A 57,671-nucleotide genomic window follows, 5' to 3' on the forward strand; every position below is an offset into this window, starting at 1 on the left:
CAATGCCACAGTTATTCATGTCAGTCCCCTTCTGGTTTAAGGCGCTTAGCGACCTTGTGTTTCAAAACTCAACCAGTTTAGGGGACTGACCTCCTACTGAGCTAGATCTTGGCTCGCCGCTTTATTACATCTCCTACAACAGCGTCAACTAGCGGAGATTGCAAAGATAGGCACGGCTTTCCGCAGCGAGGAAAAAGCCGGTCAGGGGCCTGTCGGTGCACAGGTACTGTGAAGGGCTCAAGCCCGCGAGGGATTTGAAATCGTGGGCGAAATGCGCGTGGTCGTAGTAGCCGCAGTGCTGCGCAACTTCCGTCAGCGAGAGTCGGGGATCGGCCAGGTATTGAAAGCTCTTCTGGAAGCGGATCATCTTCGTCAGCTGTTTCGGCGACAGGCCGGTATGCCGCCTGAATCGGGATTGCAGATGGCGGTCGCTCACCCCAAGCTCCGCGCAGAGTGCTTTGATGGCTGGCGGCTCGGGCAAAAACAGGGCGCGGACCGCCCGCTCCACCAGCCGGTAGCCGCGGGCGTGGGTACCTGCGGATTGCAGCTGGCGCAGCAGGTGGTTTTCCATCAGCCGGACAAAACTTTCGAACTCCGGTTTCCCGAAAACACCGTCGATGATCCGCTCGAATTCGCCGCCGAACAAGGCGCGTAGGTCGATGGACTGATCCCGCAGGTCGCAAATGGGCTCGCGGGTAAACGGCGAAAAACTGTGGGGATAGAACTTGATACCGAAATACCGCTGGCGCCCGCGGGTGAGCACCTCGTAGGGCCGGGTCATCTGCCCCACCAGTTCCACCGCGGGATTGGCGCTGAACCCCCGACCATCATCGCGCAGTACCCGGGCGTCCAGATTGAAGATGATTTCCTGGCAGCCGTCCGGCAGGGTGCGGTCGCGAACAGTCACCGCCTCGGCGGAATCAATCGCCCAGAAGCAGTTGATATAGGGACGGAGTTTCGCCCGGGGGGCCTGTTCGCGATAGTGCATTTTTTACAGGTTGCGATTTGCAGGTGCTCTCTATTAAATTTCTCCACGAATAAACGGTCTGACTAGATCCTGGTAATAGTTGAACGCTTTTTCGTGAAGGGCGGGATCGAGCGGCGGCAGTCCTGCTGCTTCCACGTTGACGCCTATCTGTCCGGGCTTCGATACCCCGGCAATAATCGTGGATACCGCCTCGTGATCGAGAATCCAGCGCAGGGCGAAGTGAACCATATCCATGGAACCGGGAAGCAGTTCGCGCAGCCCCTCGGTCAGTTCAACACCCTTCCCAAAGGGGATTCCGCCGAAGGTCTCGCCCACGGAGAACGCCTCGCCGTCGCGGTTGTAGTTGCGGTGGTCGGAGGTGGCGAAGCGGGTATCCCTGGTGAATTTTCCGGAGAGGAGCCCGGAGGCCAGCGGCAGGCGCACGATAACGCCCACATCCCTTTGCCGGGCGGCGTCCAGCAATTGCAGCCTGGCGTCCTGGCGGAAAAGGTTGAAGATGATTTGCAGGCTCGCCAGGCCATCCTGTTCCAGGCATAGAAAAGCCTCTTCAATGGTCTCGACACTGGCGCCGTAGTGGCGGATCAGTCCCTCGGATTTGAGGTCGTCGAGCCAGGTGAATATCTCGCCGTCCCCGAGAACTTCGGGGGGAACGCAGTGGAGCTGGGCGAGATCGATGGCTTCGACCCCGAGACGCTTTGCGGAGCTCTGCAGGCTCTCGCGAACGCCGCGCCGGGTGTATTTGTCGGGATAGAGCAGTGGTGAGCGTCCCACTTTGGTCGCCACTATCTGTCTTTGCAGCCCCTTCTGTTCGCGCAGGAAGCTGCCGACGCGCTGCTCGCTCAGGCCGTCGCCGTAGACATCGGCGGTATCCCAGAAGGTAACCCCGAGGCGCTCGGCGTCGGCGAGAATCGTCTCCGCGTCCCTGTCGGCGACGGGCCCGAAGTCGCCGCCGAGCTGCCAGCAACCGAGGCCTATCTCACTCACCTGATAGCCGGTTTTGCCGAGTCGTCTGGTGTTCATGGACTATCCCTTCTAAAAAATAACTGGCTGAAGCTCCCGGTGGGAGCCGGATGTCGGCGGCGATCGCGGAGAGCGGGTACAAGTGTTAAAGGCAAGCTGCCGGATGGGGCATGGGAGCACCGGTTGTTATTATTGTATCGGCGCGCCGGGCGCCGGCCGGGGCAATCCTGGTGACGCTACCATTCTGCCGGGCGGGTGGCAACCAGCCCAGCAGTCTTGAATCATGGAAATCAAGGAGTAAAACGGGGTTTTTTATACAAAATCTTGACATGCCTCGGGCTGCCGGGGTAAATACTTGTGGTAGCGATATCATTTTCGCCCGTGAACGGTATATCAACGACTAATGAAGAGCGGGTGCCGGCGACGCGAACAACGCTCACAATATAAATTGCAACCGGAGATGGAGAAAAGAATGTCGCGAGTGAGATTGCTACCGGGCCGGAGCGCCGCCGAAATTCTGTTGTTCCTTATCGGCACCCTGCTCACTCCCACCGTCCTGGCCCTGGGCGGTGTCCCTTACGTAACCACCGAATCGCAACCCGGTGCGGTGCAGCTGCACGGCGCCGGCCTGTATGTGGACAGTGCCGATCACAAGGGCGTACAGCGAGCGGCCGCCACCTTGGCAGGTGACCTGGAACGGGTCACGGGGCAGCGCCCGCAAATCCGCCAGGCGGCATCGCAAACCGGCGAAAAACACGCGGTAATCGCCGGCACCATCGGCAGGAGCGCACTGATAGACCAACTGATCGCCAGCGGCAAGATCGACCCCGCCGCCGTCGCCGATCGCTGGGAGGGCTACCACATCGAAACCGTGCAGCAACCGCTGCCCGGCGTGGAACGCGCGCTGGTGATCGCCGGCAGCGACAAGCGCGGCACCATCTATGGCATCTACGATCTCAGTGAACAGATTGGCGTCTCCCCCTGGCACTGGTGGGCGGACCTGCCGCCCGGGAAAAAGCCGCGCCTCTATGCGCGCGCCAACGTCCTCGTGCAGGACGCCCCGGCGGTCCAATACCGCGGCATTTTCCTTAACGACGAGGCGCCGGCGCTGAGCGGCTGGGTCAAAGAAACCTTCGGCGACTACAACCACGACTTCTACGAAAAGGTATTCGAACTGCTGCTGCGCCTGAAGGCCAACTACCTGTGGCCGGCCATGTGGAACAACGCCTTCGCCGACGATGACCCACAAAATATGATCCTCGCCGACGAGTACGGCATCGTCATGGGAACCTCCCACCACGAACCGATGATGCGCGCAGACAAGGAGTGGAACCGCTACGGCGAAGGGCCCTGGGAGTACTCCAGCAACGCAAAAAATCTCCGCGACTTCTGGAAGGATGGGGTAGAGCGCAATAAACCCTACGAGAGTATCTACACCCTCGGCATGCGCGGCCAGGAAGACAAGCCCATGAGTGAGGGCCAGAACGTAGCGCTGCTGGAGCAGATCGTGGACGACCAGCGCGAAATCCTCACGCGGGCTTTTGGCGATCCGCGCCGCGTGCCCCAGGTCTGGGCCCTCTACAAGGAGGTGCAGGGCTTCTACGAAAAGGGCATGCGCGTTCCCGAAGACGTGACCCTGCTCTGGTCCGACGACAACTGGGGCAATATCCGCCGCCTGCCCACTCCGGACGAGCGCGGCCGCAGCGGCGGCGCCGGTGTCTATTACCACTTCGATTATGTAGGCGGCCCGCGTTCCTACCGCTGGATCAATACAGTGCCCATCGCCAAGGTATGGGAGCAGATGAACCTGGCCCAGGCCTACGAGGCGAAGAAGATCTGGATAGTCAACGTCGGCGACCTCAAGCCGATGGAATTTCCCACCGAGTTTTTCCTGCGCCTGGCCTGGAGCCCGGAATCCTGGCCCAGAGAGCGACTGCGGGAGTTCGGCCGCCTCTGGGCCGCGCGCGAATTCGGCGCCGAATACGCGGAGGAAATCGAGGCGCTTGTGAGTGGTTACACCCGCCATAACGGCCGTCGCAAACCGGAGCAGCAGGATGCGGATACCTACAGTCTGCTGCACTACCGCGAGGCGGGGCGGATCGAGGCGGAGCTGGACCAACTGGTGGATAGGGCCGAAGTCCTGTACGGCAAGTTGCCGCAAAGCCGTCGCGATGCCTTCTATCAACTGGTGCTGCACCCGGTAAAGGCCACTGCGACCATCACCAAAATGTATACCGCCACCGCGCGCAACCGCCTCTATGCCCGCCAGGGCCGCGCCGAGGCGCAGGCCTGGGCCGACAGGGCCCGGGAACTGTTTCAGCAGGACGGTTTGCTGGAGGACTACTTCCATCGGGAGCTGGCCGGCGGCAAGTGGAATCACATGATGTCCCAGCCCCGGATAGGCTACACCCACTGGAACAACCCGCCCGCCAACACCCTGCCGATGCTGCACAGCTACGAGCCGCACGAGCAGCCGGATATGGGCGTGGCGGTGGAGGGCATGGCCCGCGCCTGGCCGGAGCCCGGCGACTACCGGCTGCCGGAATTCAGCCCCTACGGCCAGTCCAGCCGCCGCCTGGAAATCTACAATCGCGGCACCGCGCCTTTCGATTTCAAGATAGACAGCAGCGCACCCTGGATTCGTGTCAGCCGGGCCGAGGGCAGCGTGAAGGTGAGCGAAACCCTGGAAGTGAGTATCGACTGGGATGCGGCGCCCGCCGGCCGTATCGAAGGTCACGTGCATATCACCGGCACCGGCTGGGGCGGCGCCCGCGTGGGAGTCAGCGCCTTCAACCCATCGCCGAAACAGCAACGCGCGGCCAAAGGCTTCGTCGAGGCGGACGGCTATGTGTCCATCGAGGCCGGCCACTTCAGTCGCAAAGGCGGGGCGGACGGCATCGCCTGGGAGGAAATTCCCGGGCACGGGCGCACCCGCTCGTCCATGTCGGTGTTCCCGGTTACCGACAGGCGTTTCGATGAGCCGCAACGCGCGCCCTGGCTCGAATACGATGTCTACTTTTTCTCCACCGGTGAATTTGAAGTGAGCGGCTACGTCGCCCCGACGCAGGCAATCCTCCCCGGGCGCGGCCTGCGCTACGCGCTGGCGCTGGATGGCGGAGAGCCTCAGGTGGTGGATCTGCTCGAAGGTTTGGACAAGCACCAGTGGGCGCGGGAAGTCAGCGACGGCGTGCGCCTGGCGAAGAGCCGCCTGCAGGTCACCAAACCCGGATTGCACCGGCTGCGCCTCTACGCCCTGGACCCGGCGGTTACCCTGCAGAAAATCGTTATCGACACCGGCGGCCTCCAGCCCAGCTATCTGGGGCCGCCGGAGAGTGTGCGTCTCAACTAACCCGGCAATCAAATAGTTCGCCCGGTCGCTCCACCTATTCGCAGCAACTTCGGCCTCGAACAATTTGATTGTTACCCGCGGAATGTTGGCGCCAAAATCGCCGGGAGCGATTTTGTTTAGCTTTAGCTGACCGCAGGGCAAGCCCATGGAGGGGCTTCTCAGATATGCGAGGCGCGTGGCCTGCGCGAGAATTTTCTCCATCTCTCTCGTACTGACGTCGAATTTGGGCGCTACCATCCTGGCGAGCATTGTTTCCCATACAATTCATTGACATGCTGTAACAGCTAATGCAAAAATAATGATAGCGGTACCATTTTCCGGTAGTACACACGGAAATCAATAACAATGACGCCGCCGAGACGCTTCCAGAGCTGTTACAAGGGCGCTGCCGCGGCAACAGCCAAGAGGAGAGTTGCCGCCGCTGGGTCCACGGCGAGGCAGTCGTTGATAAAAATGAAAAAAATCCGTCCCTGGGCTCATCCAACATAATCTCGTCCGGCGCAAATAGCAGTCTCTTCTTCAGTCCCTCGCTGCTGGCAGTGGCCAAGCCTGTCCATTATGGAGGTAGAGGGTTCCAGCGCGAATGGTGGCACAAGTCGGTCGGGTTAATATCTATAACAATATCGGGATCAAATAATGTATAGCGTCTTCGACCGATATATTAAAAAAATTATTCTACTAAGTTTGTCAACTTTGCTTGTCGCCTCTTGTGGTGGCGGCTCCGGTAGTGGTGGGAGCTCGCCGCCAACTCCGCAACCGGAGCCCGACCCTCCGCCGGATGAACTCAAAATAACTATCGACTCCCAGCAGCGCTACCAGGAAATTGCCGGATTCGGCGCCGCCCTGCCCATGTGGACATCAAATATGCTCACTGTCAGTGAAGTGAGAACGCTGGTAGGCATCGGGGAGAGGGAGCTGGGATTATCCATACTCCGTACCATGATCGATCCGGACCCGGATCTCTGGTCCCGCGGGGTCGATAATCTGGTCGAGGCGAAGGTGTACGGCGATACCGTAAAAGTTCTCGCGACTCCCTGGTCGCCACCTGCCTATATGAAAGACAACGACAGCACCATAGGTGGTGGCAGGTTATTGTTGGATTACTACGATGATTACGCCCGGCACTTGAATGATTATGTTGCCTATATGTCCAGCCTGGGTATTGTTATCGACGTGGTCTCGGTACAGAACGAACCCGACTGGCACCCCGACTACGACTCCTGCGAGTGGTCGGGAAAGGAGTTGAGAGACTTTGTCCGGGACCATGGCAGTGTGGTGCAGGCGGATTTACTGGTGGGTGAGTCGCTGCGCTTTGACCGGGCCTATACCGACCCGAGCTTGAACGATACAGCCGCACTGGAACAGTTCGAGTTTGTCGGCGGCCACCTCTACGGCGCCGAAGACAGCGGTACTTTTACCCCTTATCCCCTTGCGGAAGAAAAGAATAAACAGCGTTGGATGACCGAATGGCTGATCCACGATGCGGATGGCGACGGTGCCGCGATATGGGGTGGTGCTGATCCCGATGTGTGGGATGAAACACTGGACGAGGTTCTGGGAAGCGTTCACAAAAGTATGGATGTCAACTGGAATGCCTATATATGGTGGTGGGCCCGCCGCTTTTATTCGCTGATCGGTGACGGCGAAGCGGCTTACGGCACTGTAAAGGGTGACGTGTTGAAACGCGGTTGGGCCTTTTCCCATTATGCCAAATTTGTTCGACCCGGATATGTCCGCATTGGCGCCAGTGTGGACCAAAGCGATGTCTACATCACAGCCTATGAGGGAGAGAACGAAATAGTCGCTGTTGTGCTGAACAGGTCGGAGCGAAACCTGGAAGATGTCGATCTGGAGATGACGGAAAGCATTCAGGCCGCCGATGCTTTTGTGACATCGATAACAGACGACCGAGCGCCGCTCGATATCGTTGTTGAGGGCGGACAGGTGCAACTGCCAGACCTGCCTGCCCGCAGTGTTGTAACGATAGTACTGTCAATAGAATAAAAAATGTAACTACTCACCCTAACAGTCCCCTCTCCCCCGTTGGGGGAGAGGGTTAGGGCGAGGGGGCGCTGTTTAAAGCCCTCTCCCCCGGCCCCTCCCCCGCAAGCGGGGGAGGGGAGAGTAGTTACTAAAAAATATCGTTATTGTCGGAGGGGTAGGGGATTTTTTCTATGACTGCTACCAATTGTCTGTGCGGAAAGGGGAGGTCGGCAGCCCTTCCCGGTTGAAGAGGTTCGCCCCTTCGGGGTTGTCCGCCCAGGCGTAGCGGACCGCCACCGGCTCGGGAACCTCGCCGCTCCAGACGACCACCTGGTTTCCTTTGATTTCGGCCTCGGCCCATACAAACTGCTTGTCCTTTCCCGCGATGGCAAATTGCTTCAGCTTGCCATTGCCCTCTGCGACCAGGCCGCTGCCGGTGTTGTAGAAGCTGAGCAGGGCCCTGCCGTTTTCCACTTTCATGGATTCGAAGCTCGGCCCGGAAAAGACGATTTCCTCCTCGCCATAGGCCACCCGGCGCGCGGCCAGCGCCAGCCGCTCGCCGACAGCCTTTTTGTTCACCGGGTGCACATCGTTCCATTCGCCAACATCGATCGTCACCGCCATCGCCGTGTTCGGCAGGCTCAGGGTTTTGTGCTGGGACTCCCGCAGCATCGCCCAATTGCTTTCCGAGGGCTCTTCCTTTGCCGGCATAAAGTTGGCCAGCTGCACGAACAGGAAGGGGAAGTCGCCCTGTTTCCAGTTGTCTCTCCAGTCGCGGATCAGCGCGGGGAAAAGGGTTGCATATTCCCCGGGACGGCCGGCGTTGGACTCACCCTGGTACCAGAGGGTGCCCTTGATCCGGTAGTTCAGCAGCGGATGAATCATGCCCTGGTAGAGACCGCCGGGCTTCCAGCGCACGAAGGTCTGTCCCTCCAGGGGCGGCATGGCGGTGCCCAGCCGGTACTGCCACTCGCCGCTCAACTCTATGCGCTCGTCCCCGATAAACAATGCGTAGGTCTTGTCCGGCACAAAACCGCCGCGCCCCCGCTCATTGGTGACGCGTATGTCGATGGTGTTGGCGCCCGCCTTGAGCAGGCCCGCCGGCACCCGGTATCTCCGCCGGGGGTACTGGTAGCCGGTATTGCCCACTTCCTCGCCATTAATAATGGTGGTGTCCGCGTCGACGATACGGCCGAGGACCAGGGTGGCGTCCCGGTCCGCCAGTCGTTGCGGCACCTCGATCTCCTTTCTGAACCAGACGATGCCGTGGGTTTTGCCCAGCGGTGTGTCCGCCCAGTAGCCCGGTATGCGCATACTGTGCCACGGTGTCTTGGAATCGCGCAGGCCCTTGTCCTGTTGGTTTGCCTGCTGGTACCAGTTGTCGATGCGTTTGCGGTCCGACTGCTCGATCTCCGCGATCAGCTCGTCGCTCTTGAAGCGCTGCAGTTCGGCGAAGTGCTCGGGAAAGGATTTCAGGGCCTCCTCGCTGAGCCAGGCCTCCGCGGGGGAGCCGCCCAGGCTGGCGTTGATCAGGCCGATGGGAACCCGCTGTTCCTTATGGGTTTCCTCTGCAAAAAAATAGGCGACCGCGGAAAACTTGAGAACATTTTCCGGGGTGGCTCTTTTCCATTCGCCGGATTCCAGGTCCGTTTCCGGCGTTTTGAAACTGTAGTGCTGCGGTACCAGGAATTGGCGGATAAAGGGATTGTCGGCCGCGGCGATCTCATCCCCGTAGTGGTGGGCGAGCCGGGACAGGGGATACTCCATATTCGACTGGCCGGAGCAGAGCCACACGTCGCCCACCAGAACGTCTTCGATGGAGATGGCGTTGTCGCCGCGAATTTCCATGGTGTGGGGGCCGCCGGCGTTCAGGTTTTTGAAGAGAACTTCCCACGCGCCCTCGCGATTGGTGACGGCGGTGTGCCGACGGCCGTTGAACTCTACGGAGATCTTTTCCCCCGGGCTCGCCCAGCCCCAGATTTTTACCTGTGCGTCTCGCTGCAGCACCATGCCGTCGCCGATCAGCTTCGGCAGGCGCACTTCCGCCTGGGTGGTGGCGGACAGCAGGCAGGCGGCGAGCAGTGTTAACAGGGATTTTTGTCGCATAGGCCGGTAACTCAATAAATAAGGCTAAATTAAGGCGTCTCAATAAAAACGGGCGCCTTGCGGCGCCCGAAGAAGCACAACGGAGAAATTAATTATTGCTCGGTGACCGAGATATCGTCTATGTAGATGGTCTCCACTTCGAGGGGAGTATTCTCGAAGTAGAGGCGCGCTTCGTTGACGGTGCAGTCCGCCGGAATCTCCAAGGTGCCGCTGAGTTCGGTCCACTCGTTGGCGGGAAACAATATGTCCGCGTTCTCGCCATCCTTGCCGGCTATGGCGGCGTAACTGTCATCCTCTCCCTCGCAGGCCAGCTTGCGGGTGAGGACGACGGATACTGCGTCCGGGCCTGTATGGCGCACCCAGGCGCTCACGTCGTAACTGCTGCCGGCGGCCACCTCGCCGGCCAGGTCGATGGACGGATTCGAGTTGGCGGTGCGCTCGGATATCTTCATGCTCTGGGCGCCGTCGTGGAACTGCTCGGTGGTCAGAGTCAGGCTGGTACCGCCGGTCCACCAGGCGCTCCAGCCCGAGAGGCTGGCGCCCTCGAAGCCGCCGTCGGCGATCAGGTTGTCGCTCGGTTCCGCGGGAGCGGGGGCTGTGACCTGGACATCGTCGATATGCACGTCAGTGCCGGTGGCTGTGTTTTCGAAGTAGATCAGCACTTCGGTGGGGGTACAGTCCGCCGGTATCGTCAGTTCGCCCTGGAGCTGGGTCCAGGTTTGCGGCTCGATGCTGTCCTCGTCGGTCACCCAACTGTAGTCGTCGCTCTGACCCTCACAGGCCAGCTTGCGGGTCAGGGTCACCCGGCCGGTGCTGTCGCCGCTGATCCACACCCAGGCGCTCGCCGGGTAGCTGGTGCCGGGTGTCAGGGCCGAGACGTCCAGGTTGTAGGCCGCATAGGCGCCACCGCCGAATCCGAAGGCGATCAGGCTGTGGGTGCCGACTTTCGCCTGGGCGGTGGATACTTCGATGTCGCCGCCACCCCATCCGGCATTCCACCCGGCAACGTTCTGCTCGAAGTCGCCGTTGGCCACCAGATTGACGTCCGGTTGGGGGGCCCCGGCCTCGCCGAAACGCAGCCAGTCGATATTGCCCACGTCGGCCACCTCGTTGAAGCGGATGTAGACATCGCGGCTGCCTTCGATCGCCGGCCACTCGGCTTCCGCGGTGGCGAACTCGCTCCAGCCGCCGGTGTTCGGCAGCGGCACAGAGAGGCTATTGCTGTTGTCCAGGCTGTCGAGGCGCACGGAGAGGCTGCCCGCCACGCCGCTGCCCTTGGCGTAGTTGACCGAGAAGCTGTCCCAGTTGTTCTTGAACTCCACCCCCTGGAACAGGATCCAGTCGCCCAGGTCGGTGTGCGAGACGATATCCCCGGAGGCCAGCACGCCCTGGCCCTGGTCGTAGAGTTCCGCCTCCAGGGTTAAGCGCAACTCATCGCCGGCCCAACCGGCGGGCTGGTACTCGGGCACCTTGGTGTCGCAGTCGCCCTCTTCGGCAATAAAGCAGCGCAACCACTCGAGCGCTGGCCGCTCGGTGCCGTCCGCGTTCAGCAACCAGGCGTTCGGGCGCCAGGTGCCGCCCTGGCGGTAGCCCCAGTGGGTGACGCCGGCCACCGCAGGGTGCTGCCAGAAGACGCTGAACAGGTCGCGCATTTTGTTGGCCTGGCGCGCGTTGTCGGCGAAGTCGATGTCCAGTTCGGAGACATAGATGGGCAGGCCGGTGGCGGCGAGCAGGTCTAGGTTGCTCCGCACGGTTTCAGCGGAGGTCTGCTCGAGGAAATGGGCCTGCACGCCTATGCCGTCGATCAGCTCGCGCTCCTGCAACAGTTCGATCACTTCCAGGTACTTCTCAGTGAATTCCTTCAGTTGCAGGATGTTGTAGTCGTTGAGAATGAGGGTGGAATCCGGGAAATGCGCGCGCGCCAGCTCGAAGGCGGCGATCACCCAGTCCCAGCCGGTGTCGCCGTCGCCGCCGAGGGCGTCTTTATAGAAGGCGGGGGCGTGCAGGGGCTCGTTGACCACGTCGATCATGTCCAGGTCGACCTTGCCCTCGCTGTCCTCGAAGCGAGCGGCCACCGCGGCCATCCACTCGTCGATTTCCTCCAACTGCTCCGCGGCGGGGAGACCCTCAAGCCAAGCCGGTTGCTGCTGGTCCCAGATCAGGGTGTGGTGCTTGTAGCGCAGTCCGTTGTTTTTGGCGAAGTTGTAGGCGGTGTCCAGCGCCTGCCAGTCCATCTGGTCGCGTGTGGACTCGACGCTGCCCCACTTGCCGGCGTTGCCGGGTGTCACTTGGTCGAAGTAGGTGGTCAGTTGCAGATAGTCGTTGTCGCTGTCGGTGGCGGTGCCGAAAAACTTCTCCTGTTTCGGCAGCACCATTACGGCTACCGAATCCGCCTCACTGGTGGCGCCGCCGTCGTCGGTGACCTGTAGCTCGAACACCAGTTGCGCCGCCTCTTCCACCGCGGGCGCGGTGAAGCTCGCCTCGGCGCCGTCCGTGGACAGGGTCACCGAGGGGCCTGAGGCCTGGCTCCAGTTGTAGCTGGCGATGCTGCCGTCGACATCGGTGCCGGAGCCGGTGAGGATGACGGCGTCCCCCTCGGCCACCGTCAGGTCGGCGCCGGCGTCGGCCACCGGTGGTGCGTTGACGTCGGGCGCCGAATCGTCCGGGTCCTCCGTTTCCTTGTTAGTGCAGCCGGCCGCGACCAGCGCGGCGGCGAGAAATACCACTCGAAAGAGATTAAATTTCATGGTCGATACCCTTCCCGTTTGTCCGGTGTTCCGGACCTTGTTGTTGTTAAATCGCTGTGGTGTGGAAATCGCAGGCTGGAGAGGCATGGACGTGGAGCGGCAGCCGCGGGGCTGCCGCTCCACCCGCTTCTTCCATCCTGCGAGAATCTGAGCGCGGGTGCGGGTACACAGGAAAATGGTGAAGGCTGTGTCGTCGCTGATGTCGCGCAAGTTTTACTGGTGCCTGTGAAATGGCGCCTGCCGCGCCGGTTATTTGTCGCTGAAGCCCGGTTCCTCACTATCTGGGAAATCCGTCCCATTAACGCTAACACTGCTAACACCATTTGGGAAAGCCGTTCCATCAACGCTAACATTGCTAACACCATTTGGGAAAGTCGTACCATCAACGCTAACACTGCTAACACTTCATGTAAACGTTTACAACATCGACGAGTCGCAAAAAAAATGCGCATTTATTTGAGTTGGCGTCAAAATCATCTATTTGTGCTGACGGTTAACTCGTCTATTTATTTTTTGTGCTGGCGGCTAAATCCTCCATTTGTGCTGGCGTCTAAATCCTCCATTTGTGCTGGCGGCTAAATCATTTATTTGTCAGCGAAGACAAAAAAACTTGACATCAGCGTACCAATTATCGGATTTTACTGAGCATATCTATTCTATTTGGCTGTTGGCTGAATCATTTATTTCGCCACCGAAAACAAAAAATCTTGACATCAGCGTCCCAATTGTCGGACTTTACTGGTAGCGGTAACAAAAAAGAATTCATCAATTAATAACAGCAAATGGCAGGGAACACCTTGGAGTTGGGTAGCCGGGCAACTCTGTGGATCAGGCAAGATTAAGTAATAGGGGAATTCCCGTGTTCAAGAAAAAAAAGCTATCACAAGTCATTATCGCACTGGCGGCATCCGTAAGTGCCCAGCAGGTGCTGGCCCAGGAGGCCGAGAAAAGCGAGGAATCTGAAAGCGCCTACGATGCCGAGCTCCTCGAGGAAATCGTGATCCAGGGTGTGCGCATCAACCTGGAAAATGCCCAGGACATCAAGCGCAATGCCGATACCTTCGTCGACAGTATCTCCGCTGCGGATATGGGCTCCCTACCGGATCGCAGCGTGCTGGAGGCCATGCAGCGCATGCCGGGTGTGGCCATCGAGCGCTTTGCCGCCTCCGAGGACCCGGACCACTTTGGCGTGGAAGGCTCCGGCGCCATCATCCGCGGTATGACCGCCACCCGCTCCGAATTCAACGGCCGCGACTCCTTCACCGCCAACTCCGGCCGCGGACTCTCCTGGCAGGACGTACCGCCGGAGCTGATGGGCGGCGTGGATATCTACAAAAACCAGTCCGCGGACATGATCGAAGGGGGTATCGGTGGCACCGTGAGCCTGCGTACCCGCAAGCCGTTCGATACGGCCGGGCAGACCTTCGCGGTGTCCGGGGATGTTTCCTATGGCGACATGACCGAAGAGTCCACGCCGACCATATCCGCGCTCTACAGCGACCGCTGGATGACCGATGTGGGCGAGTTCGGTGTGCTGTTGAACGCCGCGCATTCTGAGTTGCGGGGCACGTCCCACGGTATTCAGTCCGACGCCTTCCTCGAGTACGACGCCGAGGGCTTTGCCGGCGCGGAGGGATTCAATACCGTGTGGGTGCCCAACGGCTCCAACATGACCATGAAGAACGACGACCGTACCCGCAAGGGCTACGCCGCGGCCTTCCAGTGGGCGAACACGGAGGAAACAATCCTCGCCACCGCTCAGTTCATGCGCTCCGACGCGCGCCTTTCCTGGACGGAAAACGCGGTCAAATACCAGGGGGATTCCTACGACGGTGTGCGCCAAGTGGGCGAGTTGGAGGGCACCCGTTTTTCCTTCGGCGGCGACGGCATCTTCGAAAAAGGGATTCTGGTCACCGAGCCCGGCTGGCGCGGCAGCTATGCGCCGGGGGATGGGCAGTTCGGCTCCAAATTCCAGGCGGATACCCGCCACAAAGACACGCACACGATAGTGGACGACGCCGCCATCAACCTGCGGCTGACTCCCGACGAGAACTGGGAGTACAACTTCGATCTGCAGTACATCGCGGCGGAAACGGCGGAGGATGACCTGCAGCTAGCGCTCGGCCAGTGGGCGGCGCAAGTTTACGATACCACTGGGGATTCCCCCACCCTGATACTGCAGAATCCCTATCGACCCTACGACACCAGCGAAAACCCCAACTGGTTCCAGGACCCGGACAACTACTGGTGGCGCTCCGCCATGGACCACTACGAGCGCTCCGAAGGGGAGTCCGTCGCGGCCCGCTCCGATGTCACCTACCACTTCACCGAGGAGCCTTTCGGCCTTTTGCGCTCGGTGAAATCCGGTGTGCGCTGGGCCGAGCGAGAGCAGACGGTGCGCAACACTGGCTTTAGCAACTGGGGTACTATCGGCGCCGAGTGGAAAGGGGATATTGTCCCCCTGAGCGATCCGCGGGTAGCTGATCAAGGCTACGAATTTGTGGACTTCAGCGATTTCCACCGCGGCGATGTGCTCAGCGTGCCCGGCGATGGTTTCCTCTTTCCAACCGAGCAGTTGGTGAAAGACGTGCTCGCCGGACGCAAGGAGCTGTTCAACAATGCTCCAGACAACGATCCCTGGGTACCCTATTACGCGCGTGAAGATCTGGTGTCGAAAGGGCTCTTCCAGGCGCCGGAAGTCTACGATACCACCGAAATCAATCGCGCCGCCTATGTGCGCCTGGATTTCGGCTCCGATGAGACGACCCTGCGCTTCAACGGCAACATCGGCCTGCGCTACGTGGAGCTGGAGCGCGAGGCGTTGGGCTCTGTGCAGTACCCGGATTTTGTTGGTCTGCCTTACCCGGAAGGTGCGCCTGTGGATCTCAGCGATCAGGACGCCATTGATCAGTGGGTCACTCAGCCCGGCGTGGTAGGCCCCGATGGGCGCTTCGAAACCGAAAGCGATGCCGTGGCCTACGCCCGCGATCCCAACAACTGGCTCACCCCGACGGAAAAGGCCTTCGCCAACGACGCCTTTACCCTGGAGGAGACCGGGAGCAAATACAGCACCGTGTTGCCCAGTTTCAACCTGAAGCTGGGTATTACCGATGACCTGTTGGCGCGCTTCGCCGTATCCAAGGCCATAGCCCTGCCGGACATGTCCGAAGTGAAAAACCAGGCCGTGCTCGGCGCGCGGCAGCTGGCGGTGACCGTGGTGCCCGAAGACCCCAACGCGCCGCCCCCGGACGATGACGATGAAGAGGATGGTAACAATTTCCGCCAGATCGAGTCCGTGGCGCCGGTTTACTGGCAGGGCTCCGGCGGCAACCCCTCCCTGTGGCCGATGGAATCGGTGCAGTACGACGTATCGCTGGAGTGGTACTTCGCCAGTGTGGGCTCCTTGACCGCCTCGCTGTTCTACAAGGATCTGAGCGACACCTTCATCAAGGCCGGCGTGCCGCGCAACTTTGCCAACCCCGTCACCGGCCAGGTGCAGACGGTGGATTTTGAGACCACAGTGAATGCCGGCGATGGCTACATGCAGGGCTTTGAGCTGGCCTACCAGCAGTTCTACGACATGCTGCCCGCGCCCTGGGATGGTCTGGGGGTGCAGCTCAACTACACCTACATCGATTCCGGCCTCAAAAACAGCCGCCTGTCCGGGTTGGGAGATCCGGTTACCGGCGACAATCTGGAACCGGAAGCGGATCGCTACCCGCTGCCGGATATTTCCCTGCTGCCGCTGAAAGGCGTTTCCAAAAACACCTTCAATATCGTCGGCATGTACGAGAAAAACGGCTGGTCCGCGCGCCTGGCCTACAACTGGCGCGACAGGTACCTGCTCACCACCCGCGATGTCATCAGCAAGTATCCGCTGATGAACGAAGCTGCCGGCTTCCTGGACGGTTCCGTTTTCTACGACGTGAACGACAGCGTCAAGGTGGGGATGCAGTTCACCAACATCCTCGACACCCAGACCGAGACCACCATGATCCTGGACGATTTCGGTACCGAGGCGGCGCGCTCCTGGTTTGTGAGTGACCGCCGCGCGGCGCTGATCGTCCGCGCGACTTTCTGAAGGCGCGGCTCAAATCTGTAGGATGGGCAAAGGAGCGCAGCGACATGCCCATCATCCAGCGCGGATGATGGGCACGCTGCGCTTTGCCCATCCTACAAACTATTCGGCTTCTTGCAGTACCATAGCCATATGCCCGACAACAGAATAAAAAAAATCCTTATCCTCGGCGGCGGCACCGCCGGCTGGATGGCCGCCGCCGCCCTGTCCAAGGTGTTGCGCAACCGCTACTGTGAGATCCAACTGGTGGAGTCGGAGCAGATTGGCACCGTGGGGGTGGGCGAGGCCACCATTCCACAGATACTGCTGTTCAACAAACTGCTGGCGCTGGACGAAGACGAGTTCGTGCGCCGCACCCGGGCCACTTTCAAGTTGGGTATCGAGTTCGTCGACTGGCTGCGCCCCGGCAGCTCCTATATCCACGCCTTCGGCGAGGTGGGCCGGGATATGGAGGGCATACACTTCCACCACTACTGGCTGAAGATGCGCGCCCTCGGCCGGGCGCGCGATTTGTCCGAGTACACCCTCGGCGCCCAGGCCGCCTACAGCGGCAAATTTATGCGCTCCATCGACGCCGGTAACTCGCCACTGTCCAACATCGCCTACGCCTTCCAGTTCGACGCCGGCCTCTACGCGCGCTTCCTGCGCGACTACGCCGAACAGCGCGGCGTGCGCCGCACAGAGGGAAAGGTGCTGGGCAGCGAGCTGGACGAAAAGGGCTTTATCCGCGAAGTGGTGCTGGAAAACGGCGCGCGTATCGGCGCGGACCTGTTTATTGACTGTTCCGGCTTCCGAGGCCTGTTGATCGAGCAGGCGCTGCACACCGGCTTCGAGGACTGGACCCACTGGCTGCCCTGCGACCGCGCCCTGGCGGTACCCTGTGAGTCTGCGGGGGAACCCCCTCGCTCTTCATGCCCACCCACGATACCGCCCTATACCCGCGCCACCGCGCGCCGCGCCGGCTGGCAGTGGCGCATCCCGCTGCAGCACCGGCTGGGCAACGGCCACGTGTACAGTAGCGCCCATATGGACGACGGCGAGGCCGCGGATATTTTGCTGGGCAACCTGGAGGGCCGACCCCTGGCGGAGCCCAAGCTGCTGAAATTCACCACCGGCAAGCGCAAGAAATTCTGGAATAAAAACTGTGTGGCCATTGGCCTCGCCGGCGGCTTTATGGAACCGCTGGAATCCACCAGTATCCACCTGGTGCAATCCGCCATCGCGCGGCTGCTCGCTCATTTCCCGAACCGGGATTTCGCCCCCGCGGACATAGACGCTTTCAACCGCCGCTCGCACTTCGAGTACGACCGCATCCGCGATTTCCTGATACTCCACTACCACGCCAACCAGCGCGACGACTCCGATTTCTGGCGCCACTGTCGCGAGATGGAAATCCCCGAAACCCTCGCGCAGAAGATCGAGCAGTTCCGCCAGAACGGGCGCATAGCGCGCGACGCCGACGAGTTGTTCAACGAACTGAGCTGGCTCGAGGTGATGGTGGGGCAGGGCATAGAGCCGTGTGGCTACCACCCGCTGGTGGACGTGATGGACGAGGAGGAAATCCACCGGCGCCTGGAGGAAATCCGCGGCGTGGTGGCCAGATCCGTGGACTATATGCCCGCCCACGCAGAATTTATTCGCACCCACTGTGCCGCCCCGGCCTGATCCTCTTGCAGGAGCGGCGGGGCGGCCATCCGCCCATGGCGCGATCTTCTTTGCCTGGTGCTTGTATGTTAGCGATATCGCATTTATCGCCATTTGTCGCCGAATTCAACTCGATTTGCACCAAGCAACTTGACATTGGCGGCCTGCGGTACCAATGTTTAATGATAGCGTTATCATTTCCGTGGAGTGGGATCGGCTTCCACCCACGCGGTGCGCTACCGAAAAACAACATTCAATAATAAAAGCCGGACAGCTCCGGCCGGCGGTTCGCGGAAGGGCACCGGATCAGGAGACGATGATGAAAGATATCACCATAAGAACCCCACGTAGACTCAGCACCCATGGCCCCGGCGCACAGGGGATGGGCAAGTACATTGTCGCAGTGCTCGCTTGTTTTGCCGCCGTATGCGCAACTGTGGCCAGTGCGCAAACCTTGACTTCGAATCAAACCGGTACCAACAACGGTTACTTCTATTCATTCTGGACCGACGCACCCGGAACCGTCTCCATGACATTGGGGGCGGGCGGTAATTACAGCTCCTCCTGGAGCAATACCGGGAACTGGGTCGGCGGTAAAGGCTGGAACCCGGGTGGGCGCAAGACCGTAACCTACTCGGGCACTTTCAATCCCTCCGGTAACGGCTACCTGGCCCTGTACGGGTGGACGAGAAATCCACTGGTCGAGTATTACATTGTCGAGAACTGGGGCACTTACCGGCCCGGCGAGAGTGGAACCTATTACGGCACCGTTACCACCGATGGCGGTACCTATGACATCTACCGCACCCAGCGCGTCAATCAGCCCTCCATTGAAGGCACGGCGACCTTTTATCAGTACTGGAGCGTTCGCCAGCAAAAGAGAACCGGCGGTACCATCACAACGGGCAACCACTTCGATGCCTGGGCCAGCCACGGCCTGAATCTCGGCAGCCACGACTACATGATTCTTGCCTCCGAGGGCTATCAAAGCAGTGGCAACTCCAATATAACAGTGGAAACTGCCGGCGGCTCTTCCGGTGGCGGTACACCATCGGGCTCGGATATCGTTGTACGCGCCCGCGGTGCAAGCGGCGGCGAGCATATCAACCTGCGTATCGGCGGCAGCGTCGTGGCCGACTGGAACCTCACCACCAGCAATGCCGACTACACCTACTCCGGCGGTGCAGCCGGTGACATCCAGGTTGAGTTCGACAACGACGGCGGCGATCGCGACGTAATACTCGACTATGTGTACGTCAACGGTGAAACCCGCGAGGCGGAAGACATGGAATACAATACGGCCACTTACGCCAACGGCGAATGCGGCGGTGGCTCCTATGCCGAAACCATGCACTGCAACGGGGTTATCGGTTTTGGCGGAACCGGCGATTGCTTTAGCGGCAGTTGCAGCAGCGACACCATCGTCGTCCGCGCCCGCGGCACCAGTGGCAGTGAGCACATCAACCTGATCGTCGGCGGCACCGTGGTTGCGGATTGGACCTTGAGCACCAGTAGCCAGGATTACACCTATATCGGCTCTGCTTTCGGCAACGTTAACGTCGAGTTCGATAACGACGGCAGCGGCCGGGATGTCATTCTCGATTACGTGCTGGTCAACGGCGAAATCCGCGAGGCCGAAGATATGGATTACAACACCGCGACCTACGGCAACGGCGAGTGCGGCGGTGGCTCTTATTCGGAAACCATGCACTGCAACGGCGTTATCGGCTTTGGCCATTCCGACGATTGCTTCAGCGGCAGTTGCGGCAACTGATAGCGGATTGGTTTAGTTTTTGAGGGCGGAGCAATCCGCCCTTTTCCTGCATAGCTTTTGCTTACCTGGCACTGAGTTTAAGCGGAATCCCCCTGTAGGAGCCTGCTTGCAGGCGAAAAGGCTACGGAGCTCCGTTCCTGTTCGCCTGCAAGCAGGGCCCTACAAAGTAATCCCTTGGACAGGAGGGACCAACTACGCCTTTATCTGCAGGATTGGTACCGCTATCATCTCCTGCGCAACGGATGGCAACCATAAAAACGGAGTCAGTCATGTCACAGGCGGCATCATCACCGGCGGCACCGGCCGCGGTTCCCGAGCAGGCGGCTCCGGACAATCCCCGTCTCGCCCGCCTGGGCCTGAGCGAAAAAGCCGGCTTCGCCATCGGCGATTTCGGCTTCAACCTCTACTGGACCAGCATTGCCTCCTTTCTCGCGGTTTTCTACACCGACGTGTTCGGCCTGCCCGCCGCGGTCGCCGGCACCATGCTGCTGGTGACAAAAATCGTCGATGCGCTCACCGATCCGGTGGTGGGCGCGCTGGCGGACCGCACCCGCAGCCGCTGGGGCAAGTTCCGACCCTGGCTACTATTAGGCGCCCTGCCCATGGCCGCCGCCGGTGTCCTGACCTTCACCACACCGGATCTCGGCGAGAGCGGCAAGATCGTCTACGCCTATATCACCTACAGCGCCATGATGCTGGCCTACTCGGTGCTGAGCACCCCCTATTCCTCCCTGTCCGGGGTGATGACCGCCCACCCGCAGGAGCGCAACACCCTGATCAGTTTGCGCTTTATCGCCGCCTTTGCGGGCATGACCTTCGTCAACAAATACACCCTGCCGCTGGTGGAGTGGCTGGGGCAGGGGAACGAACAGCTGGGCTGGCAACTGACAATGGCGCTCTACGGGGCGATTGCCTGCGCGATATTCGCCGTTACCTTTTTCTTCACCCGGGAGCGCATAGTGCCGCCGCCGGCGCAGAAGACCCGCGTGCGGGACGACCTGCGGGACCTGCTGCACAACCGCCCCTGGCTGATCCTGATCGCACTGGCAATGGTGATCATGCTCACCATCACCCTGCGCGGCGGCTCCTCCTATTACTACTTCAAGTACTACGTGGAACGGCCGGACCTGATTTCCAACTACCTGGCGGCGCAGGCACTGGCGCTGGCCGCCGGCGCGGCGCTCACCCCGCTGCTGACCCGCTATGTGGACAAGACGCGGCTGCTGGTGATTCTGATGGCGATTGTCGGCACTTTATCGGTGGCCTTTTATTTCGTGCCGAGGGATGCCATCTGGCTGATGTTCACCCTGAATATCCTGATCAGCCTGGCCCTGGGGCCGAAATCGCCCCTGGCCTGGTCCATGTATGCGGACAGCGCCGACTACAACGAATGGCGCACCGGCCGGCGCGCCACCGCCATGACCTTTTCCGCCGCCACCTGCGCGCAAAAACTGGGCGGCGCCCTGGGCTCGGCATTGATGTTGTGGACCCTGGCTGTCTTCGGTTACGTGGCGAACCAGGCGCAGGCCTCGCAAACCGGTATCGCCCTGCTGCAGACGGTGGTCCCCGGCGTCTTCGCCCTGCTGGCCGCGCTGTTGGTGAGCTTCTATCCCCTGAACAACGCAAGGCTGGAAAAAATCCAGGCCCAAATCCGGGAGAGGGAACGCGCGCGTGAGTAGAACCGGACATCTGTAGGAGCGGCGGGGCGGCCATCCGACATGCCCGCGATCGACCTCTCTTCGTCGCGAGGCCGATCGCGGGGCTCCTACAGTGTGGTTCCTCTAAATCATTGCAGGTTCCCTATGGGGGAGCAGTTACATCGGAGGTATTGTGAATAATATGGAAAACCCATCGGATCTCGTAAGCAGCGCCCCGGACGGCAGCCGTTGCCGGCTGCACAGCCCCACCGCCATGCCCGCCGCCGGCGCCTTCCTGTGGAACCGGCGCATGATGATCCAGGCCAACTGCCGGGGCTTTGCAGTGGCGCGGTTTATGCAGCCGGAACCGGCCAGCTATGCCCGCGGGCCCAACATAGAAGCCACCACTTTTATGCAGCCGGAGCAGCCGTATTACGCCCATCACCCCGGCCGCTTTCTGTATATCAAGGACGAGCAGAGCGGAGCGCTTTTCTCCGCTCCCCACGAGCCGGTGCGCGCGGCACCCGACAGCTTCTGCTTTACCGCGGCGCCGGAAGAAATTACCTGGGAAGTGCAAAAGCACGGCCTGCGAGCCTCCATGGGGCTCAGCCTGCCCGTCGACGAGGTGGTGGAGCTGTGGCAGTGCGAAATTGCCAACACCTCCGCGGAGGCGCGGGTTGTTTCCGTCTATCCCTATTTCCCCGTCGGCTATATGAGCTGGATGAACCAGTCCGCCGAATACCGGGCCGACCTGGGCGGCATCGTCTGCTCCAGCGTGACGCCCTACCAGAAGGTCGAGGATTATTTCAAAAACCGCGACCTCAAGGACAAGACCTTTTTTCTGCACGAAACGCCTCCCGATGCCTGGGAGACGTGCCAACCGGTTTTCGAGGGCGAGGGCGGCCTGCACAATCCGGATGCTGTTCAAAAACCGTTGCTCGGCTGCGGGGACGCGCGCTACCAGATGCCGGCGGCGGTGCTGCAATACCGTCTTCAATTGCAGCCGGGAGAAAGCCGCACCCTGCGCTTCCTGTTCGGCCCCGCCCGCGACGAGGGGGAAATTCTTGCGCTGCGCGAGCGGTATCTCTCCGCCGACGGATTTGCCGCGGCCGCGGATGGTTACCGGCGTTACCTGGAGCAGGGGCGCGGCTGTCTCCACATCGATACACCGGACGGGGAGCTGGATCATTTCGTCAACCACTGGCTGCCGCGCCAGGTTTTCTATCACGGCGACGTAAACCGCCTGACCACCGACCCGCAGACCCGCAACTACCTGCAGGACCATATGGGCATGGCCTATATTCGCCCGCAGACCGCGCGCGCGGCATTTTTACAGGCGCTGGAACAGCAGAAGCCGGACGGCGCCATGCCGGATGGCATACTGCTCGATGCCAAAGCGGAGCTGAAATATATCAACCAGGTGCCGCACACGGATCACTGCGTGTGGCTGCCGGTTTGCCTCAGTGCCTACCTGGACGAGACCGGCGACTATGCCTTGCTGGACGAGCCCGTGGCGCTGCTCGACGAACCCGTGCCCGGGCAGGGCGGTCGCAGCGTTTTCGAGTGCGTCAGCCGGGCTGTGGAACACCTGGCGGCGGCGCGGGACGAGCGGGGTCTCAGTTACATCAACCAGGGCGACTGGTGCGACCCGATGAATATGGCCGGCTATCGGGGAAAAGGGGTTTCCGGGTGGCTGTCCCTGGCCACGGCCCATGCGCTGAAACTCTGGGCCGGGATCTGTGCGCAGCGGAACCAAAACGTCCTCGCAGAAAAATACCTCTCCACGGCGGAGGAATTCAACCGCGCGGTAAACCGCCACCTGTGGGACGGCGACTGGTTCGCGCGGGGGATTTCCGACGACGGTGTCGCCTTCGGCGTGCGCGACGACCGGGAGGGACGCATCTATCTCAACCCCCAGAGCTGGGCGCTGCTCGCCGGCGCCGCGGACGACGGACAGCGCGCGCGCATACTGCGCGCCGTGGAGCAGCAACTGGGAACGCCCTTCGGCCCGGTGATGCTCGCGCCCGCCTACACCGCCATGCGCGAGGACGTGGGCCGGCTCACCCAGAAGCACCCGGGCAGTGCGGAAAACGGTTCCGTGTACAATCACGCGGCGATTTTTTATATCCACAGCCTCTACGGCGTTGGCGAAGGCGATAAAGCCTGGGGTTTGCTGCGGCAAATGATTCCCGGCCCCGATCCGGAGGACCTGCTGCGGCGCGGCCAGCTGCCGGTATTCGTGCCCAATTACTACCGCGGCGCCTGGCACCAGTACCCCGAGCACGCGGGCCGCTCCAGTCAACTGTTCAATACCGGAACCGCCGCCTGGCTGTACCGCTGCGTGCTGGAGCAGCTGTTCGGACTAAAAGGAGAGCGGTCGGGCCTGCGCATAGCGCCACAGTTGCCGTCGCACTGGCATCAGGCGCGGGTGGAACGCCACTTTCGCGGTGCCGTCTTCGAGGTAAGTTTTATTCGCGCGACCGATGTGGAAAAGCCGCGCGTAGAGCTGGACGGCATTCCTTTGCGCGAGCCTTTGATCAGTCCGATAGAGGCGGGACGTAGCTACCGGCTGCGCATATTACTGCCCGCCCCCGGCGCTTCTTCACCTGTAGAGTGCGCCGTGCGCACCGAGCCGGAATCGGTTTGAATAGCTGCCCGGTGCGCACTATGACCCTATGTAGGAGCGGGCCATGCCCGCGATCAGACCCTGATCGCGGGCACACCCCGCTCCTACAGGAAAGCACTGTGCCCGAAAAAGAACACCGAAACCATTAGGGATTAAGAAACATCATGTTCATCAAATTTGCCACTTTCTATGCCGGGCTGATTTTCCTCGCACAGAGCGCGATCGCGGCGAGTCCGGTTATCGCTGAAGGCGCGGAACTAAAACTGGTATCGAGCGACTTCGCGTTTACCGAAGGCCCCGCCGCGGACAGCGAGGGCAACGTATTTTTCACCGACCAGCCGAACAACAAAATCTGGAAGTACGGAGTCGACGGAAAACTCTCCCTGTTTATGGACGACGCCGGCCGCGCAAACGGCCTGTATTTCGATGGCGACGGCAGGCTGCTGGCCTGCGCCGATGACAAGGGGCAGCTGTGGAGCATCGCTCCCGGTGGAGAGGTCAATGTACTGCTGGAAAATTTCGACGGGCGGCGGCTAAACGGCCCCAACGACCTCTGGGTCGCTCCCGGCGGCGGCATCTACTTTACCGATCCGTTTTATCTGCGCGACTACTGGGACAGAAGCGAAAAGGAGATCGAAGCCGAAGCCGTCTACTATCTCCCACCGGACCGCAAGCAAGTCGTCCGCGTCGCCGGGGACCTGGTGAAACCCAACGGGATTATCGGCAGCGCCGACGGCGGGAAACTGTACGTGGCCGATATAGGCGCAAACAAAACTTACGTCTACTCGATGGCCGAAAACGGGCGCCTGTCCGACAAAAGACTGTTCACCGAAATGGGCTCCGATGGCATGACCCTGGATGCGCAGGGCAACCTGTATTTAACCGGCAAGGGCATTACCGTGTTCGACAGTGAGGGCCGGCAGGTGGAACACATCCCGGTGCCCGAAGACTGGACCGCCAATGTCACCTTCGGCGGCGAACAGCGCAGGACACTGTTTATCACCGCCATGGATTCCGTCTACACCCTTGAAATGCGCGTCGCTGGCCTCTGAGCCGGGGCGATGCTTTGTAGGAGCGGGCCATGCCCGCGATCGGACTGTCCAGGTACCACTGCAAGTTGATCGCGGGCATGGCCCGCTCCTACAGGGTGATGCCCTAACCCTCCGCCGGCTCCAGCCGGAAAATATCACTGCCGATCAGCAGATAGGGATAACCATCGGGTCCGTTGCGCACATCGCGGATACGGCCGGTGTCTTCCAGCAGTATCTGGTCGTCCACCACCTTGTCGCCGTCGATACGCAGCAGGTGCAGCTGCTGTGCCGCCAGACTGGCCGCCAGCAGGTGGTTGCGCCAGCTGGGGAAGCGGTCGCCGGTATAGAAATCGATATCGGAGACGGCGATGGACGGGGTCCAGTGGTGTTTGGGGGGTTCCATACCCTCGCGGTGGCTGTGTTCGGTGATAATGCTGCCGTCGTAGTTGATGCCGAAGGTGACCAGCGGCCAGCCGTAGTTGCGCCCGGGCTGGATCAGGTTGACCTCGTCACCGCCCCGGGGGCCGTGCTCCGCGGCCCAGACGGTGCCACTGCCCGGCTGCAGGGTCATACCCTGGGGATTGCGATGGCCGTAGCTCCACACCGAGGCGGCGCCGCCGGCCGCGGCGAAGGGATTGTCCTCCGGTATGCGCCCGTCATCGTGCAGACGGTGGATCTTGCCCCGGGGGTCGCCGGTGTCCTGGGCGCCGTCCCGGTGGCCGCGGTCGCCGACACTGAAATAGAGATAGCCATCGCGCACCACCAGGCGGGAGCCGAAGTGGTGGCTGGTGCCGGTATAGAAGCGGTCGGGAGCGGTGTAGATTTTCTCCTGGTCCACCCAGCGCAGTCCCTTCAGCTTTCCTCGCACCACTGTAGTCATTGCACTGCCGTTGCCGTCGCCGGCGCCCGCATAGGTGAGATAAATCCAGCCGTTCTCCGCATAATCCGGGTGAACGGTGACCCCGAGCAGGCCGCCCTGTCCTTCGTATTTCACCGCCGGTATACCGCTCACCGGGCCCCGGCGCTCCCCGTTTTTGAACAGCCACAACCGGCCCTCCTTCTGGGTGGCGATCGCGGTGCCGTCCGGGAGAAAGTCCATATCCCAGAGTTCCCCCGGCGCGCTGGCCACCGGCTCCAGCCGGAAGCGGTGGTCCCCCGCCGATAGGGCTGAGCTGGCCGTGGATGCCGTTGTACGGGGGGAATGCTTGCGGGGGCGGGTGTCCAGCAGTCCCGCCAGCGCGCGGATTTCCCGGTCCGACAGCCGGGCGTCGAAGGCGGGCATGCCTTTGGCCGGCAGGCCGTCGCGGATTGTTTGCGCCGCCCGTGCGGCAGGGACGCGCGGTGGTTCACCGCCGTGGCAGCCGGCGCAGTTGTCCCGGTAGAGATTTTCGGCGGTGTCGGCCGCGGTGCCTTGCAGGGGGAGTGCTGCCAGGGCGAGGCAGGCGAGGGGGAGCGCGAGTATCGGATATTTCATGGTTTTTTTATTTTCTGTCGGTTGATCTGCTACCACAGGGTGCCTGAGGCGAACAGGGCCAGCTTGTAAAAAAGCGAACAGAAAAACAAGGACCGCGGAGCTTGCAGGTACTCTGTTTTAAATCGAGCTTTCGTTGGCTGTTCATACCGGCGCGATATCCAGACCTGTGACATCCGGGTTCCAGCCTGTGCCGGAACGACGAAAACGTCTGTAGGGGCGAACCTTTTGTCCGCCCTTGTTGAAGCCAGCACCGGGTTGGAGGTGTCAGTAGGCCCAGCGTCCCGCCCTGTCATCCCAGTAAATGGAAGCCCAGTGGCCGCTGTAAAACGTCGCCAATGGCCCGCCTTTGCTGGCGGGGAAGTGGGTAAACCTGGTCAATATTGACTGATACTGGCCTTGGACGCGCTCATAGGACCAACCGTGCAGGTATTTGAATTCGGTGGACTCAAGCCATACCACCCAGCGCAGGGCGGGCCGGTAACCCCGGGCGACCAGGTATTCCGACAGTTCGACATTGTCATAGCCATTGCGAACACCCTGCTCCCAAGCCGCTATAACCAGTTCCCGGGGAATGGCGTCCAACCCGGCATCCCCGAGGGCGCGGCCGCCGTTCAGGCCCTTGGACAGCCAGGCCTCGAGCGGGGAGAGGTCTTGCCGGTCGAGCAGGATTTTGCCGATAAATTCAGCGGTCTTGCTGTCGCCACCACTGCTGAGTTCGCCGTGGACGGTGGCGATCCTTTCCAGCTCGGTGTCAGTGAAAATACCTGTCGGGGCTATCTCTGCCAGCAGCCTCGGGTGGCCCATGGCCAGGGCCCTTAACTTACCGTCATCATCGGTGCCTGTTTTGATCAGCGACGACAATACGCTAAAGCTGTCGCCGCAATACAGACAGGAGGCGGCCGCCACCATATCGGGATACTCCTCCCAAACAGGTTGCAGCAATTGCGTGATCGCGGGTATGGCCTGATGGTTTTTCCTGCTCTGGCGCTGGCGCCCCAGCTCGAGGGCTTTCCAGATGGTGAGCAGTCTGGCGGTATCCGCTTCCGATCCCCGATTCCACTGCAGCTTGTCGACGGCGGCGGACAGGCTGGGAAGCCGCGCGAACTGGTACCGCAGTGGCTCATTGCTGTTCGGTGGGAAGTTCCTGATTATGGACAGGGTGGGGCACTCTATGCCGGGAAGGCGTATGCCTTCAGAGCAGGTCGCGAGCTGTAAGCTGCGAAGTTGCGCGGCAATTTGCCGGCGGGTGTCGCTGTCGAACAGGGCCTTTTGCGTGGCGAGATAGCTGAGAACAAAAAATGCCAGGGCTGCGAGCAACAGCGAGCGCGGGGCGGGTTCCCGCTTTACCGGCTTTGTTGCCGCTTGTGATTGTTTCATTGTGCCCCCTCCTGCGCCACTTGGGCGCCAGGTTCGCGAGTCAGTACAAACCCGTATTGCTCAGAGGGGAGTATCTGTAGCTCATCGCGGTCTTCCGCCTGCACTAACGGCTCGCCGATAAGCCCATCCGCCGCCAGCGCCAGGCCGCAAACGCTGCAGTAGAAGTTTGTCGGCTGTCCGTCGTTGTCCCGGGCGTCGCCCGCCATTACGCTGATATATTTAGCCTCCCCGAGCAACGCCGCCGTCGTCATATAGGACGACATGGATTTGTGGGAGTACTGGAATTTTTCAATCAGGGCGCGGAGTTTTTCCCGGTTCATATCTTCCAGCAGGGTCAGTCTCCGCACACTTCGCGGATCGATCTTAAAGGGCCCTTGCAGCAGCGAGTCGAGAAGTATCTGCCGTTCCTGCGGGTTCATGGCCGGGGCGGCAAAGCGGATATTTTCCAGTTCCAGGCTCAGTGGGTGTGTCCTGTCTGAATCCCGTGCGATATTGAAAAAGGCCTCCGTTACTTTGCGCCGGGCCTCCTCCCCACCTCTGGCCAGGGCGTAGCTCAACAGGGCCTGTTCGCTGCCCAATAACAATTTATCAATGCTTTCTACATACTGGTACCAATCGCCCAGCATGCCCATTTGCAACAGGTGATTGAATTTCGAGGAATCGAAATCGCCGCTATTGAGGTTTTTATACAGCGCCTGGGGGTTGTGTTTGGCGATATAGGCGTACCAGGGTAGCAGCGGAGTGGTGGCTCCACCGTTGCTGTAGCGCTCCCCGGTATCCACCTGGTTGAGCTGCGCCAGAAAATTCTGCCATTCACGGCCTGGCGCCCCGTTGCCGGGAGGGGTTAGGGCCAGCAACTGTTCAATACTGGCCGTGTCCTTCATGACCTGTTCGTCGATCTCGCCCAACTCCCAGACTGCGGAGGGGCGATTCGGAAAGGCGTCGCGCTTGATGTCTTCCCAGTAGGGAACAGATCCAAGCGCCATCCCCCCTAAAATCCCCGCGAGTGAGGCTATAAACCCCTTTTTTGTATTGAGCATTTTTTGTTCTTGTGATTCCGGGCGCAGAAGTTCTCACAAGAATATACGTATGAGCGGCGGCGTTGCAATCCACCGCTGGTTTCGTAAAGCGGAAGCGACGAGCGGTATCGGCAGGAAGTCACCAATCGTGCATGGAGCCATCTTCCAGGCGGTTCACCGGCTTGTACGGATACCGCTCCGCGAGGGTGGGTGATACCGCCGGTGTGCAGCACGGTGGCCCGGATATAGTCGACCAGTTGTTCCTCGATCAATTGCTTGCAGTCCCAGATGGTGTTGAACACCTCGCCCACTGCCAGCTCGCGGCCGTTCAGGGTGCGTCGCCGACGCCGTGCAGGCCGGAATCGGTTTCGATTTTCAGGGTGACGAAATTGCGCCCGGGGCTGGTGACGATAACGCGGGCGGCGGTGATTTTCGACATGGAGTTTCTGTCCTTCGGGGGGCTTTCCCTTGTAGGAGCGGGCCATGCCCGCGACAAATCGGCAGGATAGCCGATTTGGACGCCGTAGGCGCCCGGAGGGCGAGCGCCATGGATGGCGCGAGTCGGCGGTACGAGCTACGTAGCAAGACCGATCGCGGGCATGGGCGGATGGCCGCCCCGCCGCTCCTACAAAGGGGAGTAGTCGATCATTCCGTAGGTCCCGAGTCCCTCAGGGAATTTTGAGACCCAGGTCGCGCAGTGCGCGCAGGTGCCCTTCGACGGTGTCCTCCCCGGTATAGGCGACCGCGCGCCATTTTTCCGTGGCGGACATGGATTCGCCGGGGGCAAGGGTGCGGTAGGGCCCGTGCACTTCCAGTTCCAGCACGCCGCTGCCGGGCTGCGCCGGGTCCGCTTCCAGATAGAGTTCCACCAGGCTCTGGTCCGGGTGTATGGCGTCGCGGGGCAGCATGGGGAATTCGATCACGAAAAGCTGGTCGTCGGTAAAGGCCGCGAACCAGTCGGCGGCGGGCTCGATATAGGCCTTGGCCTTGATCTTTTCGCCGCGGGCGAAATCGAAAAATCCACGCTCGCGCTTTTCCGCGTCGGCCTTGGCTTCGCCGGGCATCTCGGGAAATTCCGACAGGCGCAGGTCGCCGTCGAAATCCTTTACCGGCACATAGACCCGGGTTTCCGGCCTCACCCGGGTGTTGAACCAGATATCCCAACTCACGGCTTCGTCCCGGCGGTTGATGGCTTCCACCCGGTGTTCCAGCGCATCGCCTTGCAGGTGCACTTCCTTGGTAAGCTGCAGGCCGGTGACGGGGCTTACCGGCGAGACGATTTTTGCCGAGGTGTCGGTGAGTTCGGCCAGGGAGTATTTGCTCAGCACGGTGAAAGGGTCCGGCGGCCAGTCTGCCTTCGCGGCGCGGCGTTCGGGATTCACGGTCTGCTGTCCCCACCAGTTGCTCTGCGGCCCCGGCCAGACGATATGGCCGAAGTAGGGGATAAAGCCGGCGTCCGCGGAGACCTCGGGCGCGGGCTGTTCGCGCACCGCCTCGCCCACTTTCAACAGGTTGTCCCGGCCGGCGGCGGCAAACCCCAGGCCGCGGCCGCCCAGTCCGGTGGTGAAACTGTAGCTCAGCTTGTCGTTTTGCAGCTGGTGCACCTCCACCCCGCGGCTGTCCGGATCGGCGCAGGCCGTAGCGGCGGTAAGCAGGCCCGCCAGCAGGCAGGGGATTCTTTTGCTGTTTTTCATGGTTCAGTCCGCAAAGGCGCTCAGGGTTTGGATGCTGCCGTCGTCGTTGTGCGCAAGGGGCATCATTTTCACATTGCGCAGATGGGTCTGGCCGCCGGAGAGCTGGGTGTCGTGATAGAAGAGATACCACTGGCCGTCAAGTTCCGCGATGGAGTGATGGTTGGTCCAGCCCAGCACCGGTTCCAGGATCACGCCGCGGTAGGTGAAGGGGCCGTAGGGGCTGTCGCCGCTGGCGTAGGCGATATTGTGGGTGTCACCGGTGGAGTAGGAGAAGTAATAGGTGTCACCGTACTTGTGCAGCCAGGCGGCTTCGAAGAAACGCTTGTCGTTGTCGCCGGCGGGAATGGGGCTGCCATCTTCGTATTGCAGCAGCACTTCCTTCGGCTGCTCGGCAAAGCTCAGCATATCATCGGAGAGTTTCGCCACCATCGGCGCAAGGGCGGGCTCGTCGTCGGCGGGGTAGCTGTCCTCCGCCACATATTCACCCGTCTGCCAGCGCTGCAGCTGGCCGCCCCAGATGCCGCCGAAGTACAGGTAGTGCTCGCCGTTGTCCTCGAACACGGTGGGGTCGATGCTGTAGCTGCCGGGGATGGGTTCCTCCATCGGCTCGAAGGGACCGGTTGGGGAATCGCTCACCGCCACGCCGATGCGGAAGATATCCCGCTTGTCCTTGGCGGGGAAATACAGGTAGTACTTGTCGTCTTTTCTGGCGGCGTCCGGGGCCCACATCTGGCGGCCGGCCCAGGGGACGTCGTCCACCGAAAGCGCCACGCCGTTGTCGGTCACCTCCCCGCCGGCGCTGTCCATGGAGAGGACATGGTAGTCGCGCATCGCGAAGTGCGCGCCGGTGTCGTCCATGGGGATATCGGTTTCGATATCGTGGGAGGGATAAATGTAGAGCTTGTCGTCCCACACGTGGGCGGAGGGGTCGGCGGTGTAGATATGGGAAACCAGCGGCTGGGAGGCGAACTTGCGCTCCTGGGCCATGCGCCGGTTTTCGGCTTCTTTCTGGATTACGTCGGGAACTTCGGCCTGTGCTGTGTTGGCGGCTTCGGGTTTTCCGCCATCGCAGGCGGATAGGACGGCGGTCAGTGCCAGGAGGGCGGGCAGGGCCCGTTTTTTCGTCATCATTATTAGTTTCTCCATTTTTTATTTGCTTCAGTGTATCGTTTTTTGTTTCTGTCGTAAGGCCCGCCGCTGACTCGCCACTGCCCTGTGGCTCGCCCCCGGGCGGCAGGTTTTTGCCCCTGCAAACCTGTATTTCCGTTGGGCGGCACTCCGTTGGGCGGCACTCCGTTGGGCGGCGGTCGGATGGGCGGGCGATATGGCTGATGCCGAGCCGGCGTTTGTGGGGGGCGCTGATTCCACGGCAGTGCTTCCTCCCTGTGTGTTATGGTATCGGGGGAAGATGATACCGCTACCATAATAAATCCATGCGCCGTCTTGTCAAAAGAATTCCAGTAAATCCCGATAATAAAGTCGAGATGAAAATAATGCGCGTTGCCGTCCTGTGGTGCCGGTTGATTTTGCCCTTGCTGATACTGTCCTCACCCTTTTCCCGGGCCGAGGACGGCTACGACCTGTGGTTGCGTTACCAGGAGCTTTCGGCGGAATGGCGCTCGGCCTACGCGAAATCCCTGCGCGCGCTGGTGGTGGCGCAAAATCCTTCGTCTACCCTGGCCGCTGCGCGGGATGAGCTGTCGCGCGGCCTGCGGCCGCTCCCAGACCGGCCCCGCACGGAACGGGGACGAGACTCCAAACAGGTTCTGAGGGGAGCCGGCGCCGAAACGGCGGGAACACCGGCAGGCGGGGGAGAGTGCTGCTACGCTGGAATCGTCCCGGCAACGCGTGACCATGGCGCCGGGATCACACATATCCCACGCCTCAGGACACAGAGACATGCTCCACGCTTCCACAGCCGTTGTCCGCTTTTCACTGCCCCTGCTTGCGGTTCTCGCGCTTTCCGCGTGGCCCCGGGCTGCCGACGAGACCGCCGGGGAACCGCAGCTGTCCGCGGCACAGGCCAGGGTGGTGGAGGAGCAGATCGCCGGGCTCAAGTCTGCGGAGGGGCGCCAATTGGCCTCGAAGTGGAGCAACGCGAAGAAGGTGGCCGAGGTCATGTGCCAGCCGCTGGCCCTGGAGACACTGAGGGCGCGGGTCCCGGGAACGGACCGGGTCTTCCTCGGCACCGAGGATCAGGACACCCTGACGCTGTCCAGCAACCGGCTGTTGTCGGGCCGAGGCGAGCTGCGCCTCGGAAACGACTGGAGGGAATTCCTCTTTGATTGCCACCTCGATCCCGACACGGGCAAGGCCACCGCCTTCCGGGTCACTTTCGACGAACTTTGAGCGCTAACATTCCCTTCTTTCCCATCCCTGGTACCTCTCCTTTAAGGGTCAAACTTCCCGCCTACGCAAAGTTATACGTCCAAGATTGTGACACAGCGCAAATAAGGACGATGGAGGCAGACTCTCTGCCGGAGAATTGTTTCAGGGTCAGTGATATCGCTAAAAGGCCCCATTTCAACCAGAACAAAATGTCCATTCAGGAAGTGCCGGTATTGCCGTCTGCGTAAAGTGGGCCGTCGTTCACAGCGGCGGTAATAATCGACGGCAACCCGGCAGCACAGAGCAGAAACGAAGAAACCCGGGAGAGAGGAGATGAAATAACTTGACATCGCCGGCTGAACGACGCATTTCTACGTTTTGGTAGCGTTACCATCAATGGATAGTTGAATAATAACCGAGCAAGCACCGCAGCCAAGGAGCCCATGGATGTGTAGTCATGGAGATTACAGCGGCGGCGCGACGATAGGAGATGAGAGGAGCCCCATGTACAGATATAAAAGAAACAAGCTGTCCGAAGTCATAATCACGGTGATGGCGTCCGCCATCGGTTCCCACCAGGCCCTGGCGCAGGAGCAGAATGCACTCGAAGAGGTCACCGTCACCGGTATCCGCGCCTCCCTCGAGCGCTCCATGGATATCAAGCGCGATTCCTCCGGGGTGGTGGATGCGATTTCCGCCGAGGATATCGGCAAGTTCCCCGACACCAACCTGGCCGAGTCGCTGCAGCGGATTACCGGGGTTTCCATCAACCGGGTGAACGGTGAGGGTTCGGAAGTGACGGTCCGCGGCTTCGGACCGGGCTTTAACCTGGTAACCCTGAACGGCCGCCAGATGCCCGCCGCCAACGTTGCCACCGTCGGTGGTGACCAGGATGCAGACTTTGCTACCGGTACCAGCCGCTCTTTCGATTTCTCCAATCTCGCCTCGGAAGGCGTCTCTGGTTTGGAGGTATACAAGACGGGGCGTGCCTCCAACTCTTCCGGCGGCATCGGCGCCACGATCAACATTAAGACCGTGCGCCCCCTCGATGACCCTGGCATCAAGGCGATCATCGGTGCCAAGGCCATGCACGATACCGGTGTGGCGTTTGAAGGTGACGATTTCACCCCGGAAACCTCCGGCCTGTTCAGTTGGACCAACGAGGAGGAAACCCTCGGCGTTTCCCTCTTTGGCAGTTTCCAGGAACGCCACGGTGGCTCCCGTAGTGCTACTGTTAACGACTGGGATATTCGCGACGCGGGCACCATTCGCGATGGCAGCAGCGAGTTCGTTGGCAATGATACGGTGGTCAATAACTTGCCGTCAGACGCCCTGTGGGTATCCATTCCCAAGGATAGCCGTTACCACGTGACCCAGACCGAGCGTGAGCGGCAAAATGGCCAGCTCACCGTTCAATTCCGCCCGCGGGAGGACGTCACCCTGACCCTGGACGCGCTATATGCGGAGAACAGCCAGGAGGAGCGCCGCACCGACCAAACCAACTGGTTCAACGCTATCCGCAGTGAGATGACTTTCGATGGTGATTCCGTTGTCTCCAGCCCGGTTTTCCAGGATCAGGATATTCCAGGCGACGCGAAAGATATCGGTTTCGAACAGCAGTTGCGCTCTCAGAATGATGAGCTCAAATCCTTCGGTTTCAACGCCGAGTGGGACCTAAATGACAATCTCAGTTTTGCCTTCGACGCCCACAGTTCCAAATCTGAAAGTAATCCCAATGGCCCGCTGGGAACCAGCTCGATTCTCTTCGGTATCGGCGCTTTTGTAGTGGATTCTCACTCCCTGGATATCAGCAGCGGCTTCCCGAAGCAGTCCATTGAATTTAATGATGAGATCTACGGCAATGGTAACGGTGTTCTGGACGCCTCCGAGCTGGCCTCCTCCGTGGCTCGTACCGTCAGCTCCAGCCAGGAACACGAGATAGATCAGTTTCACCTGAGTGGCTCATGGGAGTTCGACAACGGTCGCGCAGACTTTGGTATCGCATCCACCCGCTCGGACATGACGCAGGCGAGACTGGAAACAACTCAGACTCTGGGGGGGTGGGGTAACAAGACTCCGGATATTCCCACAGATCTGGTTGAAGAGTTCTGCTTGACCTGTGAGTTCGAGGACTTCAATCCGGGAGGGAACCAGATTAATGCTTTCCGCGGCGATGCTGAGAAGCTGTATATGGCGATGGCCGGTCCCTGGAATGATGATGACATTACCAATACCGAATTGAACATGGTTGAGGAGGATGTTCTCGCCGCCTACTTCCAGTTCACGCTGGAAGGCGAACTCGCAGGCTTTCCCACCCGACTGGTACTGGGTACCCGCTACGAGACCACCGACTCCAAGTCCACTTCTCTGATGGGGATTCCGAAGCATATTGTCTGGGAGTCTGACAACGATTTTGGTCGCAATCTCGCGGGCAACTTGCCGATCACCCATAGCAACAGTTACGACAATCTATTGCCTGGCATAGATTTCTCTATTGATTTGCGTGAGGACCTGGTGGGGCGGGTCTCCTACAGCAAGACCATCGCCCGGCCGAGCTACGGCGACCTTTTTGCCTCTAACTCCGTGAACAACCCCTCCGGCCCCACCGCTCTGGGAGCGGTGCCTGGTGGTGATCAAGGTAACCCCTTCCTATTGCCGCTGGAGTCGTCCAACTACGACCTCTCCATGGAGTGGTACTACGGAGACAGTAGCTACGTTTCCGCGGGTTTCTACGAGAAGCGTGTAAACAACTTCGTGGGTACATCCAAAGAGACTCTGTACAGCATGGACCTCTACACACCGGATGTGCAGTTGCGTGACGTGAGTTCGGGTGCCGAAGGCAGCCGCTCCGGTGATGCTTTGGCTCTGTTGGACGAACTGGGAGCAGATCGCAGTGAGGCACATCTCTTCACCATGACGGCACTGCTGGATAACTTTGGCGCAGAAGCGGCCAAGGATATGTTCAGTGATAATATGGATGAAGACATGAATCTGCCGCAGGCCTATGTCGATGAGATTCTCACGGAGTACGATCTGATTCCCAACGAAGACGATCCGCTTATGGCGTTCGATGTAAGCGTTCCCGTCAACAACAAAGAGGCGAAGATCTACGGTTTTGAAGTGGCGGCACAGCACTTTTTCGGGGAGTCAGGCTTCGGTGTACAGGCGAATATGACCACCGTACGCGGCGACATCGGCTTCGACAGGGCCGCAGATCCCAGTGAAACCCAGTTCGCCCTGCTCGGCTTGAGCGATAGTGCCAACCTGGCTCTGATCTACGAAAACTTTGGCCTGTCCGCCCGTCTGGCTTATAACTGGCGGGACCAGTTCCTGTCCGGAGTCAACCGTGGTGCATCCAACAACCCGGTATTCGTGGATGACTACGGACAGTGGGACATGAACGTCAGTTATGAAGTTACCGACAACTTGACCGTTCTGTTCGAGGGGCTCAATTTCACCTCGGAAAGCATAAAGACCTTTGCCAGGGACGAGAGCAATATCTGGTTCGCGCAGGAACTGGATGCGCGCTACCTAATAGGTGCGCAGTACAAGTTCTGATGTAAAGGCTGTTCTGAATATTTGGTTGTATCTTCAGGCCGCTGCGTTTGCAGCGGCCGTTTTTGTCTTCAGGGGGGTAGGATGTCAAATACCAAGTTACTGGACAATATTGTACACAAGGACCTGCGAGTCATCGCGGGGCATTCCGTGGAGTTTGGCGATGGGGTCAACCAGGTACTGGTATTCCCAACAGAGTTTGTCGATGCCCAGCGGGAGTATCCAATTCTTTTTCGCTGGGATTCCGCCGAGAATGAATATCAGGCCATAGCTCTACTGGGATTGGACCCGGGAGAAAATCTGTTTCTGAATGAACAAGGTTGGGATGCCAGGTATGTACCCGCGGTGCTGGATCGAGGCCCTTTTCTTATCGGTTTTCAACACAGGCACGTGGATGGAGAGTTGGTAAAAGAGCCCATGATCCACGTGGATATGGATAACCCCAGAGTCAGTGAAACCGAGGGTGAGCCGGTATTTTTACCCCATGGTGGAAATTCTCCATACCTGGAGAAGATCAGCGGCATTCTTCGCCGTATTCACGAAGGTGCGAAAATCCGCAAAGCCATGTTTGCCGCTTTTGAAGAGCATGGACTCATAGAGCCGGTTAAAGTGGAAGTGAAGCTGAGTGATGCGGAGCAATACACTCTGGAAGATTTCTTTACGATCAGTGGGGAAAAACTGGCATCGCTCAATGGCGTTGCGCTTGAGAGCCTCAACAAGACCGGATTCCTGAAAATGGCCTTTGAGGTAGTGACCTCACTGGATAATGTGGCTTCTCTTATAGAGCGAAAAAACCGCAAACGTATGACGGAGGTTTCGGTTTGACACAAAAATGAGCAACTGCCAACATTAACCGCATAGCGGAACCAGCAAGATAACAACAAAAAGAGCTGCCAGTATCAATGTTAGAGATTCAACGCAAAACCCGGGTTGTTAATGGCGTCAACCCTGACCAGCTTCCTCTGGATAAACTGATGGAGGCAGAAGAGCCTGTTATCTTCAGGAAGATGGCAGTGAGCTGGCCGCTGGTGCAACAAGGCCTGCTGTCGCCCGCTGCAGCCATGGATTACCTGCAGGCGTTTTACAGCGGCAAGCCGCTGGTCACCTATATGGGGCAGCCAGAAATCAAAGGGCGTTTTTTCTATAAGCGGGATCTATCTGGCCTGAATTTCTCTACTGAGTGGATGTATCTGGAAAGCGTATTTGAGAGAATTCTGCAGAATTTTGGAAAAGATCTTCCTCCCTCCTACTATATCGGCTCCACCAGCATAGATGGCTACTTTCCCGAGCTGCGTCGGGAAAATGACCTGATTGCCAGCAGCGAGCCTCTTGCCCGCCACGCCCCCCTGGCCAGTATCTGGATGGGCAACCGCACCGTGGCTTCGGCGCATTTCGACATGTCCAACAATATTGCCTGCTGCGCAGTTGGGCGGCGCCGTTTTACTCTGTTCCCTCCCGAGCAGATAGAAAATCTCTACCCGGGCCCCCTGGAACCCACACCCGGCGGACAGATTGTGAGCATGGTGGACTTCGATAATCCGGATTATGAGCAGTTTCCACGTTTTAAGAAAGCTCTTGCCGCCGCCCAAGTGGCAGAAATGGAGCCTGGAGATGTTCTTTTCTATCCCAGCCTGTGGTGGCATCAAGTTGAGGCGATAGACGATTTCAATGTACTGATCAATTACTGGTGGAATCCTGTTCCAGGCTATCTGGATACCCCAATGAATACTCTGATGCATGGCCTCCTAAGCTTGCGGGGAAGGCCGGATCAGGAAAAAAGAGCGTGGAAAGCCCTGTTTGATTATTATCTCTTTGACTCTGCGGAAAAAGCCGCTGAGCATTTACCTAAGCACACTCGCGGTTACCTGGCCCCGTTGGATAAAGTCGGGGCACGCCGTCTGCGCGCGCTTCTGCTAAAGCGTTTGAATCGCTGAGAGTGCGAATGCCTGTCGGGAGAAGTCAAAATATGCAACAAATCAAAAAAGTGGTTATTGCCGGGGGCGGTACAGCCGGGTGGCTGGCGGCGGCGGCACTGTCAAAGCAGTTGGGACCGCTGGTGGAGATTTCCCTGGTGGAGTCGGATGCAATTGGAACTGTGGGGGTAGGTGAGGCGACGATTCCGACAATTCTGTCTTTTCACCAGTTGCTGGGCATTTCCGAGGCTGAATTTATTCGCGCGACACAAGCTACCTTTAAGCTGGGTATCGCCTTTGAGAATTGGGGCGATCTCGGTGATCGCTATATCCACTCTTTCGGTCAGGTGGGTAAGGCCACCTGGATGGGTGAGTTTCACCATTTCTGGCTGCGTGCCAAAGAGCTGGGCTTTGGCGGTGGATTGGGAGATTACTGTTACGAGTTGCAGGCTGCGGAGCAGGGAAAGTTTGCCACCTCGGAAAAATCCAGTATCAACTACGCTTACCATCTCGACGCCACCCGCTACGCTGGATTTCTGCGCAGGCAGAGTGAAGCCCGAGGGGTAAAGCGGGTGGAGGGCAAAATTACAACAGTACAGCAGCATCCGGAGAGCGGCTTCATCACGGCTTTGACACTGGATTCTGGAAGGCAGGTTGAAGGGGATCTGTTTATCGACTGTACGGGATTCAGTGGAATGCTGATCGAGCAGACACTGGGTGTGGGTTATGAAGACTGGACGCACTGGTTGCCAACCAATAGCGCTCTGGCGGTACAGACTGAATCCTCCGCACCGGCAAAACCCTATACCCGGGCTATCGCTCATGAAGCCGGTTGGCGTTGGCAGATCCCGTTGCAGCACCGGGTGGGTAACGGAATGGTTTTTTGTGACCATTATCAGAATGCAGAACAAGCGCGATCGGAGTTACTGAAAAGCATAGATGGCAGGCCACTGACGGAGCCGCGCCTGATTCGCTATAAGACTGGTCGCAGACACAGGGTTTGGGAAAAAAACTGCATTGCACTGGGATTGTCCAGCGGATTTCTGGAGCCGCTGGAATCCACCAGTATTCACCTGATCATGATTGGCCTCACACGGCTGATGCAGATGTTTCCCTTTTCCGGTATCAGTGTGCCGGTGTTACATCGTTTCAACGAACAGGCCCGCGAGGAGATGGAAAAAATCCGGGATTTCATCATTCTGCATTACAAGGCAACCCAGCGTGAGGACACGCCTTTCTGGAAGTTTTGCCGGGAAATGGAGGTGCCGGACTCACTTGCCCAACGAATTGCATTGTTTGAAGAGAGTGCTCTGGTGCATCGTAATGCGGATGAACTTTTCCGGGTGGACTCTTGGGTTCAGGTAATGCTGGGGCAGCGTATCGAGCCGCGCGCTTATCATCATATGGGGCGCCTCATGGGGAAAGAGCAGTTGCGTCAAGCACTATCCAGCCTGAAAAATTCAATTTCAACGGCAATAGAAAAGTTGCCGCGTCATCAGGACTTTATCGACCGCTACTGCAAGGCAGATGCTCCTGAGGTGTGCCGATGATCATAAGGGCGTATCGCTGGCGGGTGACCATCGCCACCACCAGTTCCCGTCGTCTCTGCGGACGGAGGTGGATGACTTTGTCGACCGCTTCCCGATCGGCACCGGGCCGTCGACACCAACGTGGTGCGCAACACCGGGAACATTACGGTCGACTACGGCGGCTGGGTGGGCTGGGATATCCCGGCGCTGCAGCGACCACATTCAGGCCGGCGGCAAAGTCTGTCAGCTCTTTTATCAATAAAAAAGCCAAAGGGAAAGGACAGGTATGCTTACTGTGAAGAACCGCAATCGGCTGGCGCACTGTTGCCGCACCGCCGCCATTTTTTTCATTATGTTTCTGACAAGCTGTCCCCTGTTGCTGCCCTCGGCGTCAGCGGCCACGCTGACCCAGGTGAACAACTTCGGCAACAACCCGGGCAACCTGGAGATGTATCTCTACGTGCCCGACAACCTGACCGGTCCCGCGCCGGTTCTGGTGGCGCTGCACTACTGTACGGGTACCGGGCCAGTGCTTTTCAACAACACCCAGTTCGCCTCGCTGGCGGATCAGTATGGCTATATTGTCATCTACCCCTCGGTCACGCGCAGCAGCCAGTGCTTCGACGTGTACACCTCCCAGGCCCTGACCCGCGACGGCGGTAGCGACCCGGTCTCGGTCAAGTCGATGGTCGACTACGTGGTGCAAAACCACAACGGAGACCCGACCCGGGTCTACGCTTCTGGATTGTCCTCCGGGGCCATGATGACCAATGTGCTGCTGGCGCTGTACCCGGATGTGTTCAAGGCCGGGGCCGCCTTTGCCGGTGTGCCTTACACCTGTTTCGCCACCACCGGCGGCTCTGAGTGGAACAGCGAATGCTCCAGCGGCAATATCATTCTGAGCGCCCAGGAGTGGGGCGGCCGGGTGCACAACGCCTTCCCCGGCTACGGTGGGCCCTGGCCGCGCATGCAATTGTGGCACGGCGTGAACGATGACGTGTTGGATTACAATAATTTCGGCGAGGAAATCAAGCAGTGGACCTACGTCCACGGGCTGGGCCAGACCCCCACCTCTACCGACACCCCTCAGTCCAACCAGACCCGCACACGCTACGGCAGCAGCGGTCCCAACGCTTCAGTGGAGGCCATTAGCATTCAGGGTGCTGGCCACAGTATTTCGATCAATGCCTCGGAAGTTATCCGCTTCTTTGGCCTGGATGGCACCGGCTCGTCTTCCAGCAGTTCGTCCAGCTCCAGCAGTTCGTCCAGCTCCAGCAGTTCCTCGAGTTCTTCGTCGAGCTCCAGCTCCAGCAGTGGCGGTACCGGCAGCGGTGTAAGCTGTGCGATCACCGCTTCCAATATCTGGAACAGTGGCTACCAGTTCGACGTGACCGTGACCAATAACGGCAGTACCAGTGTCAGTGGTTGGGAAGTCGAGCTGCCGTTCGACGAAAACCCACAGATCACCGGCAGCTGGAACGTAAACCTGTCCACCTCGGGCAACACCGTTACGGCTGGTGATGTCGGTTGGAACGGCGCCCTGCAGGCGGGCGGCAGCACCTCGTTCGGTTTTCAGGGCAACCACGACGGCAGCTTGAACGAACCGCCCTGCGTTGGCGACGGCGGCACCGGCAGCTCGTCCTCAAGTTCCTCGGGCAGCAGTTCCTCCTCGTCGGGCGGCGGCAGCACCATCGCCGTTCGCGCGCGCGGCACCAGCGCACAGGAGTCGATCACCTTGCGGGTGGGCGGCAGCGATGTGCAGAGCTGGACACTGACCACCGGTATGCGGGACTACACCGCCACCACCGCCCTGAGCGGCGATGTCCTGGTGGCCTTTACCAATGACAGCGGCGGCCGCGACGTGCAGGTCGACTATGTGCAGGTCAATGGTCAGGCCCGCGAGGCCGAGGACCAGAGCGAGAATACCGGTGCCTGGGACGGCTCCTGCGGTGGAGGTTCGTTTAGCGAGTGGCTGCACTGCAACGGCCATATCAACTTTGGCCCTGTCTCCGGCGTCTCGAGCGGAATGTAACGCTGGGGCAATTGATGACCGCGCTTTATTGTAGCGGCTGAATCAGTTATACAGGATTGGTACAAGACCTTCAGGCCAGTGACACAGTGAAAGAGAAGCAGACGCGCCGTCAACGCAATAACCACCGCAACAACAAGATGCCCACCATCAGCGACGTTGCCCGCCGCGCCGGCGTATCGCCGATGACGGTGTCCAGGGTTATCAATGGCGAGAGCAATGTGCGGGCCAGCACTCGCGAGGTCGTGAACGCCGCGATCGACGAACTCGGTTACACGCCCAACCGGGCGGCGCGCAGCCTGGCGGGTGCGAACCAGATCAATATCGGCCTGCTCTACAGCAACCCCAGTGCCGCCTATCTCAGCGAGTTCCTGGTGGGCGGCCTGGAACAGGCCAGCCGCCACAATGTCCAGTTGAGCGTCGAAAAATGCGATGTGGAGCTGGATGCGGAAGAGGTGGCCTATCGGCTGGTGTCCCGTGGCGTGGAGGGCATACTGCTGCCGCCCCCCTTGTCCGACTCGCCGCAGGTACTGGACGCGCTGGAGTCCAGTGACACGCCGGCGGTGGCGATCGCCAGCGGCCAGATGCAGAAGAAGAATGTCTCGGCGGTGAGCATTGATGACTACCGGGCTGCCCATGCCATGACCCGGCACTTGATTTCCCTGGGGCACCAGCGGATCGGCTTTATTGTCGGTGACACCAACCAGGTGGCCAGTGAGCGCCGCCTCAGCGGCTATCGGGATGCCCTGCACGAAGCGGGCCTGCCGGCCCCCGAAGAACTGGTGGCCCAGGGTCTGTTCACCTACCGCTCGGGGCTCGACGCCGCCGAGCAACTGCTCGGACTCGAGACCATCCCCACGGCCATTTTCGCCAGCAACGACGATATGGCCGCGGCCACCGTTGCCGTGGCCCACCGCTGTGGGTTGGACGTGCCCGGCGATCTTTCCGTGTGCGGCTTTGACGACACCGCCCTGGCCACCACCATCTGGCCGGAACTCACCACCATCCACCAGCCGATTATCGAAATGTCCCGCGCCGCGGTGGACCTGCTGATCAAGAATATACGCGCACGGCGCGCGGGCGCCGAGAACGAGTGTCGTCACCTGCTACTGGATTTCACTCTGGTGCGCCGGCAGTCGGACGCCCCGCCCCGGCGACGGCCGCCGATTACAATGGTGAAAACCTCCGGGGAAAAACAGACCTCCAAAAGCTGAGGATGCGAGGCAAGCCGACCCTCAGGTTTCCATAAAGCCGCCGCCGTTGGGGTGGATCACCTGGCCCGCGGGATAGGATCCATCCTCGCTGGCCAGGAATACAAAGCAGGTAGCTACCTCGCATGGCTGTCCGGCGCGCCCCATCGGCGTGTCGACGCCGAAGTCCTCGACTTCACTGGCGGAGAAAGTGGCGGAATCAGCGCCACTTTATCCTGTAGTTTGCCGCTGCCGCGGTAGTTGTCGCGGATAAACACCGGGCGCGGTTTCATAACGCTCTCCCGACCGGGCTGTTTTTCCTGGCTTTGCGGTGGCCTCTGTCGCTGCTGTTTACCGAAATCCCCGGTCATGTATCATCCTGTTCGCGTAATGGGTGGTAACGCCGGCTCAGGCAGGGAGTGAGGAGAGCAGGGTTCCCCCGTCCCCCGGGGGAACCTGGCACTGCTTAGTGGCGGCGCGAAGCCCCTTCGGAGATGCCGTACTGCTGATAAAGATTACTGCGGAACTTGGGGTCTGCCATGTCCGGCCAATGGTCCTTATCAAAGCCTTCAGCTTTTTTCAGCTGCTCTTTGTTTACATTCAGGATAAAACATTCTTCTGCAGTATCCAGCCGCATGGCTTCCGGTGGTACGGCAAACAGGTCGTCGCCCATACCCATGACGCCGCCGAAAGACAGGACATAGTAGGCGATGTCGTGAGTTTCGGTATCGATCATGATCTCCTTGATTTTTCCAAGATCTTCGCCCTGGCGGTTTTTGACCTGGTCTCCCTCCAGAGAGGAAGCCGAAAGAAGTTTACGATTAGCCATGATTAAATTTCCGTAAATTAGGTTGACTGGGAAAGTTTTGGGGTGCCTATAATGCATTCTCCCGCAATCAGTTTAGGGCTGTTTTCCGATATCGATATTTCCTGAAAACATTTTTCCGCCATTTTTTCTGTCGCCCGGAAGAACATCGAGACAAGGAAAGTAAGCGGGTGATCGAAGTATCTTACCAAACTCAATACGCCTTAAATCACTCAGCGGACATCTTGCAAATCGTCCTGATATTTATCCGGCAGATGTTTTTAGCGGCACTGGACATTATCCGCGTCTTCCGGAATCTCGACTATCTGATACTCTCTGGGTTTCCCTGCATCATTCGTTACCAGATAGCCTGCGCGCCGATAATCCTCTGTCAACGTGTCTTAAGAGTCAGCGGATACATTTGAGGGAGCAGGACTCCCGGCCGATTGAGGTAGACAGAACCGCCAACACCGGTCTCAAGGCAATCATGGAGGGGTGCAAATGTCGCGTTTTGTGTCAAGGCCCACCCGCTCCAGCTCCCCGAGCTGAACCCCGAACTTGAGGTTGTAAGTCCTTGTGCCAGGTGTCGACGGTGGCGCCCCTGAAGAGGTTTTCCCGCACGCGGGAGAGGTAGCCCGACGGACGCCGGTGGCCTTTTCCATCGGGTGATACCGGTTTCGTTCCTTCCAGGCGGACAGCCATATACAAATTGGTTATCCTTGGTGATTGGGTGCCTTTGCCTGTGGGCAGGCGCTTGGCAGCAACAATAAGGATAAGTATTGATGACAAATTCCATATTGCGACCACTGAAAATTTGCGTGGCCTTTCTATTGAGCTTTTGCTGGTTTCTCTCTTCCCATGCCGCCGAACAGGCGGAGCTTTCCGTGCGCGAATACGGCGCACTGCCCAATATCAGCATGATGAGCATTTCGCCGAGTGGCGATATGATCGCCTTCCGCAATACGAGAGATGAGAGCGATATTGTCGTCGTTATCTCATTGAAAGAAAAAAAGCGCCTGGCGGCGCTGGACCTCAGCGAGATCACCCCGCACCAATTGTATTTTGCCACTGAGGATGAATTGATCCTGGTGGTTTCCGAAGTGCGCCACATATTCGGCTACCGCGATGAGCTGGATTTGAGCACCGCCTATGCGTTCAACCTGCACCGGAATGAACTGCGCCAGTTGCTGACGCCGGGCGACGTTATCTACCCGGGCCAGAGTGGCTTGGGGCGCATCGTCGGCCTGTCCCCGGACCGCAAATACGTGTACATGCCCGCCTATGTGCCGGAACACAGGCACGACCGGAGCCCCGATAGGGACCTGTTGCGCGTGGAGCTGGATTCCCCGCGCCGGCCAAAGGTGCATTTCACGGGCAAGAACAGCTCCGTGGACTTCTTCGTGGACCGGGAGGGGGAGGTTATCGCCCACGAGATTTTCAACAACCGCAGGGACAGGCACCGCATACTGGCCAGGCAGGGGGAGGAGTGGAAGGAGATCTACCGCAAGGATACCGAAGTGCCGAAAATCTCGGTGGTGGGCATATCCCCGGACCGGGAATCCCTGGTGGTCCTCGCCAATAACGACAGCACCGGGCGCGATGACTACTACCTCATGTCCCTGCTGGACGGCGAACTCCACTGGGCCGGATTCGGACGCGAGGATGCGGATGTGGAGCACACCTACAAGGACCTGGACCGGGTTGTGTGGGGTGTGCGCTATTCCGGCTTCACGCCCAGCTACCAATTCTTCGACCCGGAGTTGGACCGTCGTATGGCGGATATCCAGGCCATGTTTCCCGAACATTCGGTTTGGTTGCGGGGCTGGAGTGAGGGCTGGAAAGACCTGATCGTGTATGTGGAGGGATCGAGCTTTTCCGGCCACTACTACAAATTCAGCCAGGGCCAACCCCCGGTGCAACTGGCGACTGCGCGCCCGAATATCACCGATGAGCATATCCATCCCATCGGCAAGTTGACTTTCCGGGCGCGCGACGGCTTGCCCATTCCCACCCTGCTGACCATTCCGCGCGACAAGCTGGGAGACATGAAGAAGCTCCCGGCTGTGCTTATGCCCCACGGCGGCCCCGCCTCGTACGATCGGATCGGTTTCGACTGGCTGGCACAGGCGCTGGCCAACCGCGGCTACCTGGTGATCCAGCCCCAGTTTCGCGGCTCCAGGGGATTTGGTCAGGATCACTACCAGGCCGGTCACGGCGAGTGGGGACGAAAAATGCAGGATGACCTCACCGACGCGGTGCAGTTTCATATCGACAAGGGGATGGTCGACCCCGAGCGGGTGTGTATAGTGGGCGCCAGCTACGGCGGCTACGCGGCTCTCGCCGGTGGCGCCTTTACACCGGAGCTGTACCGCTGCGTTGTGTCCATCAATGGTGTGGCCGACCTGCGCGACATGCTCAAGCAGGAAAAGCGCGACCACGGTGGGGATCACTGGGTGTTGGCCTATTGGGAGAACAACATTGCCAAAGGCGACGCCTCCAAGGAGAAGCTGAACGAGATATCGCCCGCGCGACACGCGAAAAACTTCCAGGCGCCCGTGCTGTTGATCCACGGCGAAAAAGACAAGACGGTGCCCTTCGCCCAGTCCAAGACCATGTACAAGCAACTCAAGCGCGCGAAGAAAACAGTCGAGTTCCTGGAGTTGGAGGAGGAAAACCACAACCTGCTGCAAGGGGAGACCCGGTTGCAGGCGGTGGAGGCTGTGGTCGCGTTCGTTGATCGGCACTTGCAGTAGGAATGATCGGCGTATCAGGTTCCTTACCATGTCATTCTGGCTGAAACCGATCCACAGCATGTCTATATGGAGCTGGATCTCTATTGGACTGAGCAATGCCGGGGAGAGTTTTTATCCCCGGCGGGGCGGCGGCTTCTCAATCGGGAAGCGCGCCGAAATACAGAAAAACCTCCTGTTGATACCACTGCCCCAGGCGCCGCACCCGGTTGGAAGCACCCTGGGGGCCATGCGCTTCGGGGGGGTGAAACTTGGTGCCTATGGGCGCTATGCCGGTGAGCAGTGAGATATCCCCCGCGGGAAACCCGACGCTTGTCTGCCTGGGGTCTTTGGCTTCCTTCGGCGTAAACAGCCGCAAAAAAGTGTTCTCTGCGGTGGCCACCAGGGTGATGGGCAGTTCGCGGGTTTCCAGTTGTGCCCAATAGAGGTCGCGGTGGAAGCCCTTGAATTCCGGATATTCCCAGGACTGCCCGGTTACCGTGTCGTTATAGTTTTTGTGCCAGATATCGAAAGTCACGCCCTTGAGGCGGTTTTTCCACACCCGGGAGGGGCCCCGCCCCAGCCAGCGGACGCCGGTGACTTTCTCCTCGGGATAATCGAAGGTCACGCCCAGATAGTCCGTCTCCATTTGCCCGGGCATCTGGTAGGCGTAGGTCAGCTGCAGCCAGCCGCTGGGGTGCAGGCGCCACTCGACCCGGCGCATCTCGCCCTTCCCTTGGTATTGGGCGCTGACGATCTGCGTACCGGCCTCCTGCCGCAATCCAATATTCGACAGCTTGCCGTCCCCGGACACCAGCCGCGGGCCGTTGCTCAGGGATAGCTTTTTCCCACCCCGGCTGACGCCGGCCAGCCGCCCGGTACCTTTGTCGATCGACAGCTGCAGCTCGCTGGTGCCGAGGCGGATCTGTGTTTGCGTTTCCTCCGCGGTCACCGCGCCTTCGCTCTTTTTCATCAGGCGCCGGGCCATCGTCGCGGGTGGGGTGATCATCCAGGTCCAGGTATAGATCTCCCGGCCGGTGTGGTCTCTCGCTGTCAGGGCCAGTGCGTCCCGGGATCGCCAGTCTTCGGGAAGCTCCAGTTGCAGGGCGCCCGACCGGCCCGGGGCGACATCGGGCGCGTCGGCGCGGCCCCGTACCGCGACTTTGTGGTCCGCTTTGTGGTTCGCGGCGGTTTGCGCCGGGCCGGGAAAATCGATCAGCGCCCAGCGGAAATCCGCCTCGCGCAGGTTGGTGAAATCGTAGCGGTTGGCAACTTCCAACACGCCGTCAAAGCTCGTTGGAAGGTGGCTCTGTTCGCTCTGTGGGAAATACACCGGCGACCAGATTTCGCGGATGGCGAAGAAGCTGCCTTCTTTTTCCCGGTAGGGGCCCAGAATACCGTCGGGAGCGGAGTTGCCCGCGGTATCGATTGCGCCGTGCCGGTCGTCGCGCACCACGCCCTCGTCGACCAAAGCCCAGATAAAACCGCCGGCGGACAATGGGTTTTGCAGCATCCGCTTCCACCAGTCGTCCAGTCCCGCCGCGGCGCCGCCGTCGTAGAGGCCGTGCAGGAATTCGGTGGGCATAAACACTTCCCCGCCGCCGAACAGGCTGCCGGTACAGCAGTTATAGCGCTCGTAGTGGGCGGTATTGATACCGCCGAACAATTCCCAGGGGTGGATCACCGGCCGGCGCTGGATATCCCAGTGGGAGAAGTCCCCGTCCAGTTCGGTGTTCCAGCCACCCTCGTTGCCGTTGGCCCAGATGATCACCGAGGGATGGTTGTGATCGCGCAGGATCAGCTCTTTCACCAGCGGCCGGCCCGCTTCAGTGCTGTAGGCGTCCTGCCAGCCGGTGAGTTCGTCGATCACGTAGAGCCCCAGTTCGTCGGTCATTTGCAGAAAATGCCGGTCCGGCGGGTAATGGCCGACGCGCACCGCATTCATGTTCATCTCCTTGATCAGCTCCACATCCCGACGGCTGATTTCCGGACTGGTGGTGCGCCCGGAGTCGGGCCAGAAGGCGTGGCGGTTGGCGCCTTTCAGGCGCACCTTGCGGCCGTTGATATAGAGGCCGTCCCGGGGGCGGACCTCGACGGTGCGAAAGCCGAAAATTTCCTCCACTTGGTGCAGGGTTTTATTGCGGTCCCGGAGTTCGAAAACGGCTCTATAGCGGTGGGGCTTCTCCGCACTCCAGGGAAGGATATCTTCCACTTGGGTTTCCATGGAGACCTGTTTCTGTCCCGGGGAGATTTTTACCGAAAACGGTCTGCCAATTCGTTTGCCGTCGAGGGTGGTGATCCTCGCCCGGATGGAGTCGGCGTTGTCGATACCGCCGAGAAAAACCTGCGAGTGAAAATCGCCGGTGTGCCCGGCATCCAGCGCCGCCCGCCGGATATGTTGGGCTGGCCGCGCCTCCAACCACACCGGGCGGTAGATGCCGCTGAACATCCAGAAGTCCGCGCGGCGCTCGGCAAGGTTGATCGATTCGTCGGCGGAAAAGCGCGCGACCGTTACTTCCAGCAGGTTGTCTTCGCCATAGTTCAGGTGTTCGCCGATATCGTAGCGGAATTCATAAAAGCCGCCCCGGTGTACCGGGCCGGCGGGGGCGCCGTTGATGCGCACCTCTGTGTCGGTCATGGCGCCGCCGAAAACAATTTCTATATTTTTGCCGCGCCAGTTTGCGGGCACGGAAAATGTGTGGCGGTACAGGCCCTCGCGGTCCGGCGCGGGCGTACCCTCCCAGTCGCTCCAGTAGCGGTAGCTGCCGAAGCCCTGCATCTCCCAGTTGGAGGGCACCGGAATGGTTGTCCAGTGCCCGCTGTTGCGCCCGCCGCTGACCTTGAACTGCCAGTCGACGGTGTGGTCTTTGTCGGTCCCGCTGAGGTAGCGGATTTCGGTCGGATCGGCGATAACCGTTGCGGACAGGGCAAGGAAAAACAATGCAGATATTGACCGGGAAATCACAGCTTACCTCTTCTTTACTCATTCTGGATGGCCGCTCTGTGGGAGCCTGACCCGCAGGCGACGGGGTGTCGGCGACCCCCATTTCGCCAGCAGGGCTGGCTCCCACAGGTGCTCACCTGCTACTCAGTACGTAGGGTGCGCCGCGGCACCGTGCCGAAGCCGGTGTGGAATTCAGCCCCTGTTGGTGCGCACGGCGCACCCTACGCTCGCTGTTACGAATAGGGCCGGCGTTTCGCCGCCCCTAAATTTCTCCGGTCGGCTTACTGACACACGTCTCCGGAAATAGCGGGAATCTCCAGCGGTTCACCGCTGTCCTTCTCTCCCTGGAAACCGAACTCGGCGTAGGCGCCGGGCTGTATCCTGCGGTTCCAACCCAATGACTTGGCGGTGTAGGGATTGCTGCCGCTGACATTGGCGTTCCAGGTATTGGTCAGCCGGCTGCTGCCGCTGTAGCTGAAGTTCACTTCCCAGCCGTCGATTTCCGCACTGCCGTTGTTGGTAATGCGGATACCGCCGGTAAAGCCCGCACCCCAATGGCTGCCCTCGATATATTCGCAGCTGCCACTGCCGCCGCCGGAACTGGACGAGCTGGAACTTGAGCTGCTTGAGGAGCTGGAGCTGCTGGAAGAGCTGGAACTACTCGACGAACTGGAGCTACTGGACGAACTGGAGCTGCTCGACGAACTGGAACTGCTCGACGATGAACTGCTGGACGAACTCGAACTGCTGGACGACGAACTGGAACCACCGCCCACCGGGTCCGCGTACAACAGGCCGCGGCCGTTGGTACCCAGGTAAACCCGGCCGAAAATGCGCGGGTCGCCGGTAATGGCCTCGCCCATATTGCCGTACTGGTGCTGGTCGTCATTGATGCGCACCCAGCTCTGGCCCTCGTCGGTGGAGCGGAAGACTCCGGTCACGCCGTCGACGGTGCCCACCAGGTACAGGGTCTGGTAACCCGCACCGCTGGCCGGGGCGCCGAGGCCGATATTGACTCCTTCCTCCACACTGGCGATCTTGCTGAAGCTGGTGCCGGAATCAGTGGAGCGCCACAGGCCGGTACTCTCTCCTTCAGTGACATTACTGCCGACCCCGCCGCCGGCGAGCCACAGATGGCCCTCCCGACCGGGTGCGGCGAGGAACTTGCCGCTCTCCGGCAAGCCGCTGGCAGAGGTGGCGGAGAAGCTGGCGCCGCCGTCGATGGAGACATAGAAGGTGCCGCCGCTAAAGGCGTAGAACTTGTTCGGATTGACCCTGTCGCTCTCCACCCGCGCGCCCTGGGGCACACCGGAGACCTGGGTCCAGGAGCTGCCGAGGCTGGTGGAATAGTGCACCGCCGCGCCGTCCGGACTCCACACGATGTTGCCGCCGTTCGCGCTCATCGCCACATTGCCGCCGCCGGTTACGCCGCCGGGCTCCTGGGCCTGCCACCAGCTGTCGCCGGCGGAGGTGGAAACGCCGATATGCGCTTCATCGGCATTGCCCACGCGCACCATGGTGTCGGGGGCCAGCTCGGCGAAGTCGATACCGGTGGTGCTGGTGAGGTAGGGGGTCTGGTACATCAGGTCCGGCACCGCATCCACGTCCAGATGCTTGAAGCCACCGATATCCCCCAGCGCGGAGAAAATATTCGCCGCGCCGCTGGGCGGACTGGCCAGGTCGAGCACCGCGGTCTCCTCCAGTCCCTCGATCATCGGACGGATGGTGATGGTACCGTTGCTGTCCCAGTCGGTGAGGTTGGTGGAGCCGTAAATGGTGGCGCCGGTGCCGTACATGAAGCGGTTGGAATTGTGCGGGTCGATTTCCACCGACTCGTTCATCCAGCCCAGCTTTGGTGTCTCCTCCGGCGGTTGCGGGTTCTGGCCGAAGCTGAGCCAGGGCACGCTGCTGATATCCATTTCGTAGCGTTTGGTGCGCTCCGGATAGTTACCCCAGTCCCAGATGCGGGTCCAGGTTGCACCGCCGTCGGTGCTGCGGAACAGGATCATGTCCGGCCACCAGGAATTCAGCGAGGCCACCATGATGGTGTCCGGATTTTGGCGGTCGATGGTGAGACCGGAAAAGCCGAAGTAGAGATCGTCGCCGCTGACCGGGGTGATATCGGTCCAGCCCCCTGTCGCCGAGTCGAATTTCCACACCGCGCCGGTTTCGCCGTCGTAGGGACCGCCGGTATCACTCATGGCCACGTAGAGGACGCCGTTCACCTCGTCGTAAACGCCTTTGTGGGGAATGAAGCCGGTCGGCGCGCCGGGAATGGCTTCCCAGGTGACGCCGCCGTCGGTGGAGCGGTAGAGGGATTCCTCCAGGTCCGCCACGCCCGCGTAGATTACGTCGGAGCCCTGCCCCGGGTTGCCGGACGAGGGATCGAAAGTCACCCACACAACGCCCTGCAGTTTGTCGCCGTAACCCCATTCGTCATCCGGGTCGGCGGCGTAGCTACCCGGGTTGGGAAAATTGCCCACCTGGGACCAGGTGACACCGAAGTCGGTGCTGCGCCAGAGCCCTTCACCCAGTTCAGCGCCGTAGTAAATGGTACTGTTGTCGTTGGGGTCGATACGCAGTCGCTCGCCCATACCGCGCCCGGGCATATTGCCGCCCACCTTGAACGGCAATTCGGTGACCTGCCAAGTGGCGCCGCGGTCGGTGGAGCGGGCGATGCCGCCGTTGTTCGGGTCCCAGTCATTGGTGTACATGCCCAGGGCGGCATAGACCCGGTCCGGGTCCACCGGGTCGGTGGCCAGGCTCATCACCCCGTTCCAGCCCCACTTGTCCCAGCCCACCCAGTCCAGCAGCGGTACCCATTTCTGCGCGCTCTCGTCCCAGCGATAGGCGCCGCCGATATCGGTGCGCGCGTAAATCAGGTTGGGCTCGGTGCGGTTGAAAATAATTCCCGGCACAAAACCGCCGCCGTCGATACGCACATTCTTCCAGTTGTACTCCTCTGCCGGTGCAGCGCTGGCGGTGGACGTCAGCAGGGACAGTGCGCAGGCTTTTAATAGCGCAGGCCAGGAAAACCTCGACAATGATGATGGGTTTTTCATCGGTAAGCTCCTTTCATAATCGCGTTGTCAAGTCTTTTTGGGGTGTGGAGGTGGGATACCTCTACGCTGCACTTCCACTATGTGCGGTGCAACTACAAGAATTACTTTATATTTTTTTTTAACGGAAAAAATCCAACTGGGTCCCGAATGAAAATGAATTAAAAAATTTTGCTCTGTAAAACCTGCCCGCGGAGTGTAGGGTGCGCCGTGCGCACCAGCCCGATGTTGCCGCAATCTCAGACGGTGCGCACGGCGCACCCTACGGTTACCGCAGCTACTCAGTTACCACCAAGTGGCATAGAGCGCGATCAGCACCAATGTGATCCCCAGCGCCGCCAGGTTGAAACCCTGGGTGGTGGAGAAATTGATCTCGCCCAGGGTCACGGTGTCACCGCCGCCGCTGTTAATCACCAGGTCGCGGCGGGTTTCCAACAGAGACACGCTCACGGCAAGCAGCAGGCAGACCAGGAAGACCACCCCTATGCGGTCCATAAACGGCAGCTCGGGCCACCAGAAGTAGCAGGCCAGCGACAACACCGCCGAGGCGATGGCCGCGGTCAGCGCACCGTTGGCGGTGGCCCTGGGCCAGAAGACGCCGAGTACGAACAGCACCACGATGCCGGGGGTGAAGAAACCGGTGAATTCCTGGATGTACTGGAAAGCCTGCTCGAACTGGCCGAGCAGCGGCTGGGCGCAGATCATCGCCAGCACCAGTGAAACCACGCTGGCTACACGGCCCACGCGCACATAGTGACGCTCGCCCTGCTGCGGCCGGTAGCGGGAGTAGATATCCATGGTGAAGATGGTGGAGATACTGTTGGTCATGGACGCCAGGGAGGACACGATGGCCGCCACCAGGGCCGCGAACACCAGGCCCTTGAAGCCCGCAGGCATCAGGTTCATCAGCGCCGGGTAGGCCTGGTCCGGGCGTTCCAGGTCCGGCAGCAGCACCGCCGCGGCGATGCCCGGCAGCACCACAATAATGGGCATCAGCAGCTTCAGGTAGGCGGCGAAGGCGATACCCTTCTGGCCCTCCTTGATGTCTTTCGCCGCCAGCGCGCGCTGCACGATGTACTGATTGAAGCCCCAGTAGGAGAAATTCATTACCCAGAGGCCCCCGACCAATACCGAGAGCCCCGGCAGACTGGCGTAGTGGGGGTTGTCTTTGGAGAGGATCATGTCGAACTTGTCCGGCGCCTGCTGCACCAGGGTTGTAAAACCGGCGAGCGGGCCCGAGCCGTCTCCGATCAGGTCCAGGGCCAGGTAGGACAGCATCAGGCCGCCGAATACCAGCAGCACCACCTGGATGATATCCGTCAGTGCCACCGCCTTGAGACCGCCATAGAGGGAATAGGCCGTGGAGAAGAGGCCCAGAAACAGCAGGCCGAACAGCAGCTCCACACCGGCGATGGCATTGATCGCCAAAGCCCCCAGCCACAGCACTGATGTCAGATTTACAAAGGTGTAGACCCCCAGCCAGAAAATGGCCATTACCAGCTTCACCCGGTGGTCGTAGCGCTGCTCCAGGAACTGGGGCATGGTGTAGATTTTCTTGCGCACGAATACCGGAAGGAAGTACTTACCCACCAGGATGAGTGTGATCGCCGCCATCCACTCGTAGGAGGCAATGGCGAGGCCGATGGCATAGCCGGAACCGGACATGCCGATGATCTGCTCCGCGGAGATATTGGCGGCGATCAGCGAAGCGCCCACGGCCCACCAGGGCAGGCCCTTACCGGCGAGGAAGTAATCCTGGGTATTTTTCTGGTGCCCGGATTTCTCACGGGAGACCAGGTAGCCTATGGTGATCAGTGTCGCCACATAGGCGATAAAGATCAGCAGATCGACGGTTGCCAGTTGCATAGCTTTTACCTTTACCTTCTCGAGTTATTGTTCTGCTGAATGGCACTAAGTTAAGCTTAGGCATGGCGATTTTCGTAGGATGGGCAAAGCGAAGTGTGCCCATCAAAACCGCAGATGATGGGCACGTCGCTACGCTCCTTTGCCCATCCTACCAATCGAGAAATTTGCTTAAGTAAGTGCCATTCATTGTTCTGTTCACTTTGTAGGAGTCTGCAAGCAGACTCCTACAGTCGGGCGGCAGCGGCTATTCACCGAGCCGGTTCCCCCATCACGATACCGCGGCCGTCGGTGGCCACATACACCCGGCCGAAGTGGCGCGGATCTCCGGCGATGGTCCGGAAACGACGGCCGTATTCGTGTCGTTCATCATTGATCCGCAGCCAGTGGCGGCCGCTGTCGTCGGAGCGCCAGATAGCGCGCAATCCGTCGCGGCTGCCGATGGCGAACAGCGTCGGTGCGCTTTCCCCCGGTGCGGCCCTGCCAAAATCCATCTGTTCCACGGCGATATCGCTTTTCACAATTTTGAAATTGCGGCCGCCGTCGGTGGAGCGGTAGAGCCCCTTCCGCGATACCAGCCACAGGGTTCCCTCCCGGTCCGGCGAGGCCAGCAGAGGCCACGCCTGTTCGCGAGTGGTGGGTTCGTCCGTGCGGATATCTTCCGGCAGGCCGCGGGTGTTCTGCGGGCTGAACGTGGCTCCGCCGTCCCGGCTGACGAAAATTTCGCTGTTGACAAAATCCAGTGCGTAGAAAACTCTGGCGTTGACCCGGTCGGCCACGGGCCGCGCCTGCGACGGCAGGCCCTCCACAGCCGTCCAGTGGCGGCCGCGATCGCGGCTGATCTGCGGCACCGGGGCCATAAACATGAAGGTGCCGCCGTCGGCGGAGACGGTGATGGCGTTGTCGCCGGTCCGGTCATAGCGTTTTGTGGTGCCGCTGAAGTTCAGGGGCGGTATGGTCAGTGGCTGCCAGTTTTTCCCGTAGTCCTTTGACCAGGCAAGGGTGGGCATCGGCGTCGTCCCCGGTCCTTTGGGGGCCCGGTGAGGCGGCGTGCCGCTGCGCACCAGGATATTGGGTGCCTGCGCGGCGTAGTGGATGCTGTTGGTATTGGCGAACAGGGGATCGGTAAGCATCCGTTGCGGGGAGCGGTCGAAATCCTCGTGTACGAAACCGCTGATATCGCCGAAGCCGCTCAGCAGTTCCGGGCCCGCGGGCAGGCTGGCCAGGGTGATTACCGCGGTCTGTTCTACACCGGTTACCCAGGGGCGCCAGAGCAGTTTGTCCGCGTCTGCATTTTGCGTGCGGTAAACCGTGGCGCCGGTGGTGTATACGAGTTCCCGCTCATCGAACGGGTTGATGGCGAGGCCGGCGATCCACCAGCCGAAGTCGGAATCCTCGTTGCCCCAGTACAGGTAGGGCGTGTCACTGACATCCCGCGTGCTGTGGGATGCCAGTTCCCGCCAGTGGCGGCCGCCGTCTTGGGAGAGGTAGATGGTATCCCGCGGGCGCCAGCGGTTTATGGTGGAGACGGCGACGATATTCGAGTTCTGCCGGTTGGCACTGATACCCATAAAGCCGCCCTCGGCACCCTTCGGCGGCGGAGTGATATCGGTCCAGCGGCCGCTGCGGATATCCAGTTTGTAGACGGCGCCGGATTTGATGCCGTTCGGGCCGATATTGTCGCTGTAGGCGATATACAGATTGTTCCCGGCCGCGGCCGCCTTTACCGGCAACAGTTCAGGGCCGCCGCTGATTTTCCGCCAGCTCTCGCCGTTGTCATCCGATCGGTAGATCCCCGCTGCCTGCTGGTCCGCGACCCCGACAAAAAGCACTCCCGGGCGCTCGGCGCCCGGGAACACAACGAAGCTGATACCGGCATTGGTGGCCCGGTGCTCTTCGGGTAAGCCCAGGCCCGGGTGGGGGAAGTTTTTCACTTTGTGCCAGCTGGCGCCGCGATCGCGGCTGTGCCACAGACCATCGTGGCGCGAACCGAAATACAGACTATCGGTATTTTCAGGATCTATCGCCAGTCGCTCCCCCAGACCTCGGCCGTCTTCGTTGCCGCCCATGCGGAAGGGCACTGGAACAACTTCCCAGTGCCCGCCGCGATCGAAAGAGCGCAGCATGGCCGCCGGGTTTCTCTTGTACATGCCCGCGGCCATATGCACCACTTCCGGGTCTTTCGGATCCGCGGCGATGCTCTCGATACCGAAATAGCTGGATTCCGCCATCTGGTCCTGCAGCGGTATCCAGCGCTGCAGCTTCTTGTCCCAGCGATAGGCTCCGCCCATATCGGTGCGCAGGTAGGCGAGGTCCTCCTCCGATTCGCTGAAAATAATATTGGGCGCGAAGCCGCCGGCGCCGACGGTGATGTTGCGCCATTGATAGCCATCCCCGGCGATGGCGCCGTTAGCGGTAATGATCAGAAGAATTGAAGCCAACAATCTCTTAAACATTTCTCAGTCGTCATTTCCTTTGCAGGAGCGCCTCCCTGGGACCGCGGAGCTCCAGGTCCGCATGCGCCCATCAGGCGCCGGCTGCGCCGGCGTTGCGGAGCTGGAGCTCCGCGGTCCCGGGTCAGTCCGCACTCAGTTGCGCGAGAAACGCCTCGTGGCGCGGCGCCTGCTCGCTGCCCAAGGCCACGGCGCGGCGCATTTTCTCCAAAAGTTGTGCCAGCTGCTCCGTATCCAGTTGGTCCACATCCGGCAGGTATTGCCGGGGACGGAAGTGCAAACCGTTGTAAATGGCGAGCCAGCTCGCTTCGCTGAATGACTCCTGCTCGTAGTTGAGCAGTCGGCCGTCCTCGCTGAAGGCATCCAGCTTGGCCTGCAGGCTGTCGGGCACCGGCATTGCGCGCAGTTGCCGCCAGAATTCGGTATCGTCACGGCCGCTGAGTTTGTAATGCAGGATGATGAAGTCGCGGATACGCTCGTATTCCAGCCGGTTCAAATGGTTGGCTTCGGCAATTTTTTCGGTATTCGGGACCAGGTCGGGCATAAATTGCAGCAGCTTTTCCACCCCGGTCTGGATCAGGGAGATGCTGGTACTCTCCAACGGTTCGATAAAACCCGAGGCCAGGCCGAGGGCGACACAGTTTCTGTGCCAGAAGCGTTTGCGCATACCGGCGGTAAAGCGGAGCACCCGGGGCTCCCCCAGGGGCTCGCCGTCGAGGTCTGCGAGCAGTGTGTTGCGCGCTTCCTCGTCGCCGGCATGGGCGCTGCAGTAGACGTAGCCGTTGCC

31 protein-coding genes and 3 pseudogenes (1 of these 34 running past the window's edge) are annotated in these 57,671 nt (G+C 60.2%); 18 read left to right on the forward strand and 16 right to left on the reverse strand.

Annotation, left to right across the window (positions count from 1 at the left end; translation table 11 throughout):
- Positions 1-148: 148 nt before the first annotated feature.
- Positions 149-988: a DUF6597 domain-containing transcriptional factor gene (locus ACRC0P_RS11745; protein ID WP_438631089.1), complete on the reverse strand. Its 840-nt coding sequence runs from the start codon at positions 986-988 to the stop codon at positions 149-151.
- Positions 989-1,021: 33 nt separating this feature from the next.
- Positions 1,022-2,008 (reverse strand): aldo/keto reductase, encoded by a 987-nt coding sequence (locus ACRC0P_RS11750; RefSeq protein ID WP_438631091.1) that lies wholly within the window; start codon positions 2,006-2,008, stop codon positions 1,022-1,024.
- A 412-nt stretch (positions 2,009-2,420) separates the two neighbouring features.
- On the opposite strand from ACRC0P_RS11750, the gene ACRC0P_RS11755 reads away from it, so the two are divergent.
- Both ACRC0P_RS11755 and ACRC0P_RS11760 read left to right on the forward strand, forming a co-directional pair.
- Positions 2,421-5,297 (forward strand): glycosyl hydrolase 115 family protein, encoded by a 2,877-nt coding sequence (locus tag ACRC0P_RS11755; protein ID WP_438631093.1) that lies wholly within the window; start codon positions 2,421-2,423, stop codon positions 5,295-5,297.
- A 636-nt stretch (positions 5,298-5,933) separates the two neighbouring features.
- A complete protein-coding gene (locus ACRC0P_RS11760; RefSeq protein WP_438631095.1) occupies positions 5,934-7,301 on the forward strand; it encodes a glycoside hydrolase family 5 in 1,368 nt (455 codons plus the stop codon).
- 177 nt (positions 7,302-7,478) lie between these two features.
- Here the strand turns inward: ACRC0P_RS11760 and ACRC0P_RS11765 are convergent, their stop codons facing one another.
- Positions 7,479-9,386, reverse strand: coding sequence for a sialate O-acetylesterase (locus tag ACRC0P_RS11765; RefSeq protein ID WP_438631097.1), 1,908 nt, complete (start codon positions 9,384-9,386; stop codon positions 7,479-7,481).
- Between the two features lie 92 nt (positions 9,387-9,478).
- Positions 9,479-12,133, reverse strand: coding sequence for an endo-1,4-beta-xylanase (locus tag ACRC0P_RS11770; RefSeq protein ID WP_438631099.1), 2,655 nt, complete (start codon positions 12,131-12,133; stop codon positions 9,479-9,481).
- A gap of 18 nt (positions 12,134-12,151) precedes the next feature.
- Here ACRC0P_RS11770 and ACRC0P_RS11775 point away from each other — a divergent pair, with 18 nt between their 5' ends.
- From ACRC0P_RS11775 to ACRC0P_RS11805, 7 genes and pseudogenes are all read left to right on the forward strand, one after another.
- Positions 12,152-12,712 carry a hypothetical protein gene (locus tag ACRC0P_RS11775; RefSeq protein WP_438631101.1) on the forward strand — a complete coding sequence of 187 codons (561 nt, stop codon included), beginning with the start codon at positions 12,152-12,154 and terminating at the stop codon, positions 12,710-12,712.
- Between the two features lie 280 nt (positions 12,713-12,992).
- Positions 12,993-16,214 carry a TonB-dependent receptor gene (locus ACRC0P_RS11780; protein ID WP_438631103.1) on the forward strand — a complete coding sequence of 1,074 codons (3,222 nt, stop codon included), beginning with the start codon at positions 12,993-12,995 and terminating at the stop codon, positions 16,212-16,214.
- 129 nt (positions 16,215-16,343) lie between these two features.
- Positions 16,344-17,876: a tryptophan halogenase family protein gene (locus tag ACRC0P_RS11785; protein ID WP_438631105.1), complete on the forward strand. Its 1,533-nt coding sequence runs from the start codon at positions 16,344-16,346 to the stop codon at positions 17,874-17,876.
- A gap of 361 nt (positions 17,877-18,237) precedes the next feature.
- Positions 18,238-19,308, forward strand: a pseudogene (locus tag ACRC0P_RS11790) (glycoside hydrolase family 11 protein); the annotation flags it as partial.
- A 590-nt stretch (positions 19,309-19,898) separates the two neighbouring features.
- Positions 19,899-21,308, forward strand: coding sequence for an MFS transporter (locus ACRC0P_RS11795; RefSeq protein ID WP_438631107.1), 1,410 nt, complete (start codon positions 19,899-19,901; stop codon positions 21,306-21,308).
- A gap of 160 nt (positions 21,309-21,468) precedes the next feature.
- A complete protein-coding gene (locus tag ACRC0P_RS11800; protein WP_438631246.1) occupies positions 21,469-23,913 on the forward strand; it encodes a GH36-type glycosyl hydrolase domain-containing protein in 2,445 nt (814 codons plus the stop codon).
- Between the two features lie 143 nt (positions 23,914-24,056).
- Positions 24,057-24,944 carry an SMP-30/gluconolactonase/LRE family protein gene (locus tag ACRC0P_RS11805; RefSeq protein WP_438631109.1) on the forward strand — a complete coding sequence of 296 codons (888 nt, stop codon included), beginning with the start codon at positions 24,057-24,059 and terminating at the stop codon, positions 24,942-24,944.
- Positions 24,945-25,047: 103 nt separating this feature from the next.
- On the opposite strand, the gene ACRC0P_RS11810 is transcribed toward ACRC0P_RS11805, so the two are convergent.
- From ACRC0P_RS11810 to ACRC0P_RS11830, 5 genes are all read right to left on the reverse strand, one after another.
- Positions 25,048-26,397: a PQQ-dependent sugar dehydrogenase gene (locus ACRC0P_RS11810; RefSeq protein ID WP_438631111.1), complete on the reverse strand. Its 1,350-nt coding sequence runs from the start codon at positions 26,395-26,397 to the stop codon at positions 25,048-25,050.
- A 264-nt stretch (positions 26,398-26,661) separates the two neighbouring features.
- Entirely contained in the window at positions 26,662-27,774 is a 1,113-nt protein-coding gene (locus ACRC0P_RS11815) for a hypothetical protein (RefSeq protein ID WP_438631113.1), read from the reverse strand.
- Positions 27,771-28,760: a hypothetical protein gene (locus ACRC0P_RS11820; RefSeq protein ID WP_438631115.1), complete on the reverse strand. Its 990-nt coding sequence runs from the start codon at positions 28,758-28,760 to the stop codon at positions 27,771-27,773. The genes ACRC0P_RS11815 and ACRC0P_RS11820 overlap by 4 nt, the downstream gene beginning before the upstream one ends.
- A 701-nt stretch (positions 28,761-29,461) precedes the next feature.
- Positions 29,462-30,487: a DUF4380 domain-containing protein gene (locus ACRC0P_RS11825; RefSeq protein WP_438631117.1), complete on the reverse strand. Its 1,026-nt coding sequence runs from the start codon at positions 30,485-30,487 to the stop codon at positions 29,462-29,464.
- A gap of 3 nt (positions 30,488-30,490) precedes the next feature.
- Positions 30,491-31,474 (reverse strand): glycoside hydrolase family 43 protein, encoded by a 984-nt coding sequence (locus ACRC0P_RS11830; RefSeq protein ID WP_438631248.1) that lies wholly within the window; start codon positions 31,472-31,474, stop codon positions 30,491-30,493.
- A 506-nt stretch (positions 31,475-31,980) separates the two neighbouring features.
- On the opposite strand from ACRC0P_RS11830, the pseudogene ACRC0P_RS11835 reads away from it, so the two are divergent.
- The 8 genes and pseudogenes from ACRC0P_RS11835 to ACRC0P_RS11870 all read left to right on the forward strand — a co-directional run.
- A pseudogene (locus tag ACRC0P_RS11835) lies at positions 31,981-32,205 on the forward strand (alpha-glucuronidase family glycosyl hydrolase); the annotation flags it as partial.
- Between the two features lie 181 nt (positions 32,206-32,386).
- A complete protein-coding gene (locus ACRC0P_RS11840; RefSeq protein WP_438631252.1) occupies positions 32,387-32,836 on the forward strand; it encodes a hypothetical protein in 450 nt (149 codons plus the stop codon).
- Between the two features lie 483 nt (positions 32,837-33,319).
- The gene (locus ACRC0P_RS11845) at positions 33,320-36,373 is read left to right on the forward strand and encodes a TonB-dependent receptor (RefSeq protein WP_438631119.1); all 3,054 of its coding nucleotides are present in this window, start codon (positions 33,320-33,322) and stop codon (positions 36,371-36,373) included.
- Between the two features lie 81 nt (positions 36,374-36,454).
- Positions 36,455-37,195 carry a SapC family protein gene (locus tag ACRC0P_RS11850; RefSeq protein ID WP_438631121.1) on the forward strand — a complete coding sequence of 247 codons (741 nt, stop codon included), beginning with the start codon at positions 36,455-36,457 and terminating at the stop codon, positions 37,193-37,195.
- A gap of 77 nt (positions 37,196-37,272) precedes the next feature.
- A complete protein-coding gene (locus ACRC0P_RS11855) occupies positions 37,273-38,304 on the forward strand; it encodes a cupin-like domain-containing protein (RefSeq protein ID WP_438631123.1) in 1,032 nt (343 codons plus the stop codon).
- Positions 38,305-38,336: 32 nt separating this feature from the next.
- The gene (locus ACRC0P_RS11860; RefSeq protein WP_438631125.1) at positions 38,337-39,833 is read left to right on the forward strand and encodes a tryptophan halogenase family protein; all 1,497 of its coding nucleotides are present in this window, start codon (positions 38,337-38,339) and stop codon (positions 39,831-39,833) included.
- A 265-nt stretch (positions 39,834-40,098) separates the two neighbouring features.
- Positions 40,099-41,844: an extracellular catalytic domain type 1 short-chain-length polyhydroxyalkanoate depolymerase gene (locus ACRC0P_RS11865; protein ID WP_438631127.1), complete on the forward strand. Its 1,746-nt coding sequence runs from the start codon at positions 40,099-40,101 to the stop codon at positions 41,842-41,844.
- A gap of 86 nt (positions 41,845-41,930) precedes the next feature.
- Positions 41,931-43,055 (forward strand): LacI family DNA-binding transcriptional regulator, encoded by a 1,125-nt coding sequence (locus ACRC0P_RS11870; RefSeq protein WP_438631129.1) that lies wholly within the window; start codon positions 41,931-41,933, stop codon positions 43,053-43,055.
- Positions 43,056-43,076: 21 nt separating this feature from the next.
- Here ACRC0P_RS11870 and ACRC0P_RS11875 read toward each other — a convergent pair.
- Positions 43,077-43,211 (reverse strand): annotated as a pseudogene (locus tag ACRC0P_RS11875) (SDR family oxidoreductase); the annotation flags it as partial.
- Positions 43,212-43,497: 286 nt separating this feature from the next.
- Positions 43,498-43,860, reverse strand: coding sequence for a PRC-barrel domain-containing protein (locus ACRC0P_RS11880; protein ID WP_438631131.1), 363 nt, complete (start codon positions 43,858-43,860; stop codon positions 43,498-43,500).
- A 758-nt stretch (positions 43,861-44,618) separates the two neighbouring features.
- Between ACRC0P_RS11880 and ACRC0P_RS11885 the strand changes: the two genes are divergently transcribed.
- Positions 44,619-46,589 (forward strand): alpha/beta hydrolase family protein, encoded by a 1,971-nt coding sequence (locus ACRC0P_RS11885; RefSeq protein ID WP_438631133.1) that lies wholly within the window; start codon positions 44,619-44,621, stop codon positions 46,587-46,589.
- 136 nt (positions 46,590-46,725) lie between these two features.
- Here the strand turns inward: ACRC0P_RS11885 and ACRC0P_RS11890 are convergent, their stop codons facing one another.
- The 5 genes from ACRC0P_RS11890 to ACRC0P_RS11910 all read right to left on the reverse strand — a co-directional run.
- Positions 46,726-49,530, reverse strand: a complete 2,805-nt coding sequence (locus tag ACRC0P_RS11890; RefSeq protein WP_438631135.1) for a glycoside hydrolase family 2 TIM barrel-domain containing protein — start codon at positions 49,528-49,530, stop codon at positions 46,726-46,728.
- 260 nt (positions 49,531-49,790) lie between these two features.
- Positions 49,791-52,571: a cellulose binding domain-containing protein gene (locus ACRC0P_RS11895; protein ID WP_438631137.1), complete on the reverse strand. Its 2,781-nt coding sequence runs from the start codon at positions 52,569-52,571 to the stop codon at positions 49,791-49,793.
- 282 nt (positions 52,572-52,853) lie between these two features.
- Positions 52,854-54,434, reverse strand: a complete 1,581-nt coding sequence (locus tag ACRC0P_RS11900; protein ID WP_438631139.1) for a sodium/sugar symporter — start codon at positions 54,432-54,434, stop codon at positions 52,854-52,856.
- Between the two features lie 248 nt (positions 54,435-54,682).
- A complete protein-coding gene (locus ACRC0P_RS11905; RefSeq protein WP_438631141.1) occupies positions 54,683-56,872 on the reverse strand; it encodes a WD40/YVTN/BNR-like repeat-containing protein in 2,190 nt (729 codons plus the stop codon).
- A 136-nt stretch (positions 56,873-57,008) separates the two neighbouring features.
- Positions 57,009-57,671, reverse strand: the end of a protein-coding gene (locus ACRC0P_RS11910; protein ID WP_438631143.1) for a tryptophan halogenase family protein. The gene runs 840 nt beyond the window's last position; the window shows 663 of its 1,503 coding nt (coding positions 841-1,503); the start codon falls outside the window, past its right edge; its stop codon occupies positions 57,009-57,011.

The organism is Microbulbifer sp. (assembly GCF_051659245.1).
GTDB lineage: Bacteria > Pseudomonadota > Gammaproteobacteria > Pseudomonadales > Cellvibrionaceae > Microbulbifer.

What these genes read in the sequence shown, in the direction of transcription:
- ACRC0P_RS11745 (WP_438631089.1), bottom strand. Translation starts at nt 988, where the DNA reads ATGCACTATCGCGAACAGGCCCCCCGGGCGAAACTCCGTCCCTATATC.
- ACRC0P_RS11750 (WP_438631091.1), bottom strand. Translation starts at nt 2,008, where the DNA reads ATGAACACCAGACGACTCGGCAAAACCGGCTATCAGGTGAGTGAGATA.
- ACRC0P_RS11755 (WP_438631093.1), top strand. Translation starts at nt 2,421, where the DNA reads ATGTCGCGAGTGAGATTGCTACCGGGCCGGAGCGCCGCCGAAATTCTG.
- ACRC0P_RS11760 (WP_438631095.1), top strand. Translation starts at nt 5,934, where the DNA reads ATGTATAGCGTCTTCGACCGATATATTAAAAAAATTATTCTACTAAGT.
- ACRC0P_RS11765 (WP_438631097.1), bottom strand. Translation starts at nt 9,386, where the DNA reads ATGCGACAAAAATCCCTGTTAACACTGCTCGCCGCCTGCCTGCTGTCC.
- ACRC0P_RS11770 (WP_438631099.1), bottom strand. Translation starts at nt 12,133, where the DNA reads ATGAAATTTAATCTCTTTCGAGTGGTATTTCTCGCCGCCGCGCTGGTC.
- ACRC0P_RS11785 (WP_438631105.1), top strand. Translation starts at nt 16,344, where the DNA reads ATGCCCGACAACAGAATAAAAAAAATCCTTATCCTCGGCGGCGGCACC.
- ACRC0P_RS11795 (WP_438631107.1), top strand. Translation starts at nt 19,899, where the DNA reads ATGTCACAGGCGGCATCATCACCGGCGGCACCGGCCGCGGTTCCCGAG.
- ACRC0P_RS11800 (WP_438631246.1), top strand. Translation starts at nt 21,469, where the DNA reads ATGGAAAACCCATCGGATCTCGTAAGCAGCGCCCCGGACGGCAGCCGT.
- ACRC0P_RS11805 (WP_438631109.1), top strand. Translation starts at nt 24,057, where the DNA reads ATGTTCATCAAATTTGCCACTTTCTATGCCGGGCTGATTTTCCTCGCA.
- ACRC0P_RS11810 (WP_438631111.1), bottom strand. Translation starts at nt 26,397, where the DNA reads ATGAAATATCCGATACTCGCGCTCCCCCTCGCCTGCCTCGCCCTGGCA.
- ACRC0P_RS11815 (WP_438631113.1), bottom strand. Translation starts at nt 27,774, where the DNA reads ATGAAACAATCACAAGCGGCAACAAAGCCGGTAAAGCGGGAACCCGCC.
- ACRC0P_RS11820 (WP_438631115.1), bottom strand. Translation starts at nt 28,760, where the DNA reads ATGGCGCTTGGATCTGTTCCCTACTGGGAAGACATCAAGCGCGACGCC.
- ACRC0P_RS11825 (WP_438631117.1), bottom strand. Translation starts at nt 30,487, where the DNA reads ATGAAAAACAGCAAAAGAATCCCCTGCCTGCTGGCGGGCCTGCTTACC.
- ACRC0P_RS11830 (WP_438631248.1), bottom strand. Translation starts at nt 31,474, where the DNA reads ATGGCCCAGGAGCGCAAGTTCGCCTCCCAGCCGCTGGTTTCCCATATC.
- ACRC0P_RS11840 (WP_438631252.1), top strand. Translation starts at nt 32,387, where the DNA reads ATGCTCCACGCTTCCACAGCCGTTGTCCGCTTTTCACTGCCCCTGCTT.
- ACRC0P_RS11845 (WP_438631119.1), top strand. Translation starts at nt 33,320, where the DNA reads ATGTACAGATATAAAAGAAACAAGCTGTCCGAAGTCATAATCACGGTG.
- ACRC0P_RS11850 (WP_438631121.1), top strand. Translation starts at nt 36,455, where the DNA reads ATGTCAAATACCAAGTTACTGGACAATATTGTACACAAGGACCTGCGA.
- ACRC0P_RS11855 (WP_438631123.1), top strand. Translation starts at nt 37,273, where the DNA reads ATGTTAGAGATTCAACGCAAAACCCGGGTTGTTAATGGCGTCAACCCT.
- ACRC0P_RS11860 (WP_438631125.1), top strand. Translation starts at nt 38,337, where the DNA reads ATGCAACAAATCAAAAAAGTGGTTATTGCCGGGGGCGGTACAGCCGGG.
- ACRC0P_RS11865 (WP_438631127.1), top strand. Translation starts at nt 40,099, where the DNA reads ATGCTTACTGTGAAGAACCGCAATCGGCTGGCGCACTGTTGCCGCACC.
- ACRC0P_RS11880 (WP_438631131.1), bottom strand. Translation starts at nt 43,860, where the DNA reads ATGGCTAATCGTAAACTTCTTTCGGCTTCCTCTCTGGAGGGAGACCAG.
- ACRC0P_RS11885 (WP_438631133.1), top strand. Translation starts at nt 44,619, where the DNA reads ATGACAAATTCCATATTGCGACCACTGAAAATTTGCGTGGCCTTTCTA.
- ACRC0P_RS11895 (WP_438631137.1), bottom strand. Translation starts at nt 52,571, where the DNA reads ATGAAAAACCCATCATCATTGTCGAGGTTTTCCTGGCCTGCGCTATTA.
- ACRC0P_RS11900 (WP_438631139.1), bottom strand. Translation starts at nt 54,434, where the DNA reads ATGCAACTGGCAACCGTCGATCTGCTGATCTTTATCGCCTATGTGGCG.